Source organism: Parabacteroides vesiculifaciens (assembly GCF_049860805.1).
GTDB lineage: Bacteria > Bacteroidota > Bacteroidia > Bacteroidales > Tannerellaceae > Parabacteroides.
Genome location: NZ_CP187555.1, coordinates 2,710,559 through 2,768,229 on the forward strand (window position 1 = coordinate 2,710,559; position 57,671 = coordinate 2,768,229).

A 57,671-nucleotide genomic window follows, 5' to 3' on the forward strand; every position below is an offset into this window, starting at 1 on the left:
AACGCTCAGATATTAGTAAACGGCCAACCTGTCTTATTTAAGGGAGCCGACCGCCACGAAATGGATCCGGACGGAGGTTATGTCGTTTCACCTGAACGTATGATTCAGGATATTAAAGTAATGAAAGAGTACAATATCAATGCCGTACGTACGTGCCACTATCCTGATAACAACTTATGGTATGACTTGTGTGACCAATACGGTATCTATATGGTTGCAGAAGCCAATATCGAATCCCACGGTATGGGATACGGCGATAAGACGCTGGCCAAAAATCCGTTATATGCCAAAGCGCATCTGGAACGTAATCAGCGAAATGTTCAACGCGGCTATAACCATCCGTCCATCATTTTCTGGTCGTTAGGTAACGAAGCAGGCATGGGTCCTAACTTCGAGGCTTGTTATACCTGGATTAAGAATGAGGATAAATCGCGTGCCGTACAATACGAACAAGCACGGACAAGCGAATTCACCGATATCTATTGTCCGATGTACCTGAACTATGAAAGAGGTGAAGAGTACTGCAAAGGCAATATCGACAAACCGCTTATCCAATGTGAATATGCGCATGCAATGGGTAACTCGGAAGGTGGATTTAAAGAATATTGGGATCAGATCCGTAAATATCCTAAATATCAGGGTGGTTTCATTTGGGACTTCGTAGACCAGTCTTTGCGTTGGAAAACAAAAGATGGCGTTCCATTCTATGCTTATGGTGGCGATTGGAACCGATATGATGCTTCCGATAACAACTTCATGGATAATGGTCTGATCAGCCCGGATCGTAAACCGAATCCTCACATGCACGAAGTAGGACATATCTACCAGTCCATCTGGGTAACTCCTTCCGACTTGGCAAACGGTGTCGTAAACATATATAACGAAAACTTCTTCCGCAATTTGGACGGTTACTATGCAGAATGGGAATTGCTGGCAAACGGCGAAGTTGTCCAGACTGGAATGATTAAAGATTTGGAAGTAGCTCCGCAGCAAACCAAGTCTGTAAAACTGAATTATAACACAGACGGTATCTGCAAATGCAAAGAACTGTTGCTGAATATTGCCTTTAAACTGAAAAAAGCAGAAACATTGTTGCCTGCCGGTTATACTGTGGCTAAAAACCAGTTGACTATCCGCCCGTACAATGCTCCGAAACTGGATTTGCAGAATGTGCAACAAGTTAACGTAGCAACTGTCATTCCGACCATCAAAGACAATGATATCAATTATCTGATCGTCGAAGGCGAAAACTTCCGCATGGATTTCGACAAACATGACGGATTCCTGAGCAGATATGATGTAAATGGCATGACAATGTTGAAAGAAGACGGCAAGCTGACTCCGAACTTCTGGCGTGCTCCGACCGACAATGATATGGGTGCCAACCTGCAAAACAAATATGCGGCATGGAAAGAACCGGGATTGAAACTGGTTTCTTTGACAAACAAAATCGAAAACGACATGGTTACTGTCAATGCCGAATATACAATGGATGCTGTAAAGGCTAAATTGTATCTGACATATACGATTAATAATGAAGGGGCTGTTAAAGTTACACAGAAAATGGTAGCCGACAAATCGGCCGAAGTTTCCGATATGTTCCGTTTCGGTATGCAAATGCAAATGCCTAAATGTTTGGATCAGATCAACTACTACGGCAGAGGTCCGGTCGAAAACTATTCCGACCGTAACAACGTTACCGATCTGGGTAATTACAAACAGACTGTAGACGAACAGTTCTACTCTTATATCCGTCCGCAAGAAAACGGAAACAAAACAGATATACGCTGGTGGAAACAAACAAACAAGGGTGGTAATGGGCTTATGTTTATTTCGGAAGCTCCGTTCTCTGCTTCAGCTCTGAATTATTCAATCGAATCTCTGGACGACGGTACGCATAAAGATCAAAGACATTCCGAACTTGTGCCTCAGGTAAACTACACAAATATGTGTATTGACAAAGTTCAAATGGGATTGGGCTGTGTCAATAGCTGGGGTGCACTGCCCCTGGATCAATATCGTATCCATTACGGAGACTACGAGTTCTCTTTTATTATGAAACCGATTCAATCTAACTTATAAATTGCAATAAATTATGAAACCTGTCCCTGTATTTCTTCTTTAGAAACAGGGACAAGTTTCTCTTTTTATAAAAATTGGTAAAAAAGCGTAATCACTATACATATTTCGTTAAATAGCGGATGTATACTTTTATTTTATGTAGAAAAAGACTACTTTTATTGCCGATTTTTAAATCTAATTCAAGACTAATTGTAAAATCGTTTACCATAAAAACAAATGGCTACTAACAACAATTCTAATCGCTATCCTTCCGAAAACAAAGGAAGATTTTTCAAAGGAAAAACCTTCCTTCTTTTGGTCGGGTTACTTCTCGGGGCAGGCATTATGGTTGCCGTATACAAAACATCCGTTTATTTTTCTTCCGATGAATCTTGTATGATGTGCCATGTTCATCCGCATGCGGAAGACAGTTGGAAGCTTTCCAAACACGTAAATAACGGAAGCGGTGTTAAAACACATTGTGTGGCTTGTCACCTTCCGCCCCAAAGCGACACATGGAATCACTATACGGCTAAAGCCAAATTGGGATTGAAAGACGTATGGTCCTTCATGACAAAAGACAGTGCGGATTTCGACTGGGACACCAAATCGGAACTGGAACACGCGGTTAAATATATTCCGAACGAATCCTGCAAAGAATGCCATCAGAATCTGTTTCCGGAAGGGATTAACCAGGATGGTATCACCGCTCATCTTTATTATGACGAAAACGAAAAGAAATTGGATTTGCAATGTATCAGCTGTCACCTCGACGCCGGACACTATAATCCAGATTATAAACACGGCAAATTAACAGGCATTCCCGGTTCAGCTACAGCCGTTGTTGATACCAGCCTGTATTTCAAAACAGCAACACCAGTTACTTCTTTTACCGATTATACGGAACAAATACCGGGTACTCCCGTTGCTTTCAAGATGATTGCTATCCCAGGCGGTACATTCAAAATGGGTAGTACCAACAAAGAACCGTTCCATAAAGAAGATGAAGCTCCAGTCCGAAACGTTACGGTCAGTCCGTTCTTTATGGCAGAAGTAGAAGTTACCTGGGATCAATACTGGGCATTCTACGGACAAACCATGAGTGAAGGACGTACTCCTCCTGAAACCGTATATGCGAACAACAGCAATCCGGATGTCGATGCCATTTCCGGCCCGACTCCTCCGTTCGGATTCCCCGACCAGGGATGGGGTGCCGGTGATCGCCCGGCCATCACGATGACACATTATGCAGCAGAAACATTCTGCCAGTGGTTGTCTAAACAAACAGGAAAGAAATACCGTCTGCCGACCGAGGCAGAATGGGAATATGCAGCCCGTGGAGGGACGGAAACCCCTTATTTCTTCACAGGTAACCCGAAAGATTTTTCAGACCAGGGGTTCTGGCGCAAGTTCTTCGATGCAAAAACAGACAGCATCAGTTCATTCGTAATTTATGCGAAGAACAGCAAGAACAGGACTCAGGAACCGGGTGAAGTGAAAGCAAACCCATTCGGTTTAAAGAATATGCTGGGTAATGTAATGGAATATTGTGCCGACAAATATGATCCGCAGGCTTACAGCAAAGGTGGCGAAAGCGTGACCAACCCGTTAATCACAGAAGGAGAAGAATGGGTTGTACGCGGCGGCAACTATACTTCCGATGCAGCAGACGTACGCTCTGCAGCTCGCGATTATACCAAGCATGATGCATGGCTGAAAACAGACCCGCAACAACCGAAAAGTATCTGGTGGTATTCGGATATCCGCGGTATCGGATTCCGTGTGGTTTGCGAACCAGACCCAGCAATTGGAGCGAAATAACAGATGTTTAATTGATACCTAAAATTACTATATCATGAAGAAAGAAAACAGTATTAGTAGAAGATCGTTTTTAAAAAGTACAGCTATGGCCGGTGCACTGGGTGCAATCGGTACTGGTAGTGCAAGTGTATTAACCTCATGTGCTGGTGGCGGCGAAAGTGCAGCAGCAAACAAGCCCTTGAAAGAGCCTGGAACTTATTATATTCCGGAATTGCCCGACAAGGCTACTGATGGAAAAGAGTTGAAAGCCGGTGTTATCGGTTGTGGCGGACGTGGTTCCGGTGCAGCAGAAAACTTCTTGGAAGCAGCAAACGGCGTAACAGTTGTTGCTGTTGCCGATACATTCAAGGAACGTGTGGACGCATTGGCCGACAAGTTGAAAGAAAAAGGATGTAATATTCCCGAAGACAAACGTTTCGTTGGTCTGGATGCATACAAACAATTGATCGATAGCGGCGTTGATGTTGTCATTATTGCAACTCCTCCCGTATTCCGTCCGGTACATTTCCAATATGCAGTTGAAAAAGGTAAACATTGCTTCTTGGAAAAACCGATCTGTGTCGACCCGGTAGGCTATCGTACGATTATGGCTACAGCAAAACAGGCCCAGGCTAAGAATTTGTGTGTTGTAACAGGTACACAGCGTCATCACCAGCGCAACTATGTCGAATCTTACAAGAAAATCATGGAAGGTGCTATCGGTGAAATTACAGGCGGTACTGTTTACTGGAATCAGAGCATGTTATGGTTCCGCGAACGTCAGAAAGACTGGAACGATTGCGAATACATGATCAAGGACTGGGTAAACTGGAAATGGTTATCCGGAGACCATATTGTAGAACAGCATGTACATAACATTGACGTATTTACATGGTTCAGCGGCTTGAAACCGGTTAAAGCTGTTGGTTTCGGTTCTCGTCAACGTCGCATCACAGGTGACCAGTATGATAATTTCAGCATCGATTTCACAATGGAAAATGGAATCCATATGCATAGTATGTGCCGTCAGATCGATGGTTGTGCTACTAACGTCAGTGAATTTATCCAGGGGTCAAAAGGTTCTTGGTCGACAGCCAATGGTGAAACAGTTATCAAAGACAATGCCGGCAACGTTATTTGGAAATTCGATAAAGAAGCCGAAAAGAGCGCACATACACAGACAAATCCATATGTATTGGAACATGTAAATTGGGTAAACTGCATCCGTGGAGGTAAACCTATCGAACAGGCTTCAGAAACAGCCATTGCCAACATGGCTGCTATCATGGGACGTGAATCAGCATACACCGGAATAGAAACCACATGGGATGCAATGACTGCTTCTCCTCTGGATTACACTCCGAAAGACCTAAACTTAGGCAAGATGGATATGAGTGGATTTACGGTTCCGGTACCAGGAAAACCTCGTGATGAAAAGAAAAAATAAAATATGGCACTGAACAGAAGAAACTTTTTAAGAACAACTCTGGCAGGTGCGGCTGTTGCAGCCGGTAGTTCAGCCTTTGCTGCCTGTGGCGGCAAGGCTGCTTCTGCAGAAGGTTGCCCGGCTGAAAAGGGATCATGCCCCAACAGCAAAGCCGAGTTGAAGATATCTTTTCAGGAAGGTATCGCACCGGGAGCCAACCTCAACGAAAAGTTCGACTACATGGAAAAGTTGGGCGTTGTAGGTTTCGAACCGGGTGGACGTGGCCTGAAAGATCGTGTAAAAGAGATCAAGGATGCACTAAACGGACGCAATATCAAAGTGAGCGCCATCTGTGCAGGTTTCCAGGGTTTCATCCTCTCGACAGATCCGGCAATCCGCAAGCAGTGCATGGATACGATGAAAGAGATCATTGCTCCTGCTGGCGAACTCGGTTCCACAGGCGTAATTATCGTTCCGGCTTTCAACGGTCAAAAACCGGCAATGCCTCATACACCGGAGACACGCGATTTCTTGTGCGAACAATTCAATGAAATGGGAAACTTCGCAAAAGAACATGGTACGACGGTAATCTTCGAGCCATTAAACCGCAAAGAATGTTTCTATATGCGCCAGGTAGCTGATGCTGCATCTGTCTGCCGCGATATCAACAATCCGGGAGTACGCTGTATGGGTGACTTCTGGCACATGACATGGGAAGAAACGTCCGACATGGGAGCATTCCTTTCGGCTGGCGAATATCTGCAACATGTTCACGTTGCCAGCCGTAAGCGCCGCAGTATGCCGGGTGAAGACGGAGAAGCAGATAACTATGTTAACGGCTTCAAAGGTCTGAAGATGTTGGGTTACGACAAATATGTAAGTTTCGAATGCGGATGCCAGGGAGACCGGAATACTTTGGTTCCCGCCGCAGTGGAATTATTACGTAAACAATGGGAAGAAGCATAAAATATGCCATTAGTATATCCTAATATGCAAATGAGTGAGGTGGTGGAAGAGCACCCCTCACTCATTCCTGTCATTAACCGTTTTGGAATCCGTCTGGGACTGGGCGACAAATCGGTTAAGACGATTTGTGAAGAATACCAACTGGACGCCGACTTCCTGTTGACAGTGATCAATACATTCCTCAACGAGGAATATTTCCCGGAAAAGAAGTTACAGACGTTCCATACTTCACAAATTATCGATTATCTGACTAAAACCAACCTGTATTACCAACGTTATCAAATCCCGAATATAGAAAGGCATCTCGGCTCATTCATATCGATGAGTACGCCAGGAAACAATACCCTCAATCTGATCGGTAAGTTTTTCTCCTCTTTCAAAGAAGAGCTGACTTCACGGATTGAAAAAGACGATCAGGTATGGTTCCCCTACTGCCTGTCATTAAGCGAAAAGCTAAAAAACTATCAATCCTCCGGACAGGTTGAAGCGTTACATCTCGGAACGGAACAACGCTTAGAAGATCCGATAGAGGCCTTATTGGCGGATCTGAAAAGCATCATGGTCAAGCATCTTTCCGGCGACTATAACGAGAATTTGTGTTACGCCGTCATATTTGCCATCAGCAGTCTGGAAAAAGATATCAAACAGCACAACCGCATCCGCTACCGGATATTGACACCGATGGTTTCAGCTATGGAAAAGTTGTGTATTTAATAAATAGCCGGATGCATCGTAACAAGCAAATAGCAATTATATTACCCGACACGTTACAGAGCATCGGCCTGCAAAGTATGCTGACCGACTATTTTCCACCGGTAGAGATCAGCCACTACCCCACTTTCGAGGCATTATCGACTTCCGGCAATGACACATTCGATTACTATTTTACAAATGCTGCTTTATTTGTCCTTTATGCCGACTTCTTCCTCCCCCGCCGTGGCAAAACGATGGTCCTGATCGACGGGGCCAAAGGTGAAGGAGGGTTATCGGCAACTAATCATATCACGATCAAGGCCTCGCAAGAAATCATCATCGAACAGCTGGAACAACTTTTTACCGGAGAAAACAACAGTATTTCCAGCGAGAACAACAAAGAGCTGTCCACCCGCGAAACGGATGTCCTCCAACTGATCGTCAAAGGCAGTACCAACAAAGAGATTGCAGACAAACTGAACATCAGCCTTAACACAGTCCTCAGCCATCGTAAGAACATCACCACCAAGCTCGGCATTAAAACGGTATCGGGACTTACCTTCTATGCCATTATGAACGGCATTATTTCAGGCGACGACATCGAACTTTAAAATCACTACATATAGTGATTGATTTCCATTCTTCTTTACCTTTTCTTTGCAATCGTAAAATACTAATAGTTTACAATTAATACGATGAATCAACGCTATCTGTACGTCCTTGTTGCAGGTTCCCTTATGTGTCTGCAATCCGTTAAAGCCGAAAGAATGAATGAGAATGAAAATGCGAACGACACGATCAAGACCTATAATATAGGTGAAGTGATCGTCACATCTTCCACAAAAGAAACGAACGACCTCCGTACACTTCCGGGAGCCGTCTCCATCCTCTCGCCACAAGCAATAGCAGCCCGCCAGATAGACGCGCTCAAAGATATCAGCGCTTTCGTCCCCAACCTCTATATGCCTGACTACGGTTCAAAAATGACTTCGGCCATTTACATACGCGGAATCGGAGCGCGGAGTAGCGGGCAATCCATCGGGTTGTATGTCGATAACGTCCCCTACTTAGATAAAAGCGCTTTCGATTTCGAGCTGAACGACATCCAGCGCATCGAAGTTTTACGAGGCCCGCAAGGAACGCTTTACGGACGTAATGCAATGGGAGGCATTGTCAACATCTACACCCTCTCCCCGTTCAATTACCAGGGGACAAAGGTCACGATGTCGATGGGCAATTACGGGGCAGCAAAAGCTAAAGTGTCCCAATACAGCAAGATCGGAGAAAACATCGGGATCTCGTTAAGCGGGTATTACGACCGTAACGACGGCTTTTTCATAAACGAATATAACGACACAAAGGCTGATAAGGAGGAATCAGCTGGCGGCCGTTTCAAGTTGGAGGGGTATATTACGGACCATCTGAAGGCGCAATATGCATTCAACTATGACTATGTAACCCAAAAAGCCTTCCCTTACGGACAATACGACCCGCAAACAGGAACCGTGCAGCCAATCCGCATCAATGATCCGAGTTCCTACTGGCGCCGTACACTGAACAACAGCTTATACTTGGAATGGAAGACGGACCGTTTCACGCTCGCCTCCACCACGGCCTACCAATATCTGAAAGACGATATGAAGATGGACCAGGATTATACGGAACTGTCCGTCTTTACCCTCCACCAAAAGCAGAAACATTACGCCTGGAGCGAAGAACTGGCGATCAAATCCAATACGAAAAGTAATTACCAATGGAGTTTCGGCGCCTACGGTTTCTATAACAGCCTGAATACAGATGGTCCGGTGATCTTCAAGAAAGACGGTCTGACGGGCATTTTGCAAAAAGCATTCGACGACATACTGGCAAATAATCCGAAAGCACCGAAGCTGACCGTCCGGGGAGACGAACTGAATCAGATCTATTTTCCCGGAAACTTCGACACGCCGACTCACGGCTTTGCCGCTTTCCACCAATCGACCTACAATAACCTCTTCGTCGAAGGGCTTTCCATCACCGCCGGTATCCGCTTAGATTATGAGAAGGCGAGCTTAGACTATCATTCGGCCGTGGACAGCATGAAGATCGGCGTACAAATGGGATCGATGAAGATAACTCTCCCGGTTACGACCTCGATGGACGGCAACATCTCGCAGGATTTCCTGCAAGTCTTGCCGAAGGTTTCGCTCCGATACCAATGCACACCTGAAACATTCACATATGTCTCGGTCGCCAAAGGCTATAAGACGGGAGGATATAACGTGCAGATGTTCGGCGACCTGGTCCAGGCCCAAGCCAAATACGACCTGATGTCTAAATTTGCCCCCGATAAAGCCGAACATCCGGGAGCAGTGAAAGACGTCGCTTCCTACAAACCGGAACACAGCTGGAACTACGAAGCCGGCATCCGCAGCGAACTAATCAGGGGCAGGCTGAGTGCAGAACTGACACTCTTCTACATGGACATCCGCGACATCCAACTGACCAGCTTTGCCGAGAACGGTAGCGGACGCCTGATCACCAACGGAGGAAAGGCGAACAGCTATGGCGTGGAACTGAGCCTACGCAGCCGGATCATGGACGGGCTGACCGCAGACCTCAACTACGGCTTTACCCGCGCCACTTTCCGCGATTATATCTTCACGGATAAGGACGAGAACAACCAGATCGTCAAAACGGACTGCAAGGATAATTTCATTCCTTACACGCCGCGCCACACCGTCAGCCTGGGACTGCAATACACGAAACTGCTCCACCGGAAAATGATCGACCAGTTCATCGCTTCGGCCCAGTTCACCGGAGCCGGGAAGATTTTCTGGACGGAGAAGAACGACATCAGCCAGCCGTTCTACTGCCTCGTCAATGCCAAAGTAGGCGTTCGCAAGGGAATTGTCAATCTGAACCTGTGGAGCCGCAACATCACGAATACGGACTATCAGGCGTTCTACTTCGAATCGTTCAACCAGTCATTCATCCAGAAAGGCAAGCCTTTCCAGGTCGGCGGCGAAATCACCGTTACATTTTAATACATGAAACTATTATACTACATACCGATACTGCTCTGCCTGGCGCACGCGGCAAGAGGAGAAGAGATAGAAAAAGATACGGCGAAGATCCGTAACATCGAACTGAACGAGGTAGTCGTGCAGTCATTCAAACAGCAGCGCGACCTCCGGCTGGAACCCATCTCGGCATCGGCCGTGACGGGGACGGCAATCCAGAACCGGAACATCACAGGGATCAAAGAGTTCAGTTCCTTTATCCCGAACCTGTTTATGCCGGATTACGGATCGAAACTAACCTCACCGGTCTATATCCGCGGGATCGGATCAAAAATCAATTCACCTTCTGTCGGGCTGTATGTGGACGGCATTCCCTATTTTGAAAAGTCGGCCTTCGATTTCGATTTCAACGAGGTGGACAGGATCGAGGTTTTGCGCGGTCCGCAAGGGACACTTTACGGGCGCAACACGATGGGCGGCATCATCAATGTGTATACGAAATCGCCTTTGAAATACGAGGGGACAAATATCTGGCTCTCCAACGGAAACTACGGCAACCGCAACTACGCCCTTTCCCATTATAATAAGATCGGTGAGAAGTTCGGGTATGCCGTTTCCGGCAATTACCAGAACAGCGACGGCTATTTCACCAATCTTTTTACCGGCAAGAAAGCAGACGATATGAAATCCGGATCGGCCCGCATCCGCTTAGATTGGAAACCCAAGGAGAACCTGGCCCTGGGACTGATGAGTTCGTTCGACCGTTCTGCCCAGGGCGGCTATCCCTATGCCGTTTGCGATTCGGTCACGCACAAACCGGGCGAAGTAAACTATAACGAGTACAGTTTCTACCGGCGGACCCTTTCGACAACCGGATTCTCCGCCGACTATCAGGGGCCGGGCTACAGCATCAACAGCCGGACCGCCTTTCAATATATATCGGACCACCAAGGCATAGACCAGGATTTCTCCCCCAAAAGCATCTACTTCGCCCGCCAGGATATGAAGCAAAAAATGTTTTCCGAAGAGCTGAACATCAAATCGACTACTCCCGGACGCTACAAATGGCTGTTCGGCGCCTTCGGTTTCTGGCAGGGAGTCGATAATACCGTCATCCTCGATTACCTGGCCAAAGGTTACACGACCCGCAAACTGTACACCACCCCGACCTACGGCGTCGCTTTCTACCACCAGTCCACCGTGGACAACCTGCTGACGCGCGGCCTGTCGCTTACCTTCGGCATCCGGTACGACTACGAGCATGCTTCCAACGATTTCCTTTTCTATAAAGAGACGGACGGCAGCAGCGAGCAGATGGACGCTTTCGACAGCAAGCTCAAATTCAGCCAGGTCACGCCGAAGATCGCCCTGCAATATATGTTCCCCTCCACCGGCATGCTCTACGCCACCGTGACGAAAGGATATAAGACAGGCGGCTTCAACACCTCCTTCGACCGTGAAGAAGACCGTTCGTTCCGCCCCGAAACCAGTTGGAACTACGAGTTGGGCGCCAAACATCCGTTCCTCGACAACCGCCTCAACGCCGAATTTTGCCTCTTTTGGATCGACTGGAAGAACCAGCAGATCTATCAGATGCTCGCCACCCAGAACGGACAGTTCCTGCGTAACGCCGGGCGCAGCGAGAGCAAAGGCGTCGAGGTCAGCCTGCAAGGGAATCCGGTCAACGGACTGATGGTGCAGGTGAACTACGGCTTCACGCATGCCACCTTCAAAGATTACAAGGACGAGCGGAAAGGCATCGACTATAGCGGCAATTACCTGCCGATGGTCCCCCGCCACACCTTCGCCGTCGGAGCCGATTACACGATTCCGAACCCTTGCCGCCACATCGACCGCTTTACGATCAGCGCGAACTACACCGGGACGGGACGCATCCATTGGAAAGAAGACAACAAAGTGTCGCAACCTTACTACGGACAATTGAATGCAAAAGTGTCTGCAACAAAAGAATTTATTACCTTTGCGATCTGGGCGAAAAATATTACCGATACAGACTATTCGGCTTTCTATTTCGAGACAGGCGGAAAGGGCCTGGCACAAAAAGGACGGCCGTTCACGATCGGAGGGAATATACAATTGAGTTTTTGAAACTCCCGTTCGAAGTTCGGATAACACCTCAAAAGTTCTAAAAGTGCCATCCGAAGTCCGGACGACACTTTGAAGACTCTAAAACTTCGGACGACGTTTTCAGATGCTTTTTGTCTCCGGCCGGGAGCCGGAAGATTATATAAACGATATTATGATACAGAAAGACAAAACATACAACCTCGCGACCTTCTTCTGCCTCTACATCGCGCAGACGATCCCGATGAGCTTCTTTTCCACCGTCATCCCCGTCATGATGCGGCAGGAAAACTTTTCACTCTCCGCTATCGGGCTTCTCCAGCTGATCAAGCTGCCCTGGATACTGAAATTCCTCTGGTCACCGCTGATAGACCGCCATGCCGTGACGACCGGCGACTATAAGAGGTGGATTTTTTCTTCCGAACTGATGTATGCCAGCCTGATCTTTGCCGTCGCTTTCCTCGATTTCCATACGGATTTCTATACGATCGTGGCATTGATTATCGTTTCCTTCGTCGCTTCCGCCACACAGGATATTGCGACCGACGCACTGGCGGTACTCGCCTTTAGCCGGAAAGATAAAAGCATGGTCAACAGCATGCAGTCGATGGGAAGTTTCGGAGGTTCGATGATCGGAGGCGGCGTGTTGCTCCTGCTCTTCAAACAGATCGGCTGGAACGGCCTACTGCCTTACGTCGCGCTGTTTGTCATCATCGCCCTTTTACCGCTCTTCTTCAACAAAGGCATCCATATACAGCCCAAGGATTCGCACGAACGGGCCAAAAAGGCCGATGTGTTTTATTTCTTTGCCCGCCGGAGCATCTGGAAACAGATCGGCTTCCTCTTCCTCTACTATTCCGGACTGATCGGGACGCTCGCCATGCTAAAACCCTGGTTAGTAGACCTTGGATACGACATGAAAGAGATCGGGGTAATGAGCGGAGTGGCGGGAACATTCGTCGGGTTCCTATCCTCGTTTGCCGGAGGGATGATCGTACGCCGGATCGGACGTTTCCGCGCGCGCATCCTGTTTGCGGTGTTTGTGCTGATAGCGACACTTTATTTCCTCGGACTCTCGTACGTGCATCCGACGACAACCTTGCTCTACGGCGGGATCTTCCTGCTCTGGGGCAGCTACGGGATGGCGACGATCGTGGTCTATACGACGGCTATGGATTGCGTACGTCCCGGACGCGAAGGGACGGACTTCACGATCCAGACGGTCATCACGCATCTCAGCGGCATGTTGATGGCCATCCTGAGCGGAAAAATTGCAGACCATACGGGTTACCACGGGCTTTTCTTCTTTGAGGCAAGCATCGCCCTAGTATCTCTCCTATATATAATAACGGTTTTCAGAAAAGAAAAAAGTACGATATGAAACAAAAACTTTTAGATAAATACAATGTGCCGGTTCCGCGGTATACCAGCTATCCGCCTGCCAATTATTTCCATGACGGGTTCAATGACTATGATTTTGCAGATGCAATCCAAGAATCGAACCATCAACAACCGGAATCGATTTCCTTCTATTTTCATATTCCTTTCTGCTTGCGCCTTTGCCATTATTGCGGGTGCAACTCCTACGCCTGCCCCAAACCGGAAATCGTAGACCGGTATGTAGAAGCATTGCACAAAGAGATCGACCTGGTGCTTCCTTTGCTCGACGGGACACGCAAGATCTCACAGATCCATTACGGGGGAGGCACTCCGACAGTCCTGCCGGCTGTCGAACTGGAAAAGTTGAACCGGCACGTTTCAGAAAAATTCGATACGATCGAAAATCCCGAAATAGCAATCGAATGCCATCCGGGATGGATGTCGGAACAGAACTGGATCCAACTGACAATTGCCGGATTCAACCGATTGAGCATCGGAATACAGGATTTTGACAAACAAGTCCTGAAAACCGTACATCGAAAACAATCCCTGTTGCAACCGGAAGAGATCGTGACTCTCCTGCGCTCCTGCGGAGTTCGCTTTAATCTGGATTTTCTCTACGGATTACCCCACCAGACGGAAGCAAGCTTTGCTGCAACGATCGAAAGGGCTGCCGCTCTGAAACCGGACCGGCTCGTTACCTTCTCGTATGCACATGTGCCCTGGGCTTTTCCCCGGCAGCAGGTATTGGAAAAAGCCGGACTGCCTTCGAGCGACGAGAAAAGCCGGATGTTCGAAGCAGCCCGCAAGATACTCTGTGAAGCGAATTACCAACCGATAGGTCTGGATCATTTCGTCCGTAAAGACGATGAACTGTGCACCGCTTTACAAAACGGGCAACTGCACCGCAATTTCCAGGGCTATTGTACGCGCCGGACAACCGGACAGGTATACGCTTTCGGCGTCACAGGAATCAGCCAGCTCAGCACGGCCTATGCCCAGAACACGAAAGATATCATGGAATATATCGAAAAAGTCGAAGCCGGCATCTTGCCCGTGGCCAAAGGATATTCCTTAAGCCAGGACGAACAGATCACCCGGGAAGTGATCGAAATGTTGATGTGCAATTACCGGATCGACTGGAACGAGTTATCAGAACAGCTTTCCCTCCCCGCCGAATCCATCAAGCAGGCAACCGCCTACGACGAGGTGCGCCTCCATGAATTTGCGACTGATGGATTAATCGAATTCGACGGAAACCAAATCCGGATGACACCCGAAGGCAGGCTTTTCGTCCGCAACATAGCGGCTTCGCTCGACAAACTGATGCTCGGAACTAATAAATCATTTTCTAAACCCGTATAAAGCAATGGAACATCAATTGACAACAAATCTTAGCCACAAGGAGGATACGCAAAACGCCCGCACTGTAGACGTCCTGGTCATCGGTGCCGGATTGACCGGATTGACAATCGGTTTCTTGCTGGCTCTCTCCGAAAAAAAAGTCCATATCCTCGAAAAGGCTGACCGCGTCGGAGGACAAATCCGCACATTCCGCGAAAAAGGTTTTATCTACGAAAGCGGCCCCAATACAGGTGTAAACTCCTATCCTGAAATCTTCGAACTTTTCGAAATCCTCGATGGAGACTGCATAATGGAGACTGCCCGCGAAGAATCCAAACGCCGCCTGATCTGGAAAGGAGACCGGTTCCACGCTCTCCCGTCCGGACTGTTCAGTGCAATCACGACTCCTCTGTTTACGCTTGGCGACAAGTTCCGTATCCTCGGAGAGCCGTTCCGGGCAAAAGGGAATAACCCGGACGAGTCTGTCGGGGAGTTGGCAGTCCGCCGCTTGGGCAAATCGTTCTTGCAATATGCGGTAGACCCGTTCCTGTCCGGTGTCTATGCCGGCGATCCTATGAAACTCGTCACCCGCTACGCCCTCCCGAAACTCTACAACTTAGAGCAGCAATACGGCAGCTTTATCCGTGGAACCATCGCAAAAGCCAGGCAGCCGAAAACGGCATACGACCGCCTCGCCACCAAGAAAGTATTTTCAGTAGAAGGAGGACTGGACCGGCTGACCGACGCAATGGCCGCAGTGATCCAGCCGCACCATATCACGCTTTCGGCCGCCGACGTTACCATCCGGCCTTATGCAGACAAATGGATGGCCACCTATTCGACTGCCGACGGCGAACAAACAATCATTGCAGAACGGGTTATTACGACTACCGGTGCTTACACATTGCCCGCCCTATTGCCTTTCATCCCGAAAGAAAAGATGGACCTGATCAGCAACCTGCATTATGCGCCGGTCGTACAGGCCAGCGTCGGCTTCCGTAATACCGGTGGGTTACGCTTCGATGCGTTTGGCGGCCTGGTCCCTTCCTGTGAGAAAAAAGAGGTACTCGGCATCCTCTTCCCATCCGCCTGCTTCGCCGGAAGGGCACCGGAAGGGGGTGCTCTTTTCTCCTTTTTCATCGGAGGCGTCAAGCATGCCGACCTGACAACCTGGCCGGAAGAGGAACTGAAGGCGCTTGTCAAGCGCGAGCTTCATGCCATGCTGAAATTACCGGCAGAAGCAGAACCGGACATGATCCGTATCTTCCGCCACGAGCATGCCATTCCCCAATACGAGCAGAGCAGCGGTGCCCGCCTCGAAACGATCGACGAACTGCAAACCCGCTATCCGGGTCTCACGCTCGCCGGAAACATCAAAGACGGCATCGGCATGGCCGACCGCATCCGCCAGGCAACCGAAATTGCAAATGAAATAACAGACTTTTAAATGAGGATTAATCATGGAAGACAAAATAGTTGAAATTGCCCGGTTTTATGAACCGGAAAAGGCACAGATACTCGAATCCCTTCTGAAATCGGAAGGAATCAAATGCTATCTGCGGAACGAATACACGAGCCAAGTCATGTACCCGGCCAACATGGGCGGCATCCGCGTCGAACTTCTCGAAAGCGAAGTGCCCCGCGCTATGGAGATAATGGAAGCAAACGGATACGAATTTCCGAAAGAGGACGAAGAGGCTGAACAGATTCAGGCTGTTTCCGGATGGGCACGCCATATTCCGTTTCTTCGACATCTTCCGCTCGAAAGACAGATCATCGTTCTCTTTATCCTTGTAGCCGTCTTCCTGGCTCTGGTCATTTATTTCGGTTCACTCGTTTCATCCAACTAAACAAATGTAAACAATGGCACGCAGAAAGATTACAAATAGTCAAGCCGTATGTATAACTCTTTTATGGGGTGTTCTTTGCTACATGCTGCTTGTATACAGTGAAAAGATAACATTTGACGTCATTTTTGCCCTGGTAGCGTCAGCTATCATTGTGTTCGTTCCGATCTACAAGAGCAAAAGACGCAGAGATGAATGACATTTGGTTACTTTTACCCGATTAAAATACCTAAATGATATTTTTAATGCATTTTTTCTTTCAAATATTTGTTTGTATAAAATATTAGCTTACCTTTGCGAGGCCATTAAAAGAACGGCATGCAATTTACAAATTGATACTATAAATATAACATTCTAAATAAAATCAGTCTTATGAAGGCAAGTGAAGTTTTAGACAACTTAAAGAGAAGATTTCCGAATGAACCGGAATATCATCAGGCAGTTTCAGAAGTATTAGGAACAATCGAAGAGGCTTACAATGAACATCCCGAATTCGAAAAGAGCAATCTGATCGAACGTCTTTGTATCCCCGATCGTATTTTCTCCTTCCGCGTAACCTGGATGGATGACAAAGGGCAGATCCAAACCAACATGGGATACCGCATCCAGCATAACAATGCAATCGGCCCGTACAAAGGCGGTATCCGTTTCCACGCTTCTGTAAACCAGTCTATCCTCAAGTTCCTGGCTTTCGAACAGACTTTCAAGAACTCATTGACAACCCTACCGATGGGCGGTGGCAAAGGCGGTTCCGATTTCAGTCCGCGTGGCAAATCAAACGCTGAAATCATGCGTTTCTGCCAGGCTTTCGTGTTGGAATTATGGCGTCATATCGGCCCGGACACGGATGTTCCGGCAGGCGATATCGGTGTTGGCGGACGTGAAGTAGGTTATATGTATGGTATGTATAAGAAGCTGGCTCAGGAAAATACCGGTACGTTCACAGGTAAAGGACGTGAATTCGGCGGTTCATTGATCCGTCCCGAAGCGACCGGTTACGGTAACGTTTATTTCCTGCTGGAAATGCTGAAGACAAAAGGAATCGACATCAAAGGAAAGACCGTTTGTGTTTCCGGTTCAGGTAACGTAGCTCAATATACCGTAGAAAAACTGATCAGCCTCGGTGCTAAAGTAGTGACAATGTCCGACTCGGACGGTTACATCTACGATCCGGACGGCATCGACCGTGCAAAACTGGATTATATCATGGAACTGAAGAACCTGTATCGTGGCCGTATCCGTGAATATGCAGAACAATACGGTTGTAAATATGTGGCAGGAGCCCGTCCCTGGGGAGAAAAATGCGACATCGCAATGCCGAGCGCAACTCAGAACGAACTGAACGGCGAAGATGCCAAAACATTACTTGCCAACGGCTGTTTCGCCGTATCGGAAGGTGCAAACATGCCTTCGACCCCTGAAGCTATCGACGCATTCCTGGATGCAAAGATCCTGTATGCTCCAGGTAAGGCAGCTAACGCCGGCGGTGTATCTGTTTCCGGTCTGGAAATGACTCAGAACGCCCAGAAACTGAGCTGGAGCAGCGAAGAAGTAGATGCCAAATTGAAGAGCATCATGCAGAATATCCACGAACAATGTGTAAAATACGGCCAGCAAGCCGACGGTTACACAAACTATGTGAAAGGCGCTAACGTTGCCGGCTTCATGAAAGTAGCCAAGGCAATGATGGCACAGGGCATTATTTAATTGAAAATTGAAAATGAAGAATTGTTTTGATTCGATATTTGAAGTAAATAGGGATTAATGATTATTTGAATAAGGGGGAGAAGAACTGGCAACAGACGCTTCTCCCCTTTTTATTGCCGAGATCTCCCTTAATTTTCAATTTTCAATTCTCCATTTTTAATTATTTAATCTTACCTTAGTGCCGAAAATAGAAAGACATGATAACTGACGAATTAAAACAACTTTACCAGACACATACCGGATCGCCGGCAACCGATATAACCGAACTATCTTCTTCCGGCTCTAACCGCCGGTATTTCAGATTGTCAGGCCCCGTTTCCCTGATCGGTGTAAGCGGTACTTCCATAGAAGAAAACAATGCCTTTATTTATATGGCCGCACATTTCCGGGAAAAAGGATTGCCCGTTCCCCGTGTTTATTGCTGGTCGGATGATAAATCGCTCTATCTCCAGGAAGATCTGGGAGACGCCTTGCTCTTTAATGCGATAGAGAAAGGGCGGAAAAGTTGTTTCTTCGACGAGACGGAAAAGTCTTTGCTGCATAAGACGATCACGCTTCTGCCGGCCCTGCAATTTAAGGGTGCGGAAGATTTCGACTTCAGCCAATGTTATCCTCAGCCCGAATTCAATAAACGTTCGATCCTCTGGGATCTGAACTATTTCAAATACTGTTTCCTGAAAGCAACCGGAATGGAATTCCAGGAAAACCTTCTGGAAGATGATTTCCAGAAAATGAGCGATGTTCTGTTGCAAGATTGTACACCGACATTCATGTACCGGGATTTCCAGTCGCGCAACGTGATGGTAAAAGATAACGAACCCTGGTTCATCGATTTCCAGGGAGGGCGCAAAGGCCCGATCTACTATGACGTCGCCTCTTTCCTCTGGCAGGCGAAAGCCAAATATCCGGCTGAACTGAGACAGGAATTGATCGCCGACTATCTGCAGGCGCTACGCGAGTACACGGAAATAGACGAAAAGCATTTCTTCAGACAATTACGTCACTTCGTTCTTTTCAGGACTTTACAGGTCTTAGGAGCCTACGGCTTCCGGGGATATTTCGAGAAGAAGCCGCATTTCATCCAAAGCGTTCCCTTTGCAATCGACAATCTCCGTCAGCTTTTAAAAGAAGACTATCCGGAGTACCCATATTTATGCTCCGTATTACGGGATCTGACGAATCTGTCTCAATTCTATGACGACATCCAAAAGCATACGCTCAAAGTCAAGATTGTCAGTTTCGCCTATAAAAAAGGAATTCCCAACGATCCGAGCGGTAATGGTGGAGGATTTGTCTTTGACTGCCGTGCCATCAATAACCCGGGTAAATACGAACGTTACAACCATTTTACCGGATTAGACGAGCCGGTGATCCGTTTCCTGGAAGAAGACGGAGAAATCACCCGCTTCCTGGATCATGCTTACGAAATTGTGGATGCTTCCGTCAAACGTTATATAGACCGGGGATTCACCAATCTGATGATTTGTTTCGGTTGCACCGGGGGGCAGCATCGCTCGGTCTACTCCGCCCAACATACGGCGGAACATATCCATTCCAAGTTCGGCGTCCGGGTAGACCTCGTGCACAGGGAACAAAACATTGAACAACTCTTTAACGCAATATTATGAAAGCTATGATTTTCGCAGCCGGTTTGGGGACACGCCTCAAACCGCTGACCGACAGCACCCCAAAAGCATTACTTCCTATCAATGGGAAACCTATGCTCGAACATGTGATCCTTAAACTAAAAGATGCCGGCTTTCACCAGATCGCCATCAACATCCACCATTTGGGAGACCAGATCATCGACTTTTTGGCAGCCAACAATAATTTCGGTATCCAAATACACATTTCCGACGAACGGGATTATCTGCTCGATACGGGCGGCGGAATCAAACATGCCGCCTCATTCCTGCAAGGCAACGAGCCGTTTTTAGTACACAATGTCGACATCATATCCAACATCGACCTCCGTACACTTTACAATCATCATGTAGAAGCAAATCCGTTGGCGACATTATTAGTCAGCAAACGCAACACCTCCCGTTACCTGCTTTTCAATAAGGAAAACAAACTATGCGGCTGGCGCAACCGTGAGACAGGTGAAGTCAAATCGTTCTACCCCGACTTCGATCCGAACCAATATAACGAATATGCCTTTAGCGGGATACATATATTGTCTCCTAAGATATTCGACTGGATGGAAGAATGGACCGGAAAGTTCTCGATCATCAACTTCTACCTCTCCATCTGCGCCCGGACCAACATACATGCCTATGCCGACGATGACCTTCATCTGATAGATATAGGGAAACCGGAGACATTGGCGATGGCTGAAAAATGGATAATGCAGAAGTAACAATTTGGATCGCCAACAGTCTCTCCCCTCTTCGCACTTTCGTCCCTGACATCCGATAAGGCGTGGAGAACAGATTCATACGATCAATTCGACATCACGATCGAGTAAACAATTCATAAACAAAAACCATATAAAGATGAAACAACTCCTTATCATCCTTTCACTTGTGCTCGGATGCCTGCAACCGGGCCTTGCACAGAAGCCGGTCTTGAAATTTAACAAAGGCGGCAAGTTCAAAATCGTACAGTTCACGGACGTCCATTACATTCACGGGAATCCCAAGTCAGCTATTTCCCTCGAGCGCATCAACGAAGTGCTGGATGCGGAAAAGCCGGACCTGGTGTTATTCACCGGCGATATCATCTACGGTCAGCCGGCAGAGGAAGGGATGCGCACTATCCTGAACTTAGCCGCCAACCGCAAGATTCCGTTCGGGGTGACATTCGGTAATCATGACAACGAACAGGGGCTTACCCGTACCCAGTTATTCGATATCATTCAGACGATTCCGTATAACCTGACCGATTCCGTAGCCGGAGTCGTGGGAGCAACCAACTTTATCCTTCCCCTGAAATCGTCCGATGGAAAGAAAGATGTAGCCATCCTGTATTGCTTAGACTCCCATTCTTATTCCCAGATCAAGGGGATAGGCGGCTACGATTACATCAAGTTCGACCAGATCCAATGGTATCGCGAAAACAGTGAGAAGTACACGAAGCAAAACGGCGGCGCTCCCCTGCCCTCGTTGGCATTCTTCCACATCGCCTTGCCGGAATACAACCAAGCGGCATCCGACGAAACGGCTATTCTGATGGGAACACGGAAGGAAAAAGCCTGCGCCCCGCAACTCAACTCCGGTATGTTCGCTTCGATGAAAGAAATGGGAGATATCTTAGGTGTATTTGTCGGGCACGACCATGACGATGACTATGCCGTTTTCTGGAAAGGCATCCTGCTGGCCTACGGCCGCTATACCGGTGGCGATACGGTGTACAACAACCTGACCAATGGCGCCCGCGTGATCGAAATGACCGAAGGCTCAACCAGCTTCAAGACCTGGATTCGCCTGAAAGGAGGAGAGGTGATCAACACGGTCAACTATCCATCGGATTTCATCAAGAAGAAAGACTGATTCATCCATATCTCAAAAAACAGAAAGGGACTATGCATCTTATTCCGCATAGTCCCTTTCTGATTTCTCTTGGCAGCGGCAACTATTCTTCAAATGGCAACCGTATCAAAATGCAGGTAAATCATCATTTATCAGGATAATCCTGTTCCCGCACTCCAGCAGTTGCCCTGACATGACAGAACTATCTAATTTATTGCAAATATTCGTATTTTCTATCAATTCAACCTATTTCAGACGTTTTCATTAACACGCATATTCCTGTTTTTACACCTTTCAGCCTAAAGTCCACTTGATTTCGCACCTTTTCCGGCAAATCATCTAAATGATTTTGAAAATGGTCTCAATGATTATGAAAAACCATTGAGATGTTTTAGGTAAATCATCCTGATGAATTCGGGAAATCATCTAAATGATTTTGCCGGGTGGACTGAAACAAAGGGGAAAAAGGCAGTAAAAAAGCTTCCGAAAGGCCTTTGAAAGCTATTTTAACGCCTCACGATCCCTATAAGGAAGACCTTTTGCAATTGACGTTTTAATAGAAATTCCCCCTTTTTCCAGACACAAATATTCATTCTTTCGCACCATTCCGATTTTTAGGCGACAAAAAACGACTTTCCTACAACCATACGAACAAAACAATAATCGCAAACCCTGTTTCCTTGTCCTATTTGCAACCATTTGCCCAAATGGATGCATACAGGCGAATCTCAGGATAGCAAATATGGCATTTTGACAATTCTGACAAAATGATTATTAGGATCATATTCAGGCACGAATTTCATCTGACACGATTTTAGTGCGGTTGACCTGGTTGACAGAGACTGGGACACATTTCTATTTATTCTAAATACTAACAAATTCCAACAATCCATCATGCAGAATCAAACTTATTTCCTATTTTTGTAGAAAAAGGTAAGTTTGTTATGGAAACAACTCCGGTCCAAGTGAACAAAAATATACAAAAGATATTACCGAAAGTACGGCAATACTTATCCGGCCAACCCGTTCTCCGGGCTTGGTTGTTCGGTTCTTATTCCAGAGGTGAAGAGACCTCAGATAGCGATATCGATATCCTTGTGCAATACAAAGATGCAGAAAACATATCCTTATTTACCATTTCCCGCATCATGTGTTCACTTTCCAAATTACTAAATCGAAAGGTTGATTTGGTAGAAGAAGACGGACTACTTTCTTTTGCGACAGATAGTGTTTTTCACGACAGAATATTGATCTATGAGAGAGAGAATTAAAGATAAAGTACGATTGGAACATATCTTGGGAGCAATTAACGTCTTATTGAATAATAAAGACAAACACACTTATGAAGAGATACTCGATGATCCTATCATTTTTATGGTTTCGTAAAACATGTTGAGATCATAGGAGAGGCTGTTTATATGCTGACGAAAGAGTTTCGAGATAACCATCCGGGAATAGAATGGGAAGTAATAGAAGGGATGCGCCATGTATTAGTTCATGGATACTACAAGATTAAGCCCAAACAGCTTTGGAACACCATTGAAAGAGATATCCCAGAGCTAAAACCGTTGATTGAACAATATTATTCAGAGCTAAACGATTAGATTACCTCTCGTCATCGTTCAAATAAAAAAAGCCTTGCACTCCCCGCCTAATGCTTGAAGTACAAGACTTTATCTTGCGGATAGTATTTTTTCACTTTTCAGGCTTCAACACCACCCCCAAACTCTTCTTTCCGTCCATCTTGATCACAATCGGCTTATCGAAATGGACATGGCGGAGGTATTCGGTTTCCTCTACTGCGGGTAGGGAATTCAGGTATTCCTCATCGAACCAGCCATCTCCTTTAAATGGGTTGATCGTGAAGTAGCCGACGCCGAATGACGTCAGATTTTGGAAGAAATGCGTTCCCTGGCTCGGATCGACGCGATAATTTTCCAATCCGCATTCCACAATGACACGTGCATTGCTGATATGCGGCCATTTCACGGGAATGCCCAGCCAGGAATCGCTGCTGCCCCAACGCCCGGGACCGACCAGAACATAATTCTTTTCCACGGCAGTGAACTGGCGGTTCATCTTCTCGATGTCGTAAGCGATCGACTGGTTGTTGGAAGAACAGAAAGCACCGGTTTTTACATATATGATGTCCTGCACATCCGTCACGATACCATGCCCCAGAACGCTGGTCGATGAAAGTATAGTATCGGCCTGCTCCACAAGCGTCAGGTCTTCTTCCATCACCTCCTTGTTGTCTACGATCGGGCGGACCTGTAGCAGATAGAAAGTAGCATAAGACGGGTTCTGCGGATCGATATTCACCGCAAACTCAATCTCTATAGGGCGCCCCATTTCATCCTGCCCGACATGCAGAATCTGGTCGAGCGTATCGGCGAGCGGGAACACGTCATGCTGGAGGATATTTACAAAAGACAAGATCTTACGCCCGCCCGGATAGTAACCGTCACGAATGATCTGGTCATAAGGATCGTAGGTCGAGACAATAAACTTCAACGAGCCGTCCGCATCGGCATCTTTCAGGTTCAGGCGAAGCAGGTTAAATGAATCGTCAACCGAGAATTGCTCCGTCAGGTTTTTCAGATCGAGTGCATAATAACGGGTTTGCGTCTCACGCAACGCGAAGTCCATCGTACTCATCTGTAAAATATTGTGCGGATGGCGGGGAGAGAAGCGCAAAGTCTGGCCACCGTCTACGATATACTTACCAAGTCCCAGGGCGATATTGGCAATGCCATCCTCCGCTTTTTCGTTACCAATCGGGTAGAAATTCAATGAACGTGCGACACCCGAAATAGTCGGATAAAAACGGTCATTGTACCGGTTTCCTACCACTTCCTGCAAAACGATTGCCATCTTTTCCTGGTCGATAAGATTCGATGTAGCTGTCATATAGGCTTTGCTATCACGATAAAAGACAGAAGCGTAGACCGCCTTGATCGCATCGCTCAATGTACGGAGCATATCGTATTTATCTTCCAATTTGGGTACCATGTAGGTAGAATAAATCCCAGCGAACGGTTGGTAATGGGAATCCTCCAAAAGACTGGACGAGCGGACGGCAATCGGGCTTTTGACAACATCGAAAAACGCCATCAGGTCTTCAATCAGGCGAGCGGGAAGGCTGGCACGCAGGAAATATTTCAGGATCGTATCATCATCCACATCGCTCAAAGCAACCGGATACAGCTCGTTCGTCTCCATAAACTCGTCGAAGATGTCCGTGCAGATCACAACCGTCTTCGGGATGGTCACAGCAAAATGGTCGTGTTCCAGTTTGGGGTAACGCTTCACCATCGCCCCGATAAACGCCAAGCCCCTACCTTTTCCTCCCAGAGAACCGTCGCCGATACGGGCGAAGTTGCTATACTCGTCGAAGCGCTCCTTCTGGTAGACCGCGACGACACCGGAGTTCTTCATCCGGCGATACTGCACGATCAGGTCGAAAATCAGTTTACGCGCCTCATCCATATCCTTGTAGTCGCTCACGTCCACACGCTTCAGCACCTCGGCCGGCGGAAACATGGCACGGGAATAGAAGAAACGGGAGAAGTGGTTACGGCTTAAATGGTAAACCAGCGAATCGTCGGGTATCTGGAAGACCTTCTTCTGCAAATCCTTCAAATCCTTAATGCGCATGATCTCTTCCTTCGTCTGCGGATTCAGGATGACGAAGTCACCGAAACCGAAACGCTGCATGATCTTCTTCCTCAGATCCTGCGGGTAGCTCTTGGAATTCTTATCGATAAAAGAAGCTCCCAACTCTTTTGCATAGACTTTATTGCTTGCCTCCGACGACTCCAATACGAAAGGGATGATCAGGCCGGTCTTCCGCACATACTGTCCGAACTTGTACCCGGCATAGGGGTCTTTCACGCCGTTGTGCATGAAACTCATATCCGAGATAATTCCTAACATATTATCGCGGTACTGGTTAAAGATGCGGACAGCCTCTTCATAGGTACGCGCCAGCTTGATCTTGGGACGGCCGCGCATACGGAGTGTACGCTGATGGTCGTTCAAAGCCTCTTTCGCAAACATCTGGCTCTGTTCCAGCACGAACTTATACAGGTGCGGCAAAGCCGAAGAGTAGAAACGGACGGAATCTTCCACCAACAGGATAATCTGGACACCGACACTGGCCGTATCGTCCGGCGCATTCATCTTGTCCTCGATCAGTTTGATGATGGCAAGCAACAACTCCGCATTGCCTAACCAACTGAACACATAGTCGATTGCGCTCAGATCTTCATTGGCAATCCGCTTGGACACCTCTTTCGAGAAAGGGGTAAGGACCACGATCGGTATATTAGGATAATGGATCTTGATCTCCGTCGCCGCCGCGAAAATATCACGGTTATCCATATTCGGCATACAGATGATCAACTCGAAGTTGCGGTCCTTCAACTCGGCAAGCGCCTCCTCCTCGGTCGTCACCTGCGTGAAACGTGGCGGGTAACGAAGGCTGAGTGATGTATATTCGTTGAATATCTGTTCGTCTACCCGCCCGTCGTCCTCCAGCATGAAGGCATCGTATTTAGTAGCAATAAGCAATACATTATATATACGCTTATTCATTAGATTGGCGAATGATGTGTCTTTAAACACAAGGTTCCTAAAGTCCGGTATTCCGCTCATAATGATTTGATAGAATTAACTGCCCCAAATGTAAGGAAAAAAACGAAATAGCAGACAAACAGAACGGATTCTCCTAAAGTAAATATCCGGAATACTTCAACCGTGCTACCACTTGCTTAAGCGAATCTTTCTTGACAAGCAACAAATACCCTTCGGCACGAACCGTATTTTCTCGGATAACCGGATCGGTAGAAACCAACCGCAACAGCTCTTCATTACCGGCATCGAGCTGGTAAACAAGATACTTATCGGCTGAAATTGAAGTAAGCGGACGGCAACGTTTCATCAACGAATCAAAAAACTCACTCCATATTTCAGGCAGTTCAGCACTGATAAAACGTTTAAAGAATTCTATTTTATTCACCACATCTTCATTCGTCTTGCAATTATTCAAAAAACTTGCATGCGTCAACTTGTAACGATGTTGTCCGATCGGTATCGCCACATCCTGCAACAGCGTTTCGTACGGATTATTCTCGCCCAAAGAACGAACAATCAGGTTACGAGCGTCCAGATCAAAGAAAGGGCCTTCTTCTTTTGCCTTCGGCAACTCATAAGTATTTGTAATATTGAACACATAAGCGCCCAATGCTGTCAATCGGAAATATCTTAGTGCATGAAAGGGGGACGAAAAAGAAGACGGACAAGCATCATAAGCTATTTCTAACAACCCAAAAGAGGCTAACAGAAATATAAAAGATTTGATAAACACCTCATCTAAGTCAATATACCACCCATCCTTATAAATAAAATCTCCGCTCAACTTATCTTTAAGTTTCATTTTCTCAAGGCTAAAACGATTAAACGGAGAAAATGGGATATTGTAGAACCGGCAATGCAAAATAAACTGGCTGGCCAAAAGCCACTGCCGGCTATCCGATAAAGTTATTTCAGAAATTACCATCTTCAGATATTGCAAGCCTAACTGATTCCTAAATTCCGAAGAACGCAGTCCACTGGTGTACGGTAAAAGGATCGGATATAAGATCACCGGATAATTCAAAATCATTTCACTAAAAATATCTCTCAGTTCCTTCTCCGGCTGACCTATATTCCTTTTTTTAACCGTCCAGAAAAAAGCAAAAGTCGAAAACATTAAGTTTGCCCGAAGTGTATTCAGACTCCGGTCTGACTCTTGAGGAAAGAACTCGGAAAGATTAACCTGGGCAGACAGTTTTTTCAGACAGGCGGCAGACAATTTCCATTTCTCATTTATCTCCAGGCCCCCCTGCTTCTCTAATCCATCCAAGATGGTAAGTTCCGTAAAGATAGATGATTCAGCATTAAAGACCTTCAATTGTTCGGTTTCAGCAGGCAATTCCGGCAGTTCCGTCAACACGAAGTCCGTCTTTTCATAAAAAAAGGGAATAAACCAGTTAAACAGAAAATCCGGCATACTGATATAGATTTCAGAAATATACCGGTGTGTTTGACTGTCATACCAGGAAGGCTCACCCATTTCAACAACGAACCAAGCCAAAAAAGGAGATTTTATTAAACTCTTGCTCCAAGAACTATATATATCTGTAGACTTAATCCACTCCTCGCCAGTTATTTTTTTTAATGTAGAATAGCTAATAGTCTTATTCCTGATAAGATAATTCCAAAGCAACTGCACGTTTCCAGGCAAAGACTCCAGGTATTGCCCGAAGTTCCGCAAATCCCCAAGAAAAATAGCAATGAAATCAACCAAAACATCTTTGTTTGCCGAAGTTGGCTTAGCATTGATATTATCAACTATTACCTCTACAGATGTCCCGGCTCCTTCCCCCACTATCTTGCGTTTTTTTACCAAAGGATACAAAACAGCGACAAGGTCTCTAAGTTCCGCCACTGTATAATGGATATAGAAAAACTCAGAGATATCGTAGGCTCTCTTTTTATCCGGCACAAAAAGTTCTATATCTCCGATCATCCCACACTCGGGACCATTAATCGCATTCTTTTTATACATAATAATTTCTCTTTAGCCTAAAATATAATCAATATCCTCTTCAGACAAACTTTTGACCGAAGAAGCATCGTTGCCAATCAATCCGGCCAATAAATCTGCCTTTTTCTGTTGCAAAAGACAGATCTTTTCCTCTATGCTCTTCATGGTAATCATAGAATAGCTTAACACCTTGCTGGTCTGTCCAATCCGGTGCAAGCGATTCACAGCCTGTTCTTCAGCCGCTTTATTCCACCAAGGCTCGAAAAGAAAAACGGTATCGGCTGCCGTCAAATTCAAACCGACACCCCCCGTCTTCAATGTCATCAGGAACACTTTGCAGTGTGGATCGGTCTGAAAACGTTTCACCAAGCTCTGCCGGTCGCGCGTAGAACCGGTCATACTCACAAAATCGATACCCGCATTGTCCAACAATTCACCCACCAGCTCGATGCCGGCAATATAATTAAAGAAGATAACGACCTTATGTCCGTTCAAAACAGCTTCTGAAACGGCTTCCGACAATACTTCGAGTTTGGCGGACGTAATACGTCCATCGCTCAGGCTCTCCGGGACCGATGCTATGCGGCGCAATTCATTCAACGCCTGGAACATGACAAACTGTGACTTTTGTATTCCTTCTTCGGCGATGGTCTGCTTCACTTGCTGATAATAATAAGACCTTCGCTGCTCGTAGAAATCGGCCTGCTCTTTCGTCATCTCAACAAACAGTGTCTGCTCGATACGGTCGGGAAGTTCCGTCAGCACATCCTTCTTCAACCGCCTCAGCATAAACGGATATATCTTCTTACGAAGGCTCATCATCACCTCTTTGTCATTATCTTTCTGGATCGGATAAGTATATCTCCTATTGAACTCTTCCAGCGAATCGAACATGGCCGGATTTAGGAAACGGAACAGTGAATAAAGCTCTGTCAGATTATTTTCTATGGGCGTACCGCTCAACGCAAGCCGGTGTTCAGCCTGCAGTAGCAGGATAGCCTGTGTTGTCTGCGAATTTATGTTTTTAATATTCTGCGATTCATCAAGGATGACATAATGAAACCGCTCTTTGCAAAGTTGTTCCACATCGTTTCGCACCATCGCATAAGAGGTCAATACAAGCTGGGACTTCATGGCTTCCGGCAGATTCCTCATATTACCATAATAAGTATAGACAGATAGTTGAGGAGCAAACCGTTCGATCTCACACTGCCAGTTAAACAATAGGCTGCGGGGCATCACCAATAAAGTCGGTTTCTTTATCTTCGGGTAAATGCTCGCTAACATAGCAATGGTCTGTAGCGTTTTTCCCAACCCCATGTCATCAGCCAGGCATCCACCCAGTTTGTTTTCATACAAATACTTAATCCATTTGACCCCTTCATACTGGTATGGCCGCAACTCTGCATTCAACGAAGGGAGCTTCAGTTTCAAAGCCGACAAATTATTAAATCCTTCATACACACGCCGATGCCGCACAAATGCCTCGCCCTCCAACCTTTCATTCAGAAGTTCTTCCATTTCGGGCAGGTCGAAAAAAGAGACTGTCACTCTCTTTGCATTCTTGTTTCGATTAAAAATACGTTCCAGACGGCGCATATATCCCTCATCAAAAATAGCCCGGTTACCATCAGAGAGCACCACATATCGCTGTTTACGAAATTGGGACATCACCTGTTGCAACGAAACCGTCTCTTCCCCGAAGTCCAGAGTTGCCTCGCCTTCCAGAAAATCGACACCCGAAGAGAAAGACACGTTCAACTTCGGACGTACAAACTTCACTTTATATTCGCACAGATTCTCAGCACCCAGCAAAACAAAATCCTTCAACAACGAAGGAAGCGCATGCAAAAGGAACGGACCAGCAGCGGCCTCCGGCACGATAAAGAAATTACCTTCCCTATAAACGTCTTTCTTCGTCTGTTTATCCGGAGCATACTGCAAAATCATTTTATGCAAACGATCTGCGGAGGATTCCAAAGGCTGTCTGATAATACGTTTAAGAAGTATCTTGCGGTCCACACCGACCGAAGCCTTCCAAATCAGGTCGAACCGTTCGGCGACAAGCATATCCGTTCCGGCAAGTGTGTAGGTAACATGAAGATACAAAGCTTTGTCCTCATCTACTTTCTCGAAAACGAGCATAGGAGATGTCTGTATTTCCGTTTCGGAATATTCCACCTCGTAATCGTCATACACGACATCGATATTTTGCAAATAGGAGAACAATATGGAAAAATAAGTTTCCAACATATCTTCCTTGAAGACAGATTCAAAAAAGCGCAACTGCATATAATTCTCGCCTACCGATTCGACAGGATAAATCGTTGTTCCCGCCAGTACAAAAGAATCCGACAGGAAATGAAAATCGTTGAAATCTGTTTCATCTGCCTGTAAAACAAAGACAGACATAAGTCCATTATCCACTTTATGGATATACAGACACGGCTTGGCTACTAAAGAAGCCAGACAAAGCGCCTGTCCCTTCACATTCCGCAAATTATGACAACGGATCAGTTGATAAAGCAAGTAGCTATGCTCACCTAAATATATACGTGAAGGGATGCCATTCCATTGGAACTGTAAATAGTCCTTTTGGCTGATAGTGTCCAAACTGCGCAAGACATTAAATATATCACCACTGTAACTATGGTAATCTACCTGTATCTCTTTCATATCCTTATCCACGACAGAAACAAAAGCTCCTCTTTCGTCATGTCCCAGACAAAAATAAATATCTTCCACAATTTCTGTTTTAACCCGTGAACAGTTTATTGGCTTTTTCAACAAAGGTAAAAAATCGTCTACGTCTTTATTCATATATTTCTTTGTTTACAGCCACAAAGATACAACCAACAATCACTATGCCCCTACTTTCCGATAAACAAAAATAAAACTCTATTTTCATACGCTATCTCCACTCTGCTTCATTCCTAATATATTTACAAGTACAGATTAAAGAACATTGTTCAAAAACATAAAAAGAACTATCAAAAAGTAAGCAAAATATTTGGTCAACCCAGGTTATTCCCTACATTTGCAAACAGAATGTTATCTTAAAAAGAAATTATATACTATGAAGACAGAAGTCATCTTATCAGCACTGGAAGCAAAACATCCGGGCGAAAAGGAGTATTTGCAAGCAGTAAAAGAAGTTCTTCTTTCAATTGAAGAAGTGTACAACCAGCATCCCGAATTCGAGAAAGCTAAAATCATCGAACGATTGGTTGAACCGGAACGTATTTTCACCTTCCGTGTGCCTTGGGTAGACGACAAAGGGGAAATACAAGTTAATTTAGGATATCGTGTACAATTCAATAATGCGATAGGCCCGTACAAAGGCGGTATTCGCTTCCATCCCTCCGTTAACCTGTCCATCCTGAAGTTCTTGGGATTCGAACAGACTTTCAAAAATGCATTGACAACATTACCGATGGGCGGTGGCAAAGGCGGTTCCGATTTCGCTCCACGCGGCAAAAGTGATGCGGAAATCATGCGCTTCTGCCAGGCTTTCATCCTCGAATTATGGCGTAACCTCGGACCGGATCGCGATGTTCCGGCAGGCGATATCGGTGTTGGCGGACGTGAAGTAGGTTATATGTATGGCATGTATAAGAAGCTGGCTCGAGAAAATACCGGTACGTTCACAGGTAAAGGTATGGAATTCGGCGGCTCTATCCTCCGTCCCGAAGCGACCGGTTTCGGTGCTCTTTACTTCGTTCACCAGATGTTGGAAACGCATGGTATAGATATTAAAGGTAAGACCGTCGCTATCTCCGGTTTCGGAAACGTCGCCTGGGGTGCTGCCACAAAAGCGACCGAACTGGGCGCAAAGGTCGTTACAATCTCCGGCCCGGACGGTTACATCTATGATCCGGACGGAATTTCCGGCGAAAAGATCGATTATATGCTGGAACTGCGTAACTCCGGTAATGACATCGTAGCTCCTTATGCCGAAGAATTTCCCGGTGCAACCTTCTACCCCGGCAAGAAACCCTGGGAACAGAAAGTGGATATCGCGCTGCCTTGTGCCACTCAGAACGAGTTGGATGCAGACGATGCACGCAAGCTGATCGAGAACAAGACATTATGCGTAGCCGAAGTTTCCAATATGGGATGTACGGCCGAAGCCGTCGATCTGTTCATCGAGCACAAACAACTCTTTGCTCCGGGCAAGGCTGTTAATGCCGGCGGTGTAGCAACTTCCGGTCTGGAAATGACTCAGAACGCCATGCATATTTCCTGGACGGCAACCGAAGTCGATGCCAAACTTCATCAGATCATGAGTGACATCCATCAGCAATGTGTCGAACACGGAAAAGACGGTAAATATATCAACTACGTGAAAGGTGCAAACATTGCCGGCTTCATGAAAGTAGCCAAGGCGATGATGGCACAGGGTATCGTATAAGATCGATATGTATTTGTTGTATTACCATACATAGAGAAGTGTGTCTATGAAAAGGGGGATGCTTGTAATCACAAGCATCCTTTTTTGTTTTTCCACTATTAATTAGTACATTTGCCTTGTGTGATATCTGAGATAACACCATGAAAATTAACTTCAAATGAATAATGCCATGCAAAGAAGAAATTTTTTCCGTTCTATCGCGTTGGGAAGTATGTCGGCCGCCCTTTCTCCAATCGTAAAAGCAGTTCCCCGGCAGGATCCGGCGAAACAGAAACCTGCAACCAATATAGACGAGGCTACGGCTATTCCCCGGACAAATCATTCCATGCCTGGCAAATATCCCGGTAAGGTGGTCAAGACCAATCATCCGGCTTGCATCGTAGACGCTCAGCCTTCGGAAGCCGCTGCCTATGAAATGTTGAAAACCTCCATGCTGAACCTGACCGAAAAATCGAACCTTCGCGATGCATGGCTCGAACTGGTTGGCCCACAGGATATCATCGGACTAAAGGTAAATCCGATTGCAGGAAAGCTGCTTTCCACTTCACACGCCGTAACCCAATCGATCATCAAGCAATTGGAAGAAGCGGGTATTCCACGAAAAAACCTGATCATTTGGGACAGGCGCGAAGCCGACCTGAAAGAATCCGGTTTTACCGAAGAAAATTATCCGGAGATCAAAATAATCGGCACGGAATATCAGGATGAAAACGGCAGTTATATCGATAAGGAAGGGAAATTCTACGGAGAAAGCCGGATCGACAAATCCCAGTCATTCTTCGTCGACTTGGAAGGCGAATATGATGCTTACACCATGCCTTATATGATAAACGGGGGCAAACATTCCTACTTTACCCGGATATGCACGGAAATGGTAACCAAGATCATCAATGTCCCGGTCATAAAAAATGCCGGTACAACCATTACTGTTTGCATGAAGAATCTGGCTTTCGGCTCCATAACGAATACGGCACGGCTTCACGGCCTCATGTGGCACGATACTTGCGCCTACACCTGCGCTTTTCCTCCTTTGCGGGATAAAGTCGTACTCAACATTGCCGACGGTCTGACCGGCTGTTTTGACGGAGGTCCCGCTGCAAACCCACAGTTTATCTGTCATTACAATACGCTTGTCGTGGGAACCGATCCTGTCGCAACCGACCGTATCTGCTATGACATTGTCCTTGCCAAACGGATTGAAGAAGGCCTGCAAGACAGTGAGAAAGCCGGTGCCCGCGCTTATATGGAGACAGCCCAGGAACTGCAACTGGGGGTAGCCGACATAAATAAAATAGAACTCAAAGAAATAAATCTGGAAGCATGAATAAATATCTGACAGAGGTCCTGTTTGCCCTCCTTATTCCTCTTACTGTTTGGGGACAAGCCCCGGAGATCAAACGGGAACGCATCTTTACCGGTACTGGACTGTACGGTTTTATGAATGGAGGAGCAGATCAGTTTCTGGAATATGGCGTCAGCAAACTGACTACACGGGACATCGTTTATAAAGGAAACGAATATACGGTCGATATCTACGAAATGCCGACGCCGGAAGATGCTTTCGGCATTTACTCCCTGCATGTCTTCAAATGTAGCCGGGCAGATACGCTTGGTTGCATTGATTGCTTGGCTCCTTATCAGTTGCAGGCTGTAGCAGGAAACAAATATATATCTGTCGTATTCCCCTCCGGTTCCGCTGCCGCCAAAAGCAAAGTGGACGAGTTGATCCGCCTATATGTACCGATAGAAGAAAAAGAGCCCCCCCGGATACCGGAAGCCCTCGATTTAGCCTTTCCCTATTCAGGGAAGTTAAAACTGCTGCGAGGCCCCATTTCCGTATCGGGAGTAAGCACGTCTCTTGCCAACTTGCTGGAAGGTATCTCTTATTCAGGAGTCTGGTTCATTGCCGACAAACCTGTGAAAGGGTACCGGGCTCTGATAGAGGTTACCGATCCGAAAGAAATCGAAATACTCAAAAAGAAAGTTCCGGCTCCGGACATTCTCAAGACTGGTGAGACTTACCTATTCATAAAAGGCTTCGAAAAAGAAACTGAACAGGATGATCACGGAGGATTCGGATTTTGAAGTACCAAACACTAATTAGGGACATTCAGTAAATGTCTTTAAAAACATAAAATGGCATATGAAGATGCTTTGTTCATATCATCTCATATGCCATTTTTATTATCTATTCTTTCTCTCTGACCTAAAATCTTCTCCTTTCGGGCACGATGTTCCGGAAGAAGCCTGGGACTTCTTCTAATAGATTCTTTATACTTATGCTATGCAGCTCTCTTCTGTCTGTTTTTGATTTTATCAATCATCAATATGGCGTTTGCCGTATGTATTCCAAAGAAAATCCACAGGATTTCTGTTTTCCTGTTCCGTGCTTTGACTTTCGATAGCGAGTAATGCTGTTTTTGCGTACCGAAACTGCCTTCAAGCCTGGTGGCTCTTTCCCTTGAGAGTTCACTCCTGAGAACCTTCCTCACCCGCTCATCCTTCGCGACCCTTCCCTTGCGTACAAAGGAGGTTGATATCCCATATTTTGTACAGAACTTCCTGTTGGCATTATTGGCGTATATGGAATCGGCGGCCACACACCTGACCCTTACATTCATCAACTTCTGATGCATACGGATACAATCCTTCAAGCGTATGCCCTCATTGAATGCCTTGAAAGAGACGTGCTCGATGAACGAGATCCCGTCTATCTGTATGTTATTAACCTTTGCGCCGAACTCTACAGATTTTACCTCCTTGCCCCTTACGATAGGGCGTACGTAATGACGGTCAATACTGACAATACGGTCACTGACCTTCCTGCCTTCAAAGAGTTCCTTTTCCTGTACAAGGACCTTTCTGATGATGGAAAGCCGCTTCTGATAATCCTGTGTATATGTGAGTGAAGAGCCGTATTCTCTGTGAATGTCATCCCGTTGTATGATGAGTTTTTCCAGGAGTCTGATCATGCGACGCCTCAGCATCCTTGTCCTTGAAGCCTTCCTCTTTCTTTTCTTGCAATAGGATAGATAGGATACTGCAACATCCGCATATTTGTTACGGGGACGCCTTATGCCGAGTTGCCCACAATGTATGCGGATATGCCGGTAGAGCCATTCGATGCTTTCCCAAAGGAGCTTCATGTCCGTAGGGAAACGCATATGACTTTCATAGCATGTGGCATCGGTCATGCATACGTGAAGGTTCTCAAGATAAGGCTTCCAGTGTGAGGCAAGGATTTTCTGAAGGGAGTCGATGTCAAGACGGGATGCTATCTCATTACGGACAGCACTGATTATCTTGTAGTTCGTTATAGGGCAGGACGGGTCTATCATGATACCACAGAACAACTGATAGTGTATGTTTCCGTTAAGATGTTCTACCAATAACCTGTCAGAGAATCCGGTGTAAGCCTTCAGTACCATAAGGGCTATCTTCGAGGAAGGACTGAAACTGTTCCTGCGACCCAAGCGGGATTGTGAAAGGCCTATCTCTTTGGCTATGCTCTCGAACGGAAACACGGAATGAAGACTGCCAAGTTCACTCGCATGAAAACTCTTACGATATTTTTCCAGAATATCGAATTCTGTAAACCCTAAAGTAGGGTGAATTTCTGAAATATTTTGTATCTTCGCCATATCTTAGTGTGGATATTTCCCCCGTTTTGGCCGTCAAACCGTATTTTACGGGGGAATACCTAAAGATACAAAAAAGCCAACTAATTCGCAATACTTTTAGTATGAATTAGTTGGCTAATTTTATAGGATTTACTGAATATCCCTAATTAGCGGACTTTACCCGGATTTTTCGCAATAAAATCCTTCCAGCCCGTATATTTCTTTTCCTGTATCGGATTATTCGTCTGGAAATAATGGCAAACGGCAGCGGCCAATCCGTCTGTCGCATCCAATTGCGGTAACATGGATGCTTCAGGAATATGCAGATAACGCTGTAGCATCCCGGCCACTTGTTCTTTTGCCGCATTTCCATTTCCGGTAATAGACATCTTGATCTTTAGCGGGGCATATTCGAATATCGGGATATCCCGCTCGAGCGCGGCAGCCATAGCGACTCCCTGTGCACGTCCCAGCTTCAACATACTCTGTACGTTCTTTCCGAAAAAGGGGGCTTCAATGGCCAATTCATCAGGATGATACTGGTCGATCAGTCCCAAAACACGCTCAAAAATCTTACGGAGCCGCAAATAATGATCCTCGTATTTATTTAATTGGAGTATGCCCATAGCTTCCAGTTTAGGTTTATTTCCTTCAATCTTCAACACTCCGTACCCCATCACAATCGTTCCGGGGTCAATGCCCAATATGACACGGTCTTTCGTCATTTCTCCCAGTCTATCTCTTCCAGTAAAGTACTAAAGCCGGCTATCTTATGGCCGAAGCGGGCAACCAGTGCCCGGTGAAGGTTGTTTCCTTCATTCTGTAACCAGAAATTCAACGTATCGACATTCTTGACATGAAACTGAACAGAAAAACTGACACCCTCTCCCGCCTCTGCCTGCATCACGCGTCGCAGGCATGGACGCTGCAGGAAACCACTTTCCACGGCTTTCGGGATATACTGTTTTTTCAAATATTCCAAGCTTTCATCCAGAATATCTTTTTCTATATGGAACGTCGTATTATAAACAATCATCTTATTTTCTATAAAAAATCTATGACAAAGATAGTGTATATATCAGGAAAAGCACTATCTTTGCACTTGAAAATAAGTTCTACGGGGGATTAGCTCATCTGGCTAGAGCGACAGACTGGCAGTCTGTAGGTGATCGGTTCGAGTCCGATATTCTCCACATCTTACGGCAAGTAAATAAAAAAGGCATTCAGAAATGAATGCCTTTTTTATTTCTATCTATCTTATTTTTTTGCATTTGCCAGCTCCGTTTCGATCGGATCGTCGTACTGTTTCTGCAATTTGTGCAGTTCGGTTTTCAGGCTGTCGATCAAGGCTTCGTTGCCCGGTTCATTATAGATGTTATGCATCTCCATCGGATCGCTTTGCAAGTCATAGAGTTCCCAAACGTCGATATCGTTATAAAAGTGCATCAGTTTATAACGGTCGGTACGAACACCGTAATGACGTTTCACTGCATGTTCCGCCGGATATTCGTAATAATGGTAATACAATGAAGTGCGCCAGTCTTTCGGCTTTTCACCTTTCAACAAAGGCAAATAGGAGTCGCCCTGAATATCTTCGGGAACAGGGACACCTGCCAACTGCAGGAAAGTCGCGGCATGATCGATATTCTGAACCATTTCGGGGATATCGCCTTTAACACCACCGGGGAAACGAACCAGCATCGGCGTACGGAACGATTCCTCATACATGAAACGTTTGTCGAACCAGCCATGTTCACCCATATAGAAACCCTGATCGGAAGTATAAACGATAATAGTATTCTCCAACAAACCATTTTTCTTCATATAGTCCAACACACGGCCCACATTGCGGTCTACAGAATGGATCACCCGCATATAATCGTGCATATACTGCTGGTATTTCCATTCGGCCAATGCCTTTCCCGTCAACTTCTGTTCCTTAAATTTCTTAATGATCGGATCATAATGTTTGTCCCAGGCCGCTTTCTGAGCCGGAGTCATCCGATTATACAAGCTACGGCCGCTTTTCTCAAGGCCGGTCGTCGTATGGATTTCATTTTCCTTATCCGCCATCTTCAAGTCATAGACAAGGTCCATATCCTTGATGATACTCATCTCCTGCTCGGATGCGGCAATACGTCCTTCATACTTGTCGTAGAACGTTTCGGGGACCGGATAAACGACATCTTCATACAGATCCAGGTCGCAAGTGTCCGGCATCCAGGTACGATGGGGGGCTTTGTGATGGAGCAAGAGGCAGAAAGGTTTGTTTTTATCGCGCTTGTTGTCCAGCCAGTCCAAAGCCAGGTCTGTCGTGATGTTCGTGGCATAGCCTTCGATCTGTTTCTTCTCTCCGTTATCAATGAAATAGGGATTATAATAATCCCCCTGTCCGGTCAGGATATTCCAGTAATCAAAGCCGGTAGGATCGGAAGTCAGGTGCCACTTCCCTACAATAGCCGTCTGGTAGCCGGCCTGCTTAAGCAATTTAGGAAAAGTCTGCTGGCTACCATCGAAACGTTTCGTATTGTCGGTAAAACCATTCTTGTGACTATGCTTGCCGGTCAGGAGACAAGCACGGCTGGGACCACTCAAAGAGTTGGCGACAAAACTGTTCGTAAATCGAACACCTTCATTGGCAATCCGGTCAATGTTCGGAGTTTCGATAAAACGTTGATCGTAGGCACTGATAGTCTGATAAGAATGATCGTCACACATGATGTAGAGAATGTTCATAGGTTTCTCCGGCACCTCTTTTTTGTCTTTCTGGACACAGGCAGGAAGAGCTACAGTAGCCAAACCTGTCAAAAGAAATAGTTGATTAGTTTTCATGATACATTATGTTTTTTGTCTGGATTTGGCAAAATTAAACAGAGCGAACGGAATAATCACTATTCAGACTAAAAAATATATAAAAAAGTCCCGAAACTTACTTCCGGGACTCTATCTTTACCTCTTATCTTTCTTATTTATTACAATACGGTAATTTGTACGGATTTCTGTATTCGTACCAGTACAGGCGATGTGATTCGGCCTCTTTATCTCCATCGAAGCTCAAAGTTGCGGGATTCCAATGAACAGGACGACCCAGTTCACGTGCGATATTCTGCAAGCAACAAAGCGTATTCGTGCTACAACCCACTTCAACCGGAGCAATCGGATTCTTGCGAGAACGAACGCAATCGACAAAATTCTGCATGTGCGGAGAACTTACTTCATATTCTCCCTTCCCAACTTTCTTTTCCTCTTTCGGTAACAAGGAAGGATCGGAGCATTCGATATAACCGCGAGCCACTTTCAACCAACCCTTATCGCCGATAAACTTGATGCCTTGCGCGTTGGCATTGTCCTCACGGTAAGGCTGTTCGGTCATCACGATGCCATTGGCATATTTCATCGTCGCATACTCTGTGCCTTCATATCCTTTCGGGATGAACTCTACCGGACCGGATCCGTCCATACCGATTGCAGCCTGCGCAATATCGAACATATGAGCACCCCAGTCGGCCGTATATCCGTTTCCGGTTTCCTGATACCAACGCCATGCACCCCACAACTTCTCGTTCTGTTCGGGATCGAGCGAGATAGGAGGACAAAGATCGGGATGATAATGGATTTTCGGATCGTTCAACGGTCCCATCCACTGATTGAAATTCAGATTACCGGGAACATCCATTTCCGGAAGGTTCAACGGCGTAGGCGGTTCGCCGACACGGGCATAGATCTTTTCGATATGGCCGATCTTACCGGCGCGAACCAATGCGATTGCATCCTGAAACTCCTTGCTCGAACGTTGCTGGCTACCGATCTGGAACACGCGGTTATTATCGCGCACGGCACGGGCGACAGCCAAACCTTCCGTAATCGTATAGGCCAGCGGTTTCTGGCAATAGACATCCTTACCACTCTGGCAAGCATGGATAGCAACCAGGGCATGCCAGTGGTCAGGTGTTGCCACTTCGATCACGTCGATATCCTTACGATCCAGCAAATCTTCATAGAATTCATACATATCACAACGGGGAGCTACGTTCTGGGATTTCTGCCAGGCTTCGACACGGCGTTTGAAGCGTTCCCGCTTCAAGGAATCCACGTCGCAACATGCTGCGACCTGCACACCCGGACAAGTAGAAAAACTCTTGAAGTCGGACAAACCTTGTTGCCCTAATCCGACAAATCCCAAAACGACACGATCACTCGGTGCGATACGCACACCATTTACAGCCCAGCTGGGCAGGATAGTCAAACTTGCCAATCCAAGTGCGGAAAGGCCGAGAAACTCCCGACGGGTTACCCCTTTCTTAATGTTTTCTTTCATGGTAATTCAAAATATATTGGACTAAAAAATTATTCGGACAAATATATCAATTATATATCGAAATAACGAATTGTTATGGAAAAGATGTCGTTTTATAACAATATATAAAAATACGTTTGTCTTAGAAGGCGTACCCGAAACCTACATTCAGGTAGATCGGATACATGGCAAAAGTAATCGTCTTGAAATTTTTATGGAAAATATCATTTAAGCCCCAAGTCAGATCAGCGCAGACATTCAAATGCTTGAAAGCACGCCATTCAGCGCCTAACTGTGCACCCCATTGAAACTTACGGATATTTTTAGAGAAATCATATAAGGCACTTTTACCATCTTCAAAAACAACCTTTTCTCCGGTCGGATCATTCTCACGCAGATAACCGTCATAGACATTCCCGGAAAAATCACCTTCCAACATATAAGCAAAATAGGGTCCCAGATTCATGCTGAAACGTGAATTGAACTGGTGAGTGGCCAGAACCGGAAAAGAAAGATAGGTGTTCTTGACATTTGTCTTTACATGCCCCGTCCAGTTTCCCTTGACGATCTCACCACCGTCACCAATAATCTCCATGCCGTAATTCTTTACAAGCGCATCTGTTTTCATACCTTTATTATCGAGACGAACCCCGATCCGCATCCCCCATTTCCGTTCCAGATCAAACCATTTGGTTACATTTCCTTCTATTGCTACCGCCATAGTCGGATTATAACCGGTTATTTCCCGAATCTCAACAGGTAAAGGCAACGGAGCCGTACCGCCGATATTAAAACCGGCCTTTACCTCATATTCCAAGCCGAGCAACGCAGACTTAATAATCCCTTGATTCCTGTCCGCCTGTCCAAAAGCAGGAACTGTCGCCAGTGACAAGACCAGCATACAGATATAGATCGCTATACTTTTTTTCTTCATTTCGCTCTTTATTTTAATTATCGGCTGCATAAATCAATTCAACTTCATCGATATATAAGGTACTCCCCGGAGCTCCCCGGAAATAATTACCTTCCTTACTGGAAGAAAAAACAATCGAGACATTATATCCACCGGATTTCAGTTTCTCGCGGTCGATAGCCTTACCGGGTTTCATTACAAAAGGAATATAAAACTCAGTCCATTCATCTGTCTCCTTCCTGTCTTTATCATCCAATAAGGCGACGGACACCAGATTCGGATGTGTATAATTACCTTCTACAATTGTCCCGTCCAGATAACGGACTTTGTCGGTTACTTCATAGAAGATAGCATAGACATCCCACGTATCCTTCTTATTCTTTACCGGTTCGCCTTTCTCCTGAAACACCTCACCTGCCTTATATTTATAATAACCTTTAATATAAGTCGGAATATGTTCGAACGGCATACCCAAACGAGTTGCTTTCAATGCATTCGTAAGAGCGCTCAAGACATCAAACGTTCCCATAAAAAGATTACCTGCAGCAATAGGCATACCGAAACCTTCTCCGAAACTACCCGTTTCCTTTGTTTCCAACTTCACACCCTTCCCTATTTTACCATCGGCAACAGAGCTCGTCGGGAAACTCGTCCGGTCTTTAGACCCCATACCAGTCAGTGCAAAACCGGCATTTCCGCTCGCCCAATTAATACGGTTACCTGTTGCTTCATCCAAATCATAAAATACATCATATGCATAATTCGTTTTCACTACCGAATCTACATCTTCGAAATGATATTCCGTACTGATTCCGGCAATCAGATAGGCAACCTGATATTCTTTCTTCCAGTTTCCATCCTGAGAAGTAACCGTATAATATTGTGGGGTTGTGAAGTCCCGTTCCGTACCGCCAGCAGGAGAAATTGTAGCGCCGGGTGTCAATGTAAACTCCGGAGCCTGATGCTTCAGATCGATATCCGCCTTTACCATCAACGTCACCTTATTATTCTCTATGACCGGATCTCTTTTCAGTATATCAGCGGGAACTATACAAGTTAATATATCCGCTTCCGCATTAGGCGCTTCGTCCCGTATACACGACATAAACGTGATGCTCAACAAAAGCCATGTGATCAAATAAGTTATTTTCATACTCTACTTGTTTTATAAATAATAAGTTTCCCTTAAAAAGCAAACCGGTTACAAAAATACGCTCCTTTTCTCAAAAAGCCACTGTATTTATATTTTTATCACAGTTTTTATTGTACCGCTCACCTTTTATTTATACATTTGGCTCAATAACTTATATTATCTAATTCACAAGACCATGACAACACGCAGAGATTTTATCCGGCAAGCAACCTTATTAGGTGCCGGCCTTTCCATGAGTCCTTTCTTTATTAATGCAACCCCCGGAAGCGTAGGGGCGAACGACAAGATACGTGTCGGCCTGATCGGTTGCAACGGTATGGGTTTTTCCGATTTGCAAGCATTCCTGCGGAATCCGGAGGTGGAATGTATCGCACTGTCTGACATTGACGAAGGCGTACTGAACAAACGGGCTGCCGATACGGAAAAGATTACAGGCAAGAAAGTTAAAAACCTTTACAAAGATTGGCGGAAACTGATCGACAACAAAGATATCGATGTTGTAATCGTCGGTACGCCCGACCATTGGCACTGCCTGCAAATGGTAGCCGCCTGCCAGGCCGGTAAAGATGTTTATTGCGAAAAGCCATTAGGCAACAGCATTGAAGAATGTAACATTATGGTTCGCGCCGCCGAGAAATACAACCGGGTGGTGCAGGTCGGACAATGGCAGCGCAGCGATCCGCACTGGCAGGATGCCATGGCATTCGTACATAGCGGCCAGTTAGGCAAGATCCGTACCGTCCGCGTCTTCTCGTATCAGGGTTGGTGCCCTTCCATTCCGGTAAAGCCGGACGAGGCCGTTCCTGCCGGAATCGACTATGACATGTGGCTGGGCCCGGCTCCTCAACGTCCGTTCAACCGGAATCGCTTCCATTTCACTTTTCGCTGGTTCTGGGATTATGCCGGAGGGCTGATGACCGACTGGGGCGTGCACTTGCTTGACTATGCATTATATGGCATGAATGTAACGGCTCCGAACTCCATCATGGCTTCGGGCGGGAAGTTCGGTTATCCGGACGATGCCTGCGAAACGCCGGATTTGTTGCAAACAATCTATACTTTCGACGATTTCACGGTTATGTGGGATCATGCGATCGGTATCGACGACGGGGCTTACGGACGTAATCACGGCCTGGGATTTGTCGGTGAGAACGGGACGCTGGTTGTCGACCGTGGCGGCTGGGAAGTAATCCCCGAAAAGGTAAACGGCAAAGCGCGCATGGAAGCTGTCCCTTTGAAGAAAGCATACGGTGAAGGCGGATTGAACCTGCACGTAAAGAACCATCTGGAATGCATCAAGTCGCGCAACCGTAATTGTAATGCCAGCATCGAGATCGGCGCCCACATCGCCAAATTCTCCCAATTGGGCAACATCGCCTACCGTACCGGTAAGAAGTTGACGTGGGATGGCAAGAGTTTCCACGATGCGGAAGCCGATAAATATTTATGTAAAGAATACCGGGCTCCCTGGGAACTGCCGAAGATTTAAACAAAAAGGGCGGCCGGATGGTCGCCCTTTTCATTTATTGGTGTTCCTGTCGCAGTAAATCATTTACCGTCTTAACCGGGTTGAAGGTTTCGATAGGCACTTCGACAAAGATTGTATTCCAGTCGCTCATCGCACCATTCCACAGACCGGGCAATTCCAACGCTTTCAGTTCGCGGCCATCCTTGCTCTTATAGGAGATGAACCCGGTGTTCTTGTCCACATAATCCGGCAGGTTGAACTTCTCGCCTTTGTAATTCTTCAACGCACAAACCAAATCCACCGGATTGAAGTGCGTACCTTGTTCGAACATCGCTTTCTTTTCGGGATCTTTCAAGTCGATCTGAGAACTTTCGAGAATCTGCAAAGATATAGTTCCATCCGAGTTGACAGCGAGGAACGGACCACCGCCCGGTTCACCGACATTCTTCACCATACCGCAGACGCGCAACGGACGGTTCAGCTTGCTCTTGATATAAAGAATCAATTCGGCATCTTCCAGCAATTTCATTTCCGGGTTCTTCACACACAAGTCTTCCTGCAGGAAATGAATCATATCTTCTACCTGGTCATGCGAATACTTACCGCTGTCGATCAGTTCCAGATACTTGAAGATGCGTTCCTGTAGAGAAACCAATACGCCGGCGATCACCTTCTTGAAGATAACGGTCGAACATTTGAAGCTGTCCGGCACCACATTATCGATATTCTTAACAAACACCACATCGGCATCCACATCGTTCAGGTTTTCAATCAAGGCACCGTGGCCGCCCGGACGGAACAACAGGTTACCGTTCTTGTCACGGAACGGATTATTTTCCATATCGGCAGCAATCGTATCGGTACTCGGTTTCTGCACACTGAAAGAAATATCGTATTTGACAGAAAATTTCTCTTCATAATCTCCCGCTTTGGCGGCAACCAACTGTTCGAACAACTCCTTATGTTCGGGTGATACCGTGAAATGGATATTCACTTCTCCGGCATTATTCTTCGCATACATCGCACCTTCGGCCAGATGTTCTTCCATAGCCGTACGGGATGTTTTCGGATAAGAGTGGAAAAGCAACAGACCTTTCGGAAGCTGTCCGTAGTTCAGCCCTTTCGGCTCCAACAAGTTGGCAACAACAGCTTTATACTGTCCGAGAGCAACCAGTGCCGGAATATCTTTCGCTTCATTCCCGATACAAGCCTGGTTCAAAGCATCATAGAAAGCAAACTTCCTGATATCGTCGAAGAACTTCTTCTCAAACGCATTCTGAGGCTCGTCATAACCGGCAGACAGGAACTCATACAGGTTCTTGAACATACGGCTTGCCGCACCCGAAGCCGGCACGAACTTCACAATCTTCTTATTCTTTGCCAAGTAAGTATCCCAGGCATCCATATAAGCAGCCTGTTGTTCCTGCGGGATCACCCTAATCCCTCTCTCTACCGACGCTGAAGCTGTAATTTCTAAGAAAGGAAACCCTTTCACGAAACAAGCCAACTGTTCTTCAATCTGCTTTTCGCTGATCCCTTTAGCCGCCAGTAACTCTAAGTCTTTTGCGTTTAACATAGTATATCTTTTTAATAAGTTAATAATCAGACACGCTACAAAGGCCTACCAGCCAATGTATATCGCAAATGTATAAAAATACCATTAGAATTGCATTGATATTCGCAGAAAAACTTACTTTTACGGTATGTTTTACGGACAGCCCTCAAACAGGCAGTAAAAAGACAGACGACTATGGATATACAACCGTTCTTTACCGAAGAGGAGAAAAAGCAGTTTTTCTCCAAGTATAAGCAATTATTACGCCATCTATACTCTTTCCTGAAAAAAGAAGATCTGAGTAAGATGAAGGAGTTGATGCACCGGGTTGTAGCTTTGGATTGTTACGGACGAGACAAAAACGGCATCAACGGCCTGCTCCGCAATATCGACACAGCGTTAATCGCCACCGTAGAGATCGGGCTGAAGCGCACCTCGGTCATCGCGCTCCTGCTCTACCGCCCAGTCCTGAAAAAGATCGTCACGCTGGATGAAGTGAAAGCAACATTCGATTCGGATGTCGCCCTGATCATCAGCCGCCTGCTGAAAACTTCGGACCTTTACGCCCGCAATACGGCTGTCGATTCCGAAAACTTCCATAAGTTGTTGTTCTCGTTTGCCGAAGACGTACGCGTGATCCTGATTATGATCGCCGACCGTCTTTGCCTGATGCGCCTCGGCAAACATTTAAAGAACGACGATGACCGGAAACGGCTGGCGACGGAGGTTTCTTACCTCTACGCCCCACTTGCCCACCGCCTCGGATTATACACCATCAAGAGCGAATTGGAAGATTTGTCGCTGAAATATACCGACCGCAAGCAGTACGACTTCATCAAACAGAAACTGAACGAGACGAAGCGTTCGCGCGACATCTACATCGCCGAGTTTATCGCACCGATCAAGAGCAAGTTGGAAGATGCCGGCTTCCGGTTCGACATCAAGGGACGTACCAAATCCATCCATTCCATCAACAACAAGCTGAAAAAGCAGAACATCCCGTTTGAAGACATATACGACTTGTTCGCCATCCGTATCATCTTAGACACCCCGTATGAAAAGGAACGTTCGGATTGCTGGCAGGTCTACTCGATCATCACCGACATGTACCAGCCGAACCCAAAGCGCATGAAAGACTGGATTTCCATCCCGAAAACGAACGGTTACGAGAGTTTGCATATCACCGTGATGGGGCCGCAGAACAAATGGGTGGAAGTGCAGATCCGCACCCGCCGCATGGACGAGATCGCCGAGCGGGGACTGGCCGCGCACTGGAAATACAAAGGGGGAAAAGCGGAAAGCGGACTGGATGAATTCCTGAACACCGTACGCGCCGCCTTAGAAACGAAGGAGAACAACCCGCTCGACCTGATGCAGGATTTCAAGATGGACTTGTACAAGGACGAGATCTATGTCTTCACTCCGACAGGCGAACTGATCAAGCTGGCCAAAGGGGCGACCGTGCTTGACTTTGCTTTCGCAATCCATACCAAGCTCGGCAGCAAATGCGTATCGGCAAAAGTGAACGAGAGGAATGTCCCTATAAAATATGTATTGAACAACGGCGACACGGTTTCTATCATCACCGCCCCTACCCAGAGCCCGAAGCGCGACTGGCTGAACATCGTCGTCACTTCCAAAGCACGGGTAAAGATCAAACAGGCACTCCGTGAAGAGACTGCCAAAGCGGTAGACTTCGCCAAAGAAATGCTGCAACGCCGTTTCAAGAACCGGAAGATCGAGATGGAAGAACCGGTCTTGATGCGTTATATCAAAAAGAAAGGTTTCAAGACCGTCACCGACTTCTATGTCGAGATAGCCGAGGAACGCCTCGACCCGAATCAGGTTATCGACGAATACCTGGAGCAGGTTCGCCGGGAAACGGAAACGAACGAACATACCGAAGTCCGCAGCGCCGAAGAATATATCACGACGACCGAGGCGGAAGAGATCGCGACGAACAAGGATGTCTTAGTGATCGACAAGAACCTGACAGGCATCGAATATAAACTGGCGAAATGCTGCAACCCGATCTACGGGGACGAGGTGTTCGGTTTCGTCTCCACACAAGGGATCAAGATCCACCGTATGGACTGCCCGAACGCGCAGGAGATGTTCAGCCGTTTCGGCTACCGCATCATCCAGGCGAAATGGAGCGGCAAGGGAGACAACGGGTATATCGTTACGCTCCGGGTGATCGGCCGTGACGACATCGCAATTGTCACCAACATCACCTCCGTCATCAGCAAGGAAACGGGTGTCACGCTCCGCTCATTGAACATCGACTCGGTAGACGGGATCTTCCAGGGAAACTTTACGGTAATGGTTCGCGACACGACGGCGCTGAATATGTTGACCAAAAAGATCAACGCGGTGAAAGGGGTCAAAACAGTCGAAAGGTTAAACTCATAAAATTACAGCCATCGATATTGCTAAAGAAGGAGATTGAACTCGATCTACATACTATAAATTCTTATTGTTCTTCAAATTTAATGGTGGATTATACCATTCACCAGAATACGACCGCCGGGTAAAAGATGTCCGGCGTGACTTGTCTTAACAAAAAAATTTGCACTCTAATTTGACTTTTGCCATTTTGTAAGGTCTTATATATAGAAGTTCATCCGGAAGAACTATTTGCAAATTAAAATGTATAACATAATTTTTGAAACAATGAACTCGATATTCAAGAAAGCAATAGGATTAATAGCTGTAATATCATTTATGACCTGTTGTTCAGCAAGTGCACAACATCGTCACCATCCGCAGCGTGTCGTTACTGTAATTGCAAAACCGGCAACGACAGTCCGCATAGACAGCAAGTTCAATCGAAAAGAACGGCTCCAGATGGCAATTGCGTATCTAAAACAGAATCAATACCTGTCCATTAAGAAGTATGCAAAAATGACGGGATTGTCGAAAGACATGGCAGAAGCGGAACTCGATGCGTTCGCCTGCAATGAAAAGAATCCGATAATGCTTGTTGTTACGGGCAAGAAGAAATTATATACCAAGAGATAAGAACATCCGTCACGCAATGGCTGTAAAAAACAATGATATTATCCTTGCGATGAAAAAGCATCCCGACAAGGGTTTCCGCCTGCTGATGGCGACTTACAAAGAGCCGGTCTATTGGCATATCCGCAGGCTTGTCGTGACACATGCAGACGCACAAGATGCAACGCAGGAAACATTCGTGAGGATATTCCGCTCTTTTGACCGGTTCAATGAAAGCGGTTCATTTACCGCATGGATTTACAAGATTGCGACAAATGAGGCATTACGCATATTGAGTCGCTACCACGAAGAACAGTTGTCTTTGGACTATGAGGCCGCCGATGCCGGAGGAATTATGGCCGACACCTATGTGGACTACGGCGATTTGGAGTCTATCAAATTGCAGAATGCCATATTATCGCTTCCGGCCAAACAGCAGATAGCATTCAATTTACGCTATTATGACGAATTGGATTACGAAGAGATTGCCGAAGTCACAGGCTCGACGGTTTCCGCCGCAAAAGCAAATTACCATATTGCCAAAGATAAGATTATACAGTATATGAACTCGCACGACTAAAAGGAATGAATATGAATAAAAATTTCGATTTCAACAAGGCAGGAAAACGGATGCCTTATACCGTTCCCGATGATTTCTTTACAGAAATGGAGGATAATGTCTGGCAGGAACTGAAAAGGCAACCGGCAGTCAAGACAAAAAAGGACCGTACGTTCATGCGCGTCGTAATAACCGCCCTGACAACGACAGCTGCCGCCATTGTGCTGGCTCTCGTTCTTAATCAAGGACATTCGGTTGGCTTTGCTGATGTGGAACAGGCATTCGGCAATCTCAGCACAGAAGATCAGATATATATGTTCTCTGTATATCAAGACGATATTTTTATTAACGAATAAAAAGTTTGAACAGTTATGAAAAGTTTTTTTAGCCTATTTATGCTTGCTGTCGCAATGATGGCTTATTGTGGAACGATATGTGCCCAAAATAGTAACAAACAACGCCTGAGCCGTGAAGAACTGGCAGAAAAGCAAGCACGGCATATCGCGAATGAAATGGTGATGGATGATACCATAGCGGAGCGGTTTGTCGAGACTTACTGCCAATACCAAAAAGAGATATGGGCACTCGGTCCGAGAACAGGCAAAAACTCCCGTCGTAATGCGCCGTCAGAAACGGATGTGGAAACGGAACAGGAGATAAAAGATCGCTTCGAGCATAGCCAAAAGATTTTGGATATCCGGCAAAAATATTACAAGGAATACAGCAAGTTCCTGACGCAAAAACAAATCAAGCGTGTGTACGAACTGGAACGGCAAATAATGGATCGCCTGTCAAAACGCAAAGGTAATGGCAATCGGAACAGAAGATAAAATACGCAGAAAGATGAAAAGTAGAACCTTATTCTGTTTTATGGCACTGCTTGCCTTTGCATCGTGTTCGGATAACGATGAAGAAATAGAAGATATCGTATTTCCCTGCGAGCAAGAGCAGGATTCAGCCCATAAAAACCTCACCGCTATCATCTCTGACGGACTTCATGCCAATTGGAGTGCAGGCGATATTATAATGCTCCTTCACGATGGGCAAACAGTTCTCGTGGAAGCACAGGAAACGGGGTGCAAGTCGAGCCTTTCAGGCACTGTCGAAGGCACTTTTACCGATGAGAATCCTTTGTGTGGCACTTATCCGGCAGATAACATGGTGTCTTCGGATCATGAAAGTATAACTGTAACCGTTCCCTCCGCTCAAACAGACGGGGGCAACGGGTATGATGAAAAGTCTGTAGTGACAGTGGCCCGTACCGTCTCTGATTCTCTGTTTTTCCATACTGTTTGCGGTGGCATAAAACTCAACTTCCAAATGGCGGGTGTAACAAAGGTAGAGTTGGAAAGTGTCGATGGTTATGCCCTGTCCGGTACAGCCAGGATTAAATGGGATGATCAGGGAAAGCCTATGATGGATGGAACAGAAAACGCCAATTCCATCATTACTTTCAGTGCTTCTGATGAGTCCGGCTTCACTCCCGGAAAGGACTATTATATCTCTACTTTTCCTTGTGAAGTCTATGGCGGATACAGGCTTTCCATCTACAAGGCCGGATTGGTCGCTCATTATTTCGGCGTACACCAGACGGTGGAACGGGCCTGTTTTATAATTCCGAACGATTTGATGGAAAGCGAATTGGAGTTTGACAACCCCGATGCGCCGCTTGTGGAAGAAGAACGTCCTGAACTGGATGCCACTACGACTGCTCTTCTCCGCCAATACCAACAGAACCCGACGGAAGAGAATAAGCAGGCATTGTTAGATCAAATGGGACTTCGCTATGATAAGGTCGTGGCACGAAAGAAAGCCAAGCTCCGTGAACTGGAGAGAGAGGCAAAAACTCCCGACCTCGTAGAAGAAATGCAGGGTATTGTGGACGAGATGGTCGAGAATCGGGATATTCGGCTCGAACAACAGTTCCTGAGACTCATTGACCCTCGAATCGACGACAACCCGAATGACGCCTGGATGGTGTTGCGCGGTGCATCAGCTCCGAATGCTTACATCGGTTTTGCACCTGTGACTAATGCTGAATACGCAGCCTTCAAAGATGGCTTTATCTATGATAAAGGAAAAGAGAACTATCCGGTAGTAAATGTTACGATTGCCGAAGCCACTGCTTATTGCGACTGGCTTACGGCCCGAGACGACTCGCACGCATATCATCTTCCAAGCGATGAAGAGTGGATTCTCGGTGCCGGTCATATGCCTAAAGATGTCTCCATGAACTCGGGCCACGTGGAATCCGGATTGACGGCGGTGGATGCTTACAAGCAAACAACCGGCGCTTGTGGAGGCATCGATTTCTGGGGCAATTGCTGGGAATGGACCTCATCAACGAACACAAACGGTTCGTATATCGTCAAAGGTGGTAGTTGGGATTCTGACCGGGATGATTGCCGTAGTGAAAAATCGGATGTCGTGAGAATGGGTTCACAGGGCTACGCCAATGTCGGTTTCAGGGTGGTAAGGGTTGATTCTTTCAATACCGTGGCATATATACAATCAATGTAAACAGGATCTAAACGGATTGAGGGAAACTGAAAAAGTATGCCAAAACTTTCTTATCTTCGCGCTTGATGCGGGACCGCAAAAACAAGCCTTATCGATCAGATATTTATATGGTCGGTTCTAATGCGATCCCACGTCAAGCGCAAAAAAGATTAAGTCACTGATTAACAAAGCTCCCAATTCTCACGATTTTCATAGGCATGAGAACTTTTTCTCACAAGCATGAGAATAAATACTCACAGGCATGAGAAAAAATTCCCATAGGCATGGAAAAACATATACTTAGGATTTACCAATCATATTCTTCTACATATTCATCATAGACCGGTTCGGCATCGACTCCATTGTTAACGAATATCTGCCGGATATACTCCTGTTCGGAAGGCGTAACATGACGTTCTTTATGGAGAATCCGGTAAAACATGCTTCGCCCGAAATAAGAATAAATCAGTCTTCTGACCGCAATCGCCTTTCGATAATTCAAGTTGTCAAACATACAGCTGATCCCCAATCCGTACACAGACAACTTATCAGCCTTGAAATACTGGCAATTCTTACCATCTAATGAAACATTATTCGGATTTATGACCGGTACGGAATGCCTGCTTGCCGGAATCCGGAGGGCAACTTGGTGGCGGAGACATTTATCAGCCATTTTACATTGCCCGCAAAAGCAGTGAGAAAAAGCGTAGGGGACGGATTCGTAATTAAATTCAGGTTTCATTTATTCTTCTTTTTATAATTATTATCAATCATTCCTTTACCGGTTCCAGCCCCATCTTCTCCGCCCGTTGCAGCATAAAGGCACGGGCTGCTTCATATTCGTTCGGGATCACGCCGTCGAGGATCGCATTCTTGATGGCTTCTTTCAGGACACCGACCGGCTGCGAAGGGGGAAGCCCGAACGTTTCCATGATCTCTTCACCCGTTACAGGAGGCTGGAAGTTGCGGACACGGTCTTTCTCTTCTATATCGGCGAGCTTGCTGCGGACTTTCCTGAAGTTGTTCAGGAAGCGGCGCACCTTTTCAGGGTTCTTGCTCGTGATATCCGCCTCGCAAAGTTTCATCAGGTCGTCTATATCGTCGCCCGCATCGAACAGCAAGCGGCGAATAGCCGAGTCCGTTACTTCATCGTCCGACAAGGCGATCGGACGCATATGCAGACTGACCATCTTCTGGACATATTTCATCTTCTCGTTCATCGGCAGCTTCATCTTACGGAAAATACCGGGGATCATCTTCTCCCCGATGAAATTATGATTATGGAACGTCCAGCCCAGGCGCGGGTCGAAACGTTTCGTCGTCGGCTTGGCTATATCATGGAAAAGAGCGCTCCAGCGCAACCACAGGTTATCAGTGGTCTTGCTCAGGCGGTCGAGCACCATCAAGGTATGGGCGAAGTTATCCTTATGCCCGATCCCTTCCTTCGTCTCCACCCCTTTCAGGGCACAAAGTTCAGGGAAGATCAGAGGCAACAACCCGCAACGATCCAGCAGATCGAAACCGACAGAGGGTTTCGGCGAAAGAACGATCTTATTCAATTCATCTACAATTCGTTCTTTTGAGATAATCGAGATACGTTCCTTATTCCGTTCGATCGCATCGAAGGTGTCGGGATCGATAAAAAAACCTAACTGCGTGGCAAAGCGGACGGCACGCATCATGCGCAACGGATCGTCGCTAAAGGTTATATCCGGATCGAGCGGGGTGCGGATCAGCAAATTGTCCATATCGGTCAAGCCATCGAAAGGATCGACCAGTTCGCCGTACCGGTCCTTATTCAGGCAAAGTGCCAGGGCGTTGATCGTAAAGTCGCGGCGGTTCTGGTCGTCTTCGAGCGTCCCGTCTTCGACAATCGGTTTGCGACTATCGCGCGAGTAGGATTCCTTACGGGCACCGACAAACTCCAGCTCCAAATCGCCAGCCTTCACCTGCGCCGTACCGAAGTTCTTGAATACGGACAAGTAAGCTCCCCGCCCCAACTTCTTCGCAACGGCTTTCGCCAGCTCGATGCCGCTCCCTACGGCAACGACATCAATATCTTTAGAAGGGCGATGCAGAAATATATCCCGCACATAACCACCAATCACGTATGCTTCAACCCCCAACTCGTCCGCTGCTTCCGAAATCAAATGAAACGGCTTCGCCGAAATATGTTTTAATATATCTTCTTGTTCTATGTACATAAAATTTGCTTATTAACAAATGATGAGTTATCGGTATAATATTAGGCACGGATTACACGGATTTCGCGGATAATATATTGATTTTAAATAAAAACCGTGTTAATCCGTGTAATCCGTGCCTAAAATAAATCTTCATTTGACCGGCAAAGATAACTAAATTCTTGCGGGGATGCTAATTCTCCCTTTTTCCAATATCATTTGCAACGAATAAGATAAAGTTTTGATTTCCAGAACAAGGATGGGCTTTTGAGAAATCATGTAACTTTTAAGGAAAGGCATTGGCATAAACAAACAGTGAACTAAGAATAATGAATGCCTTACATCTTACGATAAACATCCTTAAAAGGCACCCTGCAACGTTCGCCCCAAATGCCTTTATTTTCATCCCGTATTCCACAAGGAATAGCCATGTTTATTTCAGCACCATGAGGTAATTTCAATGTCCTTTTCAGCCGACGGCTGTCCAGCCCTTCCAAAGGGCAGGTGTCATAGCCTTCGTTTGCCATTGCAATCATAAACGTTTGCGCGGCAAGCGCACAGGATTTATGGGCTGTAACACGTATATCATTCTCGGAAACCTCAAGCATCATCGGACGGAAAATACTGATTATGTTAGCCAACAATTTCCTGAACAATCCAAGAATACCAAAGAACCGGGCATAGACAAAAGGCATCAATATGCCGTAATAGATTTCCCGGTCCTTAATACGTTTGGTCTGACGTTCTTTCGGACTGTGGCGACGAATGTTCTCCCGTTCGAAATCGAGTACGAATCGCGCATGTTTCCTGTACCAGTCACGCCGTACTACAAAAACGACGATTTGTGAAGCAGTAGAAGCGGCTTTCTGACCAAGGCAGTCCCTTGAAATTTTTGCCAATAGTTCGGGGTCCGTAATATGGTAAAATTCCCATAATTGCATATCCGAACTGTTAGGAGCCAATGTAGCCAGTTCCAAACAATGTTTTACCTTTTCCGTATCTATCTGTTTTTCTTTATCATACATCCGTACAGAGCGGCGATGATGGAGGACTTCATCTAAATTCATAATGATACTGATTTGAATTAAACATTTATTTCCGGCTGATTACTTCAGCCACTTATCATTGTTTATTTATTTAATTGCTGCATAACGACCTTCGCCATTTCTTTAGAACTGAATGGGTCTTGCCCGGTAATCAGATTTGTATCTACAACTACTTTTGAGGTCATAGGTATCAATGCTTTTTCGTAATCGGCTCCTCTCTCTTTCAGCAACGCTTCAAGATCGAAAGGTACTTCTTCTTTTCTTCTGGCAAGACTTTCCTCAAACCAACTGAATCCCGTCAGCTTTTTGCCTTTAATCATATATTCGCCATTGGATAGTCTGACATTCAACAGTCCACTGACACCATGACAAATGGCAGACACCATCTTACCGCTTTCATACTGTTTCTTTATGATTGCCTTTAAAGCTGCATTGTCTGGAAAATCATACATTGCACCGTGTCCACCGGCTAAATATACACAATTAAACCGTTGTTCCAACACGCTATCCAAACTATTTACATGATTCAGCATATCTTTGAATTCAGGCTTTTCCCAATACATTTTAGACATTTCATCCCAAAAAATCGGTTTTAAACTTTCGGGATCGATGGGAGTATGACCTCCTTTCGGACTGGCTACCGTTATATCATAACCGCTTTCTTTTGCACTATGATAGATATGAGTAAACTCACTAAGCCATAATCCGGTTGCGAGTTTCCCATTGGCAAAACTCCCTGTACTGGTAACAATTATTAAAATCTTCATGATAATCAAATTGTTGATTCATATTTTTCAAAATAAAACATATACATGGATTGATTGTTTCCTGAAGATATATTTTTTAACATGGCCCCAGGAATATATTTGATTGGCTTCGCTCCCGCTGCCCATTTTTCTCTAACCCCCTTGTCTACAACCTTCTTGCGCCCACCTGTCCTTATTCTCATTTTTTATCCTTATCTTTGATCTGCCTAATAAGAAGTAGACAATTAAACAAGTATCATAATGAAAAAGTCAGCAATCTGTATAGCACTTGCAGCCGTGGCATTGAGCGGTTGCAACAATGACGAAAAGAATGCACAGGCAAGGCTGGACAATGCCAGAAACAGGTATGAACGGAATGAGTTCTTTGCCGCCAAAAGTGAGATCGACAGCATCCGCATCCTGTACCCGAAAGAGCTCAAAGTGATCCGGGACGGTCTGACGCTGATGCGCCAAGTGGAACAAAAGGAGGCGGAACGCAACCTTGCTTTCTGCGACAGCCTGATCCCGGTCAAGCAGCAGGAACTGGAAGGGTTGAAGAAAGGTTTTAACTTCGAAAAGGATTCCGCCTATAACGAAATCGGCAATTATGTCTCCAAGCAGCAGACAATCGAACGTAACATCCAGCGTTGCTACATCCGTTCAGGTGTCAACGAAAAAGGGGAAATGTATCTGGCAAGCGTTTATTTCGGAGGCAAGCCCATCAATCATACCGGCATTAAACTGAGTACCCCGGACGGTCTTTTCGCCGAAACACCCGCCATCCCTTACGACGGGGGCCTGAACTACCACTTCAAGGACTTAGGGAATACGACCGAAGTTGTGACTTATCAAGGGGAAAAATGCGAAGATGCCGTTAAATTCATTTTTGCCAACAAAGGGGAACGCATCAAGGTCGAATATACAGGCGGCAAACCTTACATTCTCTATATTGCCGATGCGGATAAGAAAGCAATCGCCTCAACCTACGAACTGGCTGTCGTACTAAGCGACATCGAAAAGCTGACGAAAGAGAAGGAAAAAGCGATTAAGAAACTGGCTTATTTGGATAAGAAACTTTCGGGAGAGAAATAGGTCTTCTCCCGAAAATTACTAAAAAAGAAAGGCGGCTCCCTTTACAGGAGGCCGCCTTTTTGGTTATAAGATTATAGTTCTTATTTTACAATCACTTTGTAAGTGGTGTCACCTTCGATAGTTACCAGTACAATGCCGGATGTAGCAGGCATTGAGAAGTATTCAGAGCTTGCTCTACGAACACCGATTGTCTGTCCTAAGATATTAGACAACGTGATCTTTCTACCGGAAGCATTCGTTACGATAACCTGACCGTCATTACTGATTACCTTGATTTCAGATACGTTCATCTCTTCGTTGGCTGTCGGAGCGGAAGCGGTTTGTACTTCGAATGCGGCACTCGGAGTGGCTTGCATTACTGCAAAACCGTTTACAACGCCAACATAAGGCTTACCATTCGTTTTATTCAACTCTTTCTGGTTTTCCAGATAATAACCGCCTTCTTCAGCAGTCTTGAATGCGAAGAGAGCAGGGCTGTTTTTCATTGTTTTGATTGAATCATGAGAAATAAACATTGCATAAGTAGTAGCATCAATACCTGCTCTTGTCGTATCTTTAGCAGCTAAGTAATAGCGAATATCAGCTTCAGCTTTACCACCATTAGCAACACCAGAAGATATAAAATACAATTGTTTACCAGCAATTACCGTATCTTGTTCAACCCACAAGCTAAAGTTATCTGCTTCATAATTTGCTTTTGTAATTAGATTACCTTCATCTTTCATTTCAGCAAAGAAGTTCAGCGGATTCATAACTAAAGCA

The 57,671-nt window shown here is 46.1% G+C and carries 47 protein-coding genes and 1 tRNA gene (2 of these 48 running past the window's edge); 31 read left to right on the forward strand and 17 right to left on the reverse strand.

Going from position 1 to position 57,671, the window contains the following annotated elements; translation table 11 throughout:
- The 19 genes from ACPYIV_RS11075 to ACPYIV_RS11165 all read left to right on the forward strand — a co-directional run.
- Window positions 1–2,082: the 3' portion of a glycoside hydrolase family 2 TIM barrel-domain containing protein gene (locus tag ACPYIV_RS11075; RefSeq protein WP_301704346.1), read on the forward strand. The gene continues 1,017 nt to the left of window position 1, outside the view; 2,082 of the gene's 3,099 nt are visible here — the last part of the coding sequence; its start codon lies beyond the left edge, outside the window; the stop codon is at window positions 2,080–2,082.
- 216 nt (window positions 2,083–2,298) lie between these two features.
- Window positions 2,299–3,882, forward strand: a complete 1,584-nt coding sequence (locus tag ACPYIV_RS11080; RefSeq protein ID WP_293739240.1) for an SUMF1/EgtB/PvdO family nonheme iron enzyme — start codon at window positions 2,299–2,301, stop codon at window positions 3,880–3,882.
- 34 nt (window positions 3,883–3,916) lie between these two features.
- Window positions 3,917–5,308, forward strand: a complete 1,392-nt coding sequence (locus ACPYIV_RS11085) for a Gfo/Idh/MocA family oxidoreductase (protein ID WP_425883010.1) — start codon at window positions 3,917–3,919, stop codon at window positions 5,306–5,308.
- A gap of 3 nt (window positions 5,309–5,311) precedes the next feature.
- Complete coding sequence (locus ACPYIV_RS11090; RefSeq protein ID WP_293731802.1) at window positions 5,312–6,253, forward strand: sugar phosphate isomerase/epimerase family protein; 942 nt, start codon at window positions 5,312–5,314, stop codon at window positions 6,251–6,253.
- 24 nt (window positions 6,254–6,277) lie between these two features.
- Window positions 6,278–6,967 (forward strand): helix-turn-helix transcriptional regulator, encoded by a 690-nt coding sequence (locus tag ACPYIV_RS11095; protein ID WP_301704355.1) that lies wholly within the window; start codon window positions 6,278–6,280, stop codon window positions 6,965–6,967.
- 11 nt (window positions 6,968–6,978) lie between these two features.
- Window positions 6,979–7,557, forward strand: a complete 579-nt coding sequence (locus ACPYIV_RS11100; protein WP_293731801.1) for a response regulator transcription factor — start codon at window positions 6,979–6,981, stop codon at window positions 7,555–7,557.
- Between the two features lie 84 nt (window positions 7,558–7,641).
- The gene (locus ACPYIV_RS11105; RefSeq protein WP_425883012.1) at window positions 7,642–9,972 is read left to right on the forward strand and encodes a TonB-dependent receptor; all 2,331 of its coding nucleotides are present in this window, start codon (window positions 7,642–7,644) and stop codon (window positions 9,970–9,972) included.
- Window positions 9,973–9,975: 3 nt separating this feature from the next.
- Complete coding sequence (locus ACPYIV_RS11110) at window positions 9,976–12,057, forward strand: TonB-dependent receptor (protein WP_425883014.1); 2,082 nt, start codon at window positions 9,976–9,978, stop codon at window positions 12,055–12,057.
- A 151-nt stretch (window positions 12,058–12,208) separates the two neighbouring features.
- Window positions 12,209–13,414, forward strand: coding sequence for an MFS transporter (locus ACPYIV_RS11115; RefSeq protein WP_293739236.1), 1,206 nt, complete (start codon window positions 12,209–12,211; stop codon window positions 13,412–13,414).
- On the forward strand, window positions 13,411–14,778 hold the full coding sequence (gene hemN / locus ACPYIV_RS11120; RefSeq protein WP_293739235.1) for an oxygen-independent coproporphyrinogen III oxidase: 1,368 nt from the start codon (window positions 13,411–13,413) through the stop codon (window positions 14,776–14,778). Before ACPYIV_RS11115 ends, hemN begins: the two co-directional genes overlap by 4 nt.
- Window positions 14,779–14,782: 4 nt before the next feature.
- Window positions 14,783–16,204 carry a protoporphyrinogen oxidase gene (gene hemG / locus ACPYIV_RS11125; protein WP_300760831.1) on the forward strand — a complete coding sequence of 474 codons (1,422 nt, stop codon included), beginning with the start codon at window positions 14,783–14,785 and terminating at the stop codon, window positions 16,202–16,204.
- 13 nt (window positions 16,205–16,217) lie between these two features.
- Entirely contained in the window at window positions 16,218–16,607 is a 390-nt protein-coding gene (locus ACPYIV_RS11130) for a putative signal transducing protein (RefSeq protein ID WP_293731795.1), read from the forward strand.
- A 13-nt stretch (window positions 16,608–16,620) separates the two neighbouring features.
- The gene (locus ACPYIV_RS11135) at window positions 16,621–16,803 is read left to right on the forward strand and encodes a hypothetical protein (RefSeq protein WP_321781260.1); all 183 of its coding nucleotides are present in this window, start codon (window positions 16,621–16,623) and stop codon (window positions 16,801–16,803) included.
- A gap of 173 nt (window positions 16,804–16,976) precedes the next feature.
- The gene (locus ACPYIV_RS11140; protein WP_293731794.1) at window positions 16,977–18,311 is read left to right on the forward strand and encodes an NADP-specific glutamate dehydrogenase; all 1,335 of its coding nucleotides are present in this window, start codon (window positions 16,977–16,979) and stop codon (window positions 18,309–18,311) included.
- A 197-nt stretch (window positions 18,312–18,508) separates the two neighbouring features.
- Window positions 18,509–19,939 (forward strand): RapZ C-terminal domain-containing protein, encoded by a 1,431-nt coding sequence (locus ACPYIV_RS11145; protein WP_425883018.1) that lies wholly within the window; start codon window positions 18,509–18,511, stop codon window positions 19,937–19,939.
- The gene (locus tag ACPYIV_RS11150; protein WP_425883020.1) at window positions 19,936–20,670 is read left to right on the forward strand and encodes a nucleotidyltransferase family protein; all 735 of its coding nucleotides are present in this window, start codon (window positions 19,936–19,938) and stop codon (window positions 20,668–20,670) included. The genes ACPYIV_RS11145 and ACPYIV_RS11150 overlap by 4 nt, the downstream gene beginning before the upstream one ends.
- 136 nt (window positions 20,671–20,806) lie before the next feature.
- Window positions 20,807–21,802, forward strand: a complete 996-nt coding sequence (locus ACPYIV_RS11155; protein ID WP_425883022.1) for a metallophosphoesterase family protein — start codon at window positions 20,807–20,809, stop codon at window positions 21,800–21,802.
- 923 nt (window positions 21,803–22,725) lie between these two features.
- On the forward strand, window positions 22,726–23,052 hold the full coding sequence (locus tag ACPYIV_RS11160) for a nucleotidyltransferase family protein (RefSeq protein ID WP_293731782.1): 327 nt from the start codon (window positions 22,726–22,728) through the stop codon (window positions 23,050–23,052).
- Window positions 23,053–23,199: 147 nt separating this feature from the next.
- Window positions 23,200–23,385 carry a HepT-like ribonuclease domain-containing protein gene (locus ACPYIV_RS11165; protein ID WP_299364771.1) on the forward strand — a complete coding sequence of 62 codons (186 nt, stop codon included), beginning with the start codon at window positions 23,200–23,202 and terminating at the stop codon, window positions 23,383–23,385.
- A 91-nt stretch (window positions 23,386–23,476) separates the two neighbouring features.
- Here the strand turns inward: ACPYIV_RS11165 and ACPYIV_RS11170 are convergent, their stop codons facing one another.
- From ACPYIV_RS11170 to ACPYIV_RS11180, 3 genes are all read right to left on the reverse strand, one after another.
- Window positions 23,477–26,437, reverse strand: coding sequence for a PEP/pyruvate-binding domain-containing protein (locus tag ACPYIV_RS11170; RefSeq protein ID WP_293731780.1), 2,961 nt, complete (start codon window positions 26,435–26,437; stop codon window positions 23,477–23,479).
- Between the two features lie 73 nt (window positions 26,438–26,510).
- Window positions 26,511–28,391, reverse strand: coding sequence for a hypothetical protein (locus ACPYIV_RS11175; protein WP_293731779.1), 1,881 nt, complete (start codon window positions 28,389–28,391; stop codon window positions 26,511–26,513).
- Between the two features lie 12 nt (window positions 28,392–28,403).
- The gene (locus ACPYIV_RS11180; protein ID WP_303023737.1) at window positions 28,404–31,190 is read right to left on the reverse strand and encodes a DEAD/DEAH box helicase; all 2,787 of its coding nucleotides are present in this window, start codon (window positions 31,188–31,190) and stop codon (window positions 28,404–28,406) included.
- Between the two features lie 256 nt (window positions 31,191–31,446).
- Here ACPYIV_RS11180 and gdhA point away from each other — a divergent pair, with 256 nt between their 5' ends.
- The 3 genes from gdhA to ACPYIV_RS11195 all read left to right on the forward strand — a co-directional run bounded on the left by gdhA (window position 31,447) and on the right by ACPYIV_RS11195 (window position 34,866).
- Complete coding sequence (gene gdhA / locus ACPYIV_RS11185) at window positions 31,447–32,781, forward strand: NADP-specific glutamate dehydrogenase (RefSeq protein WP_293739227.1); 1,335 nt, start codon at window positions 31,447–31,449, stop codon at window positions 32,779–32,781.
- Window positions 32,782–32,950: 169 nt separating this feature from the next.
- Window positions 32,951–34,105, forward strand: a complete 1,155-nt coding sequence (locus tag ACPYIV_RS11190; protein WP_425883026.1) for a DUF362 domain-containing protein — start codon at window positions 32,951–32,953, stop codon at window positions 34,103–34,105.
- Complete coding sequence (locus tag ACPYIV_RS11195; protein ID WP_425883028.1) at window positions 34,102–34,866, forward strand: DUF6599 family protein; 765 nt, start codon at window positions 34,102–34,104, stop codon at window positions 34,864–34,866. The genes ACPYIV_RS11190 and ACPYIV_RS11195 overlap by 4 nt, the downstream gene beginning before the upstream one ends.
- A gap of 197 nt (window positions 34,867–35,063) precedes the next feature.
- Here ACPYIV_RS11195 and ACPYIV_RS11200 read toward each other — a convergent pair whose 3' ends face one another.
- The 3 genes from ACPYIV_RS11200 to ACPYIV_RS11210 form a co-directional block, all read right to left on the reverse strand.
- Window positions 35,064–36,422 (reverse strand): transposase, encoded by a 1,359-nt coding sequence (locus tag ACPYIV_RS11200; protein WP_425883030.1) that lies wholly within the window; start codon window positions 36,420–36,422, stop codon window positions 35,064–35,066.
- A gap of 146 nt (window positions 36,423–36,568) precedes the next feature.
- Window positions 36,569–37,126 (reverse strand): crossover junction endodeoxyribonuclease RuvC, encoded by a 558-nt coding sequence (gene ruvC, locus ACPYIV_RS11205; protein ID WP_293731774.1) that lies wholly within the window; start codon window positions 37,124–37,126, stop codon window positions 36,569–36,571.
- Complete coding sequence (locus ACPYIV_RS11210) at window positions 37,123–37,437, reverse strand: DUF4286 family protein (protein ID WP_293731773.1); 315 nt, start codon at window positions 37,435–37,437, stop codon at window positions 37,123–37,125. The genes ruvC and ACPYIV_RS11210 overlap by 4 nt, the downstream gene beginning before the upstream one ends.
- Window positions 37,438–37,520: 83 nt before the next feature.
- Between ACPYIV_RS11210 and ACPYIV_RS11215 the strand changes: the two genes are divergently transcribed.
- Window positions 37,521–37,594: transfer RNA gene (locus ACPYIV_RS11215), tRNA-Ala, on the forward strand.
- A gap of 64 nt (window positions 37,595–37,658) precedes the next feature.
- On the opposite strand, the gene ACPYIV_RS11220 is transcribed toward ACPYIV_RS11215, so the two are convergent.
- The 4 genes from ACPYIV_RS11220 to ACPYIV_RS11235 all read right to left on the reverse strand — a co-directional run bounded on the left by ACPYIV_RS11220 (window position 37,659) and on the right by ACPYIV_RS11235 (window position 42,764).
- Window positions 37,659–39,233, reverse strand: coding sequence for a sulfatase family protein (locus ACPYIV_RS11220; protein WP_293731772.1), 1,575 nt, complete (start codon window positions 39,231–39,233; stop codon window positions 37,659–37,661).
- Between the two features lie 133 nt (window positions 39,234–39,366).
- On the reverse strand, window positions 39,367–40,719 hold the full coding sequence (locus tag ACPYIV_RS11225) for a Gfo/Idh/MocA family protein (RefSeq protein WP_293731771.1): 1,353 nt from the start codon (window positions 40,717–40,719) through the stop codon (window positions 39,367–39,369).
- A 121-nt stretch (window positions 40,720–40,840) separates the two neighbouring features.
- Window positions 40,841–41,632 (reverse strand): porin family protein, encoded by a 792-nt coding sequence (locus tag ACPYIV_RS11230; RefSeq protein ID WP_425883033.1) that lies wholly within the window; start codon window positions 41,630–41,632, stop codon window positions 40,841–40,843.
- Between the two features lie 13 nt (window positions 41,633–41,645).
- Complete coding sequence (locus ACPYIV_RS11235) at window positions 41,646–42,764, reverse strand: PCMD domain-containing protein (RefSeq protein WP_425883035.1); 1,119 nt, start codon at window positions 42,762–42,764, stop codon at window positions 41,646–41,648.
- 175 nt (window positions 42,765–42,939) lie between these two features.
- Here ACPYIV_RS11235 and ACPYIV_RS11240 point away from each other — a divergent pair, with 175 nt between their 5' ends.
- Window positions 42,940–44,253, forward strand: a complete 1,314-nt coding sequence (locus ACPYIV_RS11240; protein ID WP_425883037.1) for a Gfo/Idh/MocA family protein — start codon at window positions 42,940–42,942, stop codon at window positions 44,251–44,253.
- Between the two features lie 34 nt (window positions 44,254–44,287).
- On the opposite strand, the gene ACPYIV_RS11245 is transcribed toward ACPYIV_RS11240, so the two are convergent.
- The gene (locus ACPYIV_RS11245) at window positions 44,288–45,808 is read right to left on the reverse strand and encodes a DUF4301 family protein (RefSeq protein WP_293731767.1); all 1,521 of its coding nucleotides are present in this window, start codon (window positions 45,806–45,808) and stop codon (window positions 44,288–44,290) included.
- A gap of 174 nt (window positions 45,809–45,982) precedes the next feature.
- Between ACPYIV_RS11245 and ACPYIV_RS11250 the strand changes: the two genes are divergently transcribed.
- The 6 genes from ACPYIV_RS11250 to ACPYIV_RS11275 all read left to right on the forward strand — a co-directional run bounded on the left by ACPYIV_RS11250 (window position 45,983) and on the right by ACPYIV_RS11275 (window position 51,863).
- Window positions 45,983–48,199 (forward strand): RelA/SpoT family protein, encoded by a 2,217-nt coding sequence (locus ACPYIV_RS11250; RefSeq protein ID WP_293731766.1) that lies wholly within the window; start codon window positions 45,983–45,985, stop codon window positions 48,197–48,199.
- 261 nt (window positions 48,200–48,460) lie between these two features.
- Window positions 48,461–48,808: a hypothetical protein gene (locus ACPYIV_RS11255; RefSeq protein ID WP_293731765.1), complete on the forward strand. Its 348-nt coding sequence runs from the start codon at window positions 48,461–48,463 to the stop codon at window positions 48,806–48,808.
- Window positions 48,809–48,824: 16 nt separating this feature from the next.
- Complete coding sequence (locus ACPYIV_RS11260; protein WP_425883041.1) at window positions 48,825–49,364, forward strand: RNA polymerase sigma factor; 540 nt, start codon at window positions 48,825–48,827, stop codon at window positions 49,362–49,364.
- Window positions 49,365–49,375: 11 nt separating this feature from the next.
- Window positions 49,376–49,699, forward strand: a complete 324-nt coding sequence (locus tag ACPYIV_RS11265; RefSeq protein ID WP_425883043.1) for a hypothetical protein — start codon at window positions 49,376–49,378, stop codon at window positions 49,697–49,699.
- A gap of 15 nt (window positions 49,700–49,714) precedes the next feature.
- Window positions 49,715–50,173, forward strand: coding sequence for a hypothetical protein (locus ACPYIV_RS11270; RefSeq protein WP_293731762.1), 459 nt, complete (start codon window positions 49,715–49,717; stop codon window positions 50,171–50,173).
- Between the two features lie 13 nt (window positions 50,174–50,186).
- Complete coding sequence (locus ACPYIV_RS11275) at window positions 50,187–51,863, forward strand: formylglycine-generating enzyme family protein (protein WP_425883045.1); 1,677 nt, start codon at window positions 50,187–50,189, stop codon at window positions 51,861–51,863.
- A 286-nt stretch (window positions 51,864–52,149) separates the two neighbouring features.
- On the opposite strand, the gene ACPYIV_RS11280 is transcribed toward ACPYIV_RS11275, so the two are convergent.
- The 5 genes from ACPYIV_RS11280 to ACPYIV_RS11300 all read right to left on the reverse strand — a co-directional run bounded on the left by ACPYIV_RS11280 (window position 52,150) and on the right by ACPYIV_RS11300 (window position 56,020).
- The gene (locus tag ACPYIV_RS11280; RefSeq protein WP_425883047.1) at window positions 52,150–52,584 is read right to left on the reverse strand and encodes a DUF6078 family protein; all 435 of its coding nucleotides are present in this window, start codon (window positions 52,582–52,584) and stop codon (window positions 52,150–52,152) included.
- Between the two features lie 28 nt (window positions 52,585–52,612).
- On the reverse strand, window positions 52,613–54,046 hold the full coding sequence (locus ACPYIV_RS11285; RefSeq protein WP_293739213.1) for a CCA tRNA nucleotidyltransferase: 1,434 nt from the start codon (window positions 54,044–54,046) through the stop codon (window positions 52,613–52,615).
- Window positions 54,047–54,363: 317 nt separating this feature from the next.
- The gene (locus ACPYIV_RS11290) at window positions 54,364–55,092 is read right to left on the reverse strand and encodes a nitroreductase family protein (RefSeq protein WP_425883049.1); all 729 of its coding nucleotides are present in this window, start codon (window positions 55,090–55,092) and stop codon (window positions 54,364–54,366) included.
- A 62-nt stretch (window positions 55,093–55,154) separates the two neighbouring features.
- A complete protein-coding gene (locus ACPYIV_RS11295; RefSeq protein ID WP_370648525.1) occupies window positions 55,155–55,838 on the reverse strand; it encodes a type 1 glutamine amidotransferase domain-containing protein in 684 nt (227 codons plus the stop codon).
- Between the two features lie 5 nt (window positions 55,839–55,843).
- Window positions 55,844–56,020 carry a hypothetical protein gene (locus tag ACPYIV_RS11300; protein WP_301704690.1) on the reverse strand — a complete coding sequence of 59 codons (177 nt, stop codon included), beginning with the start codon at window positions 56,018–56,020 and terminating at the stop codon, window positions 55,844–55,846.
- Window positions 56,021–56,078: 58 nt separating this feature from the next.
- On the opposite strand from ACPYIV_RS11300, the gene ACPYIV_RS11305 reads away from it, so the two are divergent.
- Window positions 56,079–56,909 (forward strand): hypothetical protein, encoded by an 831-nt coding sequence (locus tag ACPYIV_RS11305; RefSeq protein WP_425883052.1) that lies wholly within the window; start codon window positions 56,079–56,081, stop codon window positions 56,907–56,909.
- 80 nt (window positions 56,910–56,989) lie between these two features.
- On the opposite strand, the gene ACPYIV_RS11310 is transcribed toward ACPYIV_RS11305, so the two are convergent.
- Window positions 56,990–57,671, reverse strand: the final stretch of a protein-coding gene (locus ACPYIV_RS11310; RefSeq protein ID WP_425883054.1) for a DUF6383 domain-containing protein. 1,847 nt of this gene lie beyond the right edge of the window; 682 of the gene's 2,529 nt are visible here — the last part of the coding sequence; its start codon lies off the right edge, out of view; it ends in the stop codon at window positions 56,990–56,992.

Coding starts and splice junctions, on each gene's coding strand:
- ACPYIV_RS11080 (WP_293739240.1), top strand. CDS start 2,299: ATGGCTACTAACAACAATTCTAATCGCTATCCTTCCGAAAACAAAGGA.
- ACPYIV_RS11085 (WP_425883010.1), top strand. CDS start 3,917: ATGAAGAAAGAAAACAGTATTAGTAGAAGATCGTTTTTAAAAAGTACA.
- ACPYIV_RS11090 (WP_293731802.1), top strand. CDS start 5,312: ATGGCACTGAACAGAAGAAACTTTTTAAGAACAACTCTGGCAGGTGCG.
- ACPYIV_RS11095 (WP_301704355.1), top strand. CDS start 6,278: ATGCAAATGAGTGAGGTGGTGGAAGAGCACCCCTCACTCATTCCTGTC.
- ACPYIV_RS11100 (WP_293731801.1), top strand. CDS start 6,979: ATGCATCGTAACAAGCAAATAGCAATTATATTACCCGACACGTTACAG.
- ACPYIV_RS11105 (WP_425883012.1), top strand. CDS start 7,642: ATGAATCAACGCTATCTGTACGTCCTTGTTGCAGGTTCCCTTATGTGT.
- ACPYIV_RS11110 (WP_425883014.1), top strand. CDS start 9,976: ATGAAACTATTATACTACATACCGATACTGCTCTGCCTGGCGCACGCG.
- ACPYIV_RS11115 (WP_293739236.1), top strand. CDS start 12,209: ATGATACAGAAAGACAAAACATACAACCTCGCGACCTTCTTCTGCCTC.
- hemN (WP_293739235.1), top strand. CDS start 13,411: ATGAAACAAAAACTTTTAGATAAATACAATGTGCCGGTTCCGCGGTAT.
- hemG (WP_300760831.1), top strand. CDS start 14,783: ATGGAACATCAATTGACAACAAATCTTAGCCACAAGGAGGATACGCAA.
- ACPYIV_RS11130 (WP_293731795.1), top strand. CDS start 16,218: ATGGAAGACAAAATAGTTGAAATTGCCCGGTTTTATGAACCGGAAAAG.
- ACPYIV_RS11135 (WP_321781260.1), top strand. CDS start 16,621: ATGGCACGCAGAAAGATTACAAATAGTCAAGCCGTATGTATAACTCTT.
- ACPYIV_RS11140 (WP_293731794.1), top strand. CDS start 16,977: ATGAAGGCAAGTGAAGTTTTAGACAACTTAAAGAGAAGATTTCCGAAT.
- ACPYIV_RS11145 (WP_425883018.1), top strand. CDS start 18,509: ATGATAACTGACGAATTAAAACAACTTTACCAGACACATACCGGATCG.
- ACPYIV_RS11150 (WP_425883020.1), top strand. CDS start 19,936: ATGAAAGCTATGATTTTCGCAGCCGGTTTGGGGACACGCCTCAAACCG.
- ACPYIV_RS11155 (WP_425883022.1), top strand. CDS start 20,807: ATGAAACAACTCCTTATCATCCTTTCACTTGTGCTCGGATGCCTGCAA.
- ACPYIV_RS11160 (WP_293731782.1), top strand. CDS start 22,726: ATGGAAACAACTCCGGTCCAAGTGAACAAAAATATACAAAAGATATTA.
- ACPYIV_RS11165 (WP_299364771.1), top strand. CDS start 23,200: ATGCTGACGAAAGAGTTTCGAGATAACCATCCGGGAATAGAATGGGAA.
- ACPYIV_RS11170 (WP_293731780.1), bottom strand. CDS start 26,437: ATGAGCGGAATACCGGACTTTAGGAACCTTGTGTTTAAAGACACATCA.
- ACPYIV_RS11175 (WP_293731779.1), bottom strand. CDS start 28,391: ATGTATAAAAAGAATGCGATTAATGGTCCCGAGTGTGGGATGATCGGA.
- ACPYIV_RS11180 (WP_303023737.1), bottom strand. CDS start 31,190: ATGAATAAAGACGTAGACGATTTTTTACCTTTGTTGAAAAAGCCAATA.
- gdhA (WP_293739227.1), top strand. CDS start 31,447: ATGAAGACAGAAGTCATCTTATCAGCACTGGAAGCAAAACATCCGGGC.
- ACPYIV_RS11190 (WP_425883026.1), top strand. CDS start 32,951: ATGCAAAGAAGAAATTTTTTCCGTTCTATCGCGTTGGGAAGTATGTCG.
- ACPYIV_RS11195 (WP_425883028.1), top strand. CDS start 34,102: ATGAATAAATATCTGACAGAGGTCCTGTTTGCCCTCCTTATTCCTCTT.
- ACPYIV_RS11200 (WP_425883030.1), bottom strand. CDS start 36,422: ATGGCGAAGATACAAAATATTTCAGAAATTCACCCTACTTTAGGGTTT.
- ruvC (WP_293731774.1), bottom strand. CDS start 37,126: ATGACGAAAGACCGTGTCATATTGGGCATTGACCCCGGAACGATTGTG.
- ACPYIV_RS11210 (WP_293731773.1), bottom strand. CDS start 37,437: ATGATTGTTTATAATACGACGTTCCATATAGAAAAAGATATTCTGGAT.
- ACPYIV_RS11220 (WP_293731772.1), bottom strand. CDS start 39,233: ATGAAAACTAATCAACTATTTCTTTTGACAGGTTTGGCTACTGTAGCT.
- ACPYIV_RS11225 (WP_293731771.1), bottom strand. CDS start 40,719: ATGAAAGAAAACATTAAGAAAGGGGTAACCCGTCGGGAGTTTCTCGGC.
- ACPYIV_RS11230 (WP_425883033.1), bottom strand. CDS start 41,632: ATGAAGAAAAAAAGTATAGCGATCTATATCTGTATGCTGGTCTTGTCA.
- ACPYIV_RS11235 (WP_425883035.1), bottom strand. CDS start 42,764: ATGAAAATAACTTATTTGATCACATGGCTTTTGTTGAGCATCACGTTT.
- ACPYIV_RS11240 (WP_425883037.1), top strand. CDS start 42,940: ATGACAACACGCAGAGATTTTATCCGGCAAGCAACCTTATTAGGTGCC.
- ACPYIV_RS11245 (WP_293731767.1), bottom strand. CDS start 45,808: ATGTTAAACGCAAAAGACTTAGAGTTACTGGCGGCTAAAGGGATCAGC.
- ACPYIV_RS11250 (WP_293731766.1), top strand. CDS start 45,983: ATGGATATACAACCGTTCTTTACCGAAGAGGAGAAAAAGCAGTTTTTC.
- ACPYIV_RS11255 (WP_293731765.1), top strand. CDS start 48,461: ATGAACTCGATATTCAAGAAAGCAATAGGATTAATAGCTGTAATATCA.
- ACPYIV_RS11260 (WP_425883041.1), top strand. CDS start 48,825: ATGGCTGTAAAAAACAATGATATTATCCTTGCGATGAAAAAGCATCCC.
- ACPYIV_RS11265 (WP_425883043.1), top strand. CDS start 49,376: ATGAATAAAAATTTCGATTTCAACAAGGCAGGAAAACGGATGCCTTAT.
- ACPYIV_RS11270 (WP_293731762.1), top strand. CDS start 49,715: ATGAAAAGTTTTTTTAGCCTATTTATGCTTGCTGTCGCAATGATGGCT.
- ACPYIV_RS11275 (WP_425883045.1), top strand. CDS start 50,187: ATGAAAAGTAGAACCTTATTCTGTTTTATGGCACTGCTTGCCTTTGCA.
- ACPYIV_RS11280 (WP_425883047.1), bottom strand. CDS start 52,584: ATGAAACCTGAATTTAATTACGAATCCGTCCCCTACGCTTTTTCTCAC.
- ACPYIV_RS11285 (WP_293739213.1), bottom strand. CDS start 54,046: ATGTACATAGAACAAGAAGATATATTAAAACATATTTCGGCGAAGCCG.
- ACPYIV_RS11290 (WP_425883049.1), bottom strand. CDS start 55,092: ATGAATTTAGATGAAGTCCTCCATCATCGCCGCTCTGTACGGATGTAT.
- ACPYIV_RS11295 (WP_370648525.1), bottom strand. CDS start 55,838: ATGAAGATTTTAATAATTGTTACCAGTACAGGGAGTTTTGCCAATGGG.
- ACPYIV_RS11300 (WP_301704690.1), bottom strand. CDS start 56,020: ATGAGAATAAGGACAGGTGGGCGCAAGAAGGTTGTAGACAAGGGGGTT.
- ACPYIV_RS11305 (WP_425883052.1), top strand. CDS start 56,079: ATGAAAAAGTCAGCAATCTGTATAGCACTTGCAGCCGTGGCATTGAGC.